Source organism: Paenibacillus sp. CAU 1782 (genome assembly GCF_054551715.1).
The window spans coordinates 230,685-288,355 of sequence record NZ_JBTOLL010000003.1 but is presented as its reverse complement, the minus strand read 5'-3'; the positions used below and the strand labels follow the sequence as shown (position 1 = coordinate 288,355).

Sequence of the window (57,671 nt, the reverse complement as noted above, 5' to 3'; positions counted from 1 at the left end):
TCCCATGAATGGGCCGCATATTTCGTCATATCATTGGTGACAAGCGGCGCGCCGATCGCGTCAACAAAAGGTCCTGTAGGACTGTCCGCTACGGCTACCCCCAAAGCAATACCGCCTTTTCCGGGAATAGCAGAAGCAACGGATACAAAATAATAAAACTTGCCGTTCCGATGAATGACATGCGATGCGTTGGCATCCTGGGTCTGGTTGGCCCAGCTAAACGCCGTCACATCCAGAACCGCCCCATGATCGGTCCAGTTCACCATATCGGTTGTAGAAAAAACGCGCCAGTCGAACATTTTATAGGAGTTGGTGGCGATGTCCAGATCATGCCCGGTGTAAAGATAGACTGTGTCGTTGTAGACAATTGGCGCCGGGTCTGCGGTATAAATAGTCTGGACAACCGGATTATCGGCAGAGGCGATGGAAGCAAATATCGTCGATATCAAAGCAATGATAACCATGAGGCTTAACGCCTTTTTCATGGAGCAATTCCTCCCTGCAAAATAAATGGCGAAAATAGGCTGCAGCTGCATCATCAGAGAAACGTATCAACAGCTACCCTCCCTTCAAGGGCAGCTTCCTCAAGAGGGGTTTTCCCCTCCATTGGTGACGAGTCGCCCTTCAGCAGGCAAGTCGCCCTCCAGCAGGATGTTTACTCCGTTTCGATGCAGCCTTATCTGTCAGCCCAACAGCTTGAGCGCTACATAGGACAAATCGGCAATATCGATCTGGCTGTCGTTGTTCATGTCCGCAGCGCTGGCAGCCTGCCAATCCGCGCTTGCCGAATTTTTGCCATAGTGGTAAGCCACGATTGCAAGATCGCCTACATCGATACTGCCGTCCCGGTTAATATCAGCGGAGGTTTCCACTATAACCGAGGCCCTAAACGTTGCTATAGCGCCGCTTAATGCGTCGACTGCGGCATTCACCTGCAGCTGCGTTGCGCCGGCATCGTTATTGACTGCTTTTGCCGAAGCAATAGCTTCACCTAGCAGGTCCTTCGCTGCCCTCGGGTATTGTCCGGGCTGCTCGCCACTAACGGCCGCATTGTACAGCTCCTGAGCATAAGCAATGACTTTATTCAGCGCATGCTTGTCGACCGGCTGCTCGCCATCCGATACCGCGATCGTTTTGCTGGCGGGCGTTGCCAGAATAACCTTGCCCTCCAGCGCCGTTCCAAGCTGAATTCGTGTTGCCGCAATGGTTCCGCTCTTGCTCTGAACGCCGGCCTTCACCTTAAAACTCAGCTTCAATACCGGCGTATTCTCCCCGGATACCCCGCCGATATAGGCGGTTATGAGCCTGACTTCTCCGTCTCTGGATTTATCCTCCGTCACAATTTGCGTGCTGTCGGTTACGCCTTCAGCGCTTGCATATTCAAAAATGCTGCTATCGTACGTCAAGGTCAAATCCTGGGCATAGATGCTTTCCGTCACGCTGTTTAAGCTCATTTCTACCGTAAAGCTGCTGCCTGGTTTCACGACGCTGTCCGCAGCAAGCACTGCCGCAGGCGTCTCAGGCTCATCCGGCGGCCAGACCGGGTCGCCGGTCAAGGCGCTGGTGGTCAAATAAAGCCGGTCGACTACAGTGCCGTCTTCTCTTCCCCACAGGCTTAACTCGTGGAGTCCGGCTGTAATATCAAGCGTGCCAAGAGAATTCCACCTCCAGGTATTGTTGTTGACTATACTGGTTTGCGTGAATTTGTACGTATTGTCCAAACCGACGTGAATGGAATCCGCATTGGCGCCATTGGCCTCGATCAATCCCCAAACCTGATACCGGCCTGCATTGGCAAAGTTAATGACATACCCGAGCTTTGGCGTTGCCGCAAGGCTGGCGGGGTCGGTGGCTGTCATCTGAAAGCCGTTATCGGGCAGAAATTGCATCGCTTTTGTGGCTTGCCCCTCAACAAGCGACCAGGTATGGCCGCTGGCGTTATCGTCGTTCACATAGGCATGAGCCGTATTGTCCGCCGCTTCTTCCGCCTCAATCGCTACAACGCCGTTTCTCTCCATAAAAGGGTTCGAAACGGGAGGTTCATTGACCGTAATGACCAATTGCGCCGTTGCGGCCTCTCCTCTTTCGCCGCCAAAGCTGAAGCCAACTGTCGTTGTTCCTCCGGATTTGGCCGTAACTGTGCCGCCCGTTACAGTCGCCACTTCGGGATAGAGATTGGTATAGGTTGCTTTGTGCGTTACATCTTCTCTGCGTCCATCCAAATATTCCGCCGTCAGCTTGAAGGATGCCGTTCTTCCTGTATTCAAGGTAATTGGTCCCCTGTCGACGCTGAGGCTTTTTACAGCTTGCTCGGCATGCAGATCCTTGACCTCGATAAAGAGCACATCCACCCAGTTGTAATAATTGACAAAAATGCTTGTTGAGCCATACCGCTTGCCCGTCACGACTCCGTGGGCCACGCTGACAATGCCATTTTGCGCCATCGTAGCTTTGGACTGACTGCTCAAATCCTGGCTTGATCCATCGCTGTAGACGCCTGTTACCTTAATCACTGCGGTGTTGTGTCCGGCAACCCTGTCGATCTTATGCTTATCGAGCGTTGCATGAATGGCAACAAGCTCGCGCTGACTACTCCTCTCCCCAAATTGCCAATAATCCAGCTTGAAGAGATTGCCTGCTGAGTTCCCCTTAAACACCATGTAGACATCATGAACACCGGTTGCGCCGGCAACATTGGTTGTTTTCTCCCGCCAATAATGATCTCCGCCCGTGTTCGAAACAGGCAACGTTCCGATCAGGGGACCGTTTACGCCATCAAGACGCAGCTCTATCTCGCCGCCGCTGGAACCGCTTGCAACACCGGCCGTAAAGATTCCCGCTCCGTTGCTGCCAAAGTCGACGCCTTCTACTTTGATATAGTCTCCGTTATCAATGGCGTGTACATTTAGTCCGCCTTCGTCGCATCTGTCGCAAACTTCCGTTTTTACGCCGGATGCCCAGGCGATCGTTTCCGCTTCCTGCCGGACATAGGGGTTTAATGTGGCGATTTGGGGCGCGCCTGTTGTTGTCATATCGATACTCGGAATGGTGCCGTCGGCGTTGTAATTAAACTTCTCGATCGCTACCGAACGGGCATACCCTCCGCCTCCAGGCAAAGCGCCGTTATGATAGACAAAATAGGAATTGCCCTTGTATTCGGCGACACCGGGATGATTGGTGAAGCTTGAGCCCTGCGTGGGCATGATCACTCCCCGGTACGTCCAAGGGCCAGTCGGGCTGGCGCTGGTTGAATAAGCGATATGCTCCGGTATGCCTCCGGCGGCATACAGCATGTAATACAGGCTGCCGCGTTTGTATAGCCATGCAGCCTCTGTATAGGCTGATCGCCCTTCGGGGCCAAAGCCGCTGGACAAATCCACCTGCTCAATGTTTCCGGAATATGAAATCATGTCTTCATTCAGCTTTACGTACCAAAGGCTGCCGTTCCCCCAATACAGATAGGCTTGACCGTCATCGTCAATGAACACGGTCGGGTCGATGGCGCGCGCTCCGTTATTGGCGACCAGGGGTTTTCCAAGGACATCCTTAAAGGGCCCGGTCGGGCTATCGGACACGGCAACGCCAACCGCGTATCCTCCGCTTTGTTGACTGACCGTCACATAGTAATAAAACTTGCCGTTCCGCTGGATCACCTGAGCGGCCCAAGCGTCGGACTTCGCCCAGCTGAACGCCGTCAAATCTAGCGGAGAGCCGTGATCGGTCCAGTTGGCCATATCCGTCGTGGAATAAACCCTCCATTCTTTCATGGTAAAAAAGGACGCATTGTCTTCATCATGCCCGGTATACAGATAGAAGGTATCGTTGTAAACCAGCGGGGCAGGGTCGGCTGTATACATCGTTTGAACAACCGGATTATCGGCATAAGCAACGGATGAGAGCATGGACATGAGCAATGCGGCAACGGCGATAAGACTCATTAACTTTTTCAACGGGAAGCTCCTCCCCAGTCAAGATTAAGTACGGGTTCAAAAAGCAGCCGGCCATGCTGCCTGCATGCTGCGTCATGGAAAGCGGGCTTTTTGAACAACCTTACAAGCTGGCGGCAAGGACGATGGGCGGGACAACCTCTTACTGCGCCCATCGTCTTGCCCGCAAGCATCAATCCGTTATTTTGGACGCTACATACACCAAATCCGCGATATCGATTTTGCCATCATTATTCATGTCTGCAATGCTGGCAGCTTCCCAATCCGGGCTTGCGGAATGCTTGCCGTAATGGTAGGCCGCCATCGCGAGATCGCCTACGTCAATGCTGCCGTCCTTATTAAGGTCCGCGGAGGCTTCCTTAATTTCCGCGGCCTTAAAGGTGGCAATAGCTTCGTTCAGAGCGGCCGCGGCGCTGTCAACCTGCGACTGGGTTGCGCTTGCGCTGTCCGCAACGGCTTTGGCCGCGTCGATGGCTTCGGCAAAAGCATCTTTGGCCGCTTGCGGATATTGGCCCGGCTGCGTGCCCGCTACTGCGTCGTCGTGCAGGCTGCGCGCATTTGCGATGGCCTCGTTCAGAGCCGTTTTGTCCACAACCGGAGTAATGCCGCCGATGGCAATCGTTTTGCTGCTCAGCGCAGCCTGGACAACAGTTCCCGCAGGAGCCACGCCCAATTTGGCTTCGGTCACGGAAATCGTTCCGCTTGTTAGCTGAATTCCGGCCTTTGCCTTGAAAACGATGTCTAATACCGGCGTGCTGGCTCCGGTTACGCCGCCAATATGGGCAGTTACGAGCCGCACCTTGCCTTCCGTTGCTTTGTCCTCCGCAACAATTTGAATCTGGTCTGTGGCGCCTTGCGCGCTAACATATTGGAACAAGTCTGCGTCGTAGGTCAAGGTCATGTCTCCGGCATAAACGGACTCTGCAATGCCGTTCAGGCTGACCCCTACCTTAAAGCTGCTTTCTGCATTTACGCTGCTGTCCGCGTTAAGAATGGCCCCCGGCTTTTGCGGCTCGACGGACGGCCAGATCGGATCTGCAGCTGCATTGCTGGTCGTCAGGTAAATCCGGTCGATGATAAGGCCGTCTTCCCTTCCCCAAAAATTCAGTTCATGCACGCCCGCTGTCAGATTAAGCGCCGTGCCACCCGGCACCGTTGTACCGCCATTGCTCAGATTGACCCATCTGAACTGGCTGTTGCTTACGCCTTGAATGCCGTTGGAGGTAAATTTGTATTCATTATCAACTCCGACATGGACTGAATCCGAGTTGAAGTCAACGCTTTTGGCAAGAAGCCACAGGTTGTAGTTTCCGGAAACCGGGATGTTGATCCTGTAGCCCAGCTTGGCGCCGGACGCAAGCGTAGCCGCATCTGTGCCGGGCATATTAAAGCCTGTATCGGGTCCAAAAAGCATCGCCTTAGTGGTCTGGCCGTCCACAAGCGTCCAGGTGTGGCCTTGAATGACGCCGGATACATAGGCATCCTCCGTATTTTCGGCTGCTGTCTCCGCCTCAATAGCGACAAAAGATGGCGAATCGAAGTTGATGGTATAAACCGACGTTTGCAGTCCTTCCCTGCTTACCATGACCTTCGCGCTTCCAGGCACGGCCGCCGCTTGCTGAACGGTGACCAATGCACCGGAATCATTGGCTTCTGCAGTCACCTGCGGCGGAGCCGATCCGGCAGGCAGATCCAAAGCGTAAACATATTTGCCCGGGCTGAACTCGCTTAGCTGCGTGCCGTTCACCCGTAACGATTTCAGATTTGTATCAAAGTTTGAGCCTTCCAGCTTGTCGCTTATTTGATAGGAATCAAAGTCTACATAACCGCCCGTTGTTTTTGTTGCGAAATTGAACAAGGCAAAGCGGTAGCCCATAAAATGCGGGAGCGTATAGGACATTTGAAGCGTATTGCCGATGGAAGCCCAACGCTCTCCATCCAGGCTGTAATAGAAGTAACCTTTATCCGTTCTGTTCTTGAAATCCAGCTCGGCCCGCAAATAAATTTTGTCTTGATTCAGCGGAACATTGGCTACCTCGACAGCCGATGACGAGTTTCCGTTTACCATGACAACGGATTTGGTTGTACCGGTCATTTTGACGCCAACAAAACCATAGTTCGCCTGGAAAGCTGCAATGCCGGCGTAATCTCCGTCTTTCATCCCGCTAACGTCAATGGCGATGGTCCCCGAGCTTTCCGGTCCAAATGTTCTTTGCGTCAGCGTATTTCTGGCATTAAGGATGCTTGTGCTCGTTTTCCCCGTCGTCAGCCTCAGATAACCGGGACGTTCGGTAAGCGACCAATACCGATTGTCTGGATTATGGTTCCACTGCCAAACCAATCCCAGATTAGAGCCGTTATAGTCGTTTTCGCCGCTTGCCACCTCGGTATGAAAGGCTTTAACTCTTTCCCCTCTCTGGTCGAAGTTGTCGGAGGAAACCCATGATCTGGACAGCTCACCCGGAATGCCCGTGTCGTTGACATCCCCGAATACAGGCCATCCGTCAGCGCTCCATGTCACTGGAATAATGTAAGGAATACGTCCAACCGAGCCATAATCCTGAAACAACATACCGTACCAATCGCCTTCAGGAGTCTGGACAATGCCGCCTTGCGCCACGCCTGCGCCGCTTGTGCTGCTGCCCGACCTTAAAGCGATTTTCCCCTCGTATTGTCCGTCAATCTGATCGGCGCGATGAACCAGTTGCGTACGGATTCCGCCCGAAGGCCAGGAGATGTGGAAAATATAATATTTGCCATCGATTTTGTAGATGTGCGAACCTTCCGCTCCAAGTCCTCCGCTTCCGCCGGGAGCGCTTGCATTTTGAATAATGACTTTATTCATTCCTCCGGCCTTCACCGCAGTGGCATCCGCCGTCAGCTCAATGATACGGATCGTTCCGTTGCCGTACACCATGTAGACTCGCCCATCATCGTCGAACAGCAGGGACATGTCGTGATAAACACCCCCGGCAAGCTCATACTTTTCCCAAGGCCCATTCTCAATGTCAGCGGTTTGGAAAATGTAGGTTTTGCCCACATCATTAGAGGCAAACGCTACGTAAAACTTTCCATTATGATGCCGAATGCTGCTTGCCCACGAGCCTTGACCGTAAAGATTTTGTCCATTAGTGAGCGTTTGCTTGTCGCCAGCCGCCAGAATATCGTACAAATAGTTCACAATTTCCCAGTTTACAAGGTCCTTGGACTTCATGACCGGAACACCGGGGTTCATGTGCATGGTTGTGCTTGTCATGTAATACGCATCGCCTACCCTAATTACCGAAACATCGGGCACATCCGCCCAAATGACCGGGTTGGGAGCCGTCGTCTCCGCTGCCGAGGCCGATGGCCCCGGGAAAAAGCTCACAACCAGGGCAAAAACTAAAGCTATTCCGACCAGCTTTTTATACATTGTTCCAATGCCTCCTGTTCTTTTTCCATTTTAGACAAATTGAAATTATTTGATTATCTGTAATTGAAAGCGCTTTAGTAAATGAATGCAGCAACTGCTTTAATTCCTCTCTAACGTTACCTGACTACCCTCCCAACTGTGTATTGACCAATCGCAGCTTTACGGCTTTTTGAACGATTTTTCGGGTCATCCCCTCCCCTGGCCCTGCATTGTTCTCTTATTATAACTGGGCTTTTTCATAATCACGATGTAATTTCTTTTTATAAAAGTTGATTTTTTGGCGGTTATTACCGGAGAACAAAAAAAGCCGGACGGAAGACAAACGCTTCCATCCAACTTTTGGGTTTCGGAACTTGCGGGGCATCGTCATTACCCCTCCACGATATCCGCCTGCAAATCAGATGCAACTCCTATCATAACTGGCACGATCTCTTCATGTGCAATGGCAACGTAGACTTCCCCCATATAATGACGGAAGGGGTATCGCGCTTCGCCATGCTGCCACATAAAGAAGTCGCCCTCTATGCTCATCGTACTCTCCGGACCTTTGACGGTGAGCACCTTTTCATACGCAAAGTCCATTCTCGTTGCAAAATAGGTGATGCACTCCTGAAGAGAAATTTCCTGGCTTTCGCCATTTTGTTGCATCGTTCTTGTTATTTTAAACCGTTGTTTCTGACTCATGAGCAGCCTCCAGTAGTCGTTTGCGTCTTATTTTTTCATTCATTATGTAGGACCGTCTGTCTCTACTGCCTGTTTATTGCCATTTGTTTTTGTTCATATCACGAAGCTTTTGGTTTAGATCGTCCAATGAGCGTTGAATGTATTCCATTCTTCGCAAACCTGAATACTGATTGCCAATTATTCCGGCAAAACCAATAATCAATACGATTAAAATCATGAGTAACATCATGGTGCCGCCTTCACCTCCTGGCTTGCCGACTGACTAATTAATCTTATTCTTTTGAGGCTTATTTAGCAAACAATCAACCAATCAACTTATTTAGCTATGATTTAGTTACATTGTTTTTTCTTAATGCTTAGGCTTCTTCCTTTTTTTCTTTTGCTAGGGCAAAAGGTAAAAAGAAGAGTTGGGCAATCACAAAAATACCGGGTAGGAAAATTGACCACATGATCCAGTCCCAAGGAAACGTAACTAATCCTCCTGGACTATTACTAAATTTAGCAAACAACATGTAGGAGGCTCCCGGGATAGTTGAAATTAATAACCATCCAATATATTTTTTGATCTGTCCAGTTTTGACAGACATCTTGCAATTTGGCAAAGCAATTAAAGCCAGAACTATATACTCAAGAAAATAAAAGAGGAATGACTCTTCTCCAAAAAGAGAACTGCCGAGAACGCTACCAACGGATAAATAAAAAACAATTATAAAAACATACCCCAAAAAACCCTTGATTATATCCAAATGAGTGCCGCCTTTCATGATTTGTAATTCAACTAAGTATTCCATCATTCAGATTCTGTTATATCCTCTTTTATTCTCGTTTGCGCAACTGAAAACCTTCCTCTATTTACATTTTACCTCTCGCATGGAAGGAGAAACCATATATTTTAACATATTGTTTGGCTGCCTGACCCTTTGAGGCTTTGAAAGGCTCCCGCTTTTTGGACAATTCCTTCTCTGTCGGCACAATGATATAATGGAACAAATCTACCATTCTCATAAGAGGAGGAAGCAAAATGACGGTTGGATTATTGGCTCATTTGCTTGGAAAGCAGCCTTATGATCAGCTGGCGGGTAAGGTGGCTGATCGCGGCTTCAACTATGTACAGCTTGCGCTGAGCAAAGCCATTGCGGATATTGATTTTTCATTGGGAAAGCTTAGCCCTGGGTTGGCTAACGAGATCGGCGGTGCTTTTGCAAATAAGGGGGTTGGCATTGCCGTTTTGGGCTGTTATGCAAGCCTGATTGAGCTCGACGATGAAAGCTATCGCTACAACGTGGACCGATTCAAGGAACATTTGCGGCACGCGCGGCATTTTGGCGCGCCAATCGTGGCGACTGAGGTTGGTGTGCCAGCAGATCCATCTCGCAGCCGCGAGCACTGGGAGCAGCTGAATCGAGCATTAGAGGAAATTGTGGAAGAAGCCGAGCGTTGGGGCGTCACCATCGGCCTGGAAGCTGCCGACCGGCATCTCATCGGCTGCGTTGATACGATGGCCGAAACGTTGGAGCGTTTTCCCTCCTCCTGCGTCGGCGTTGTTATCGATCCATGCAACCTGTTGAATGCTGAAAATTTTGAAAGACGGGACGAAATTATTGAATACGCTTTCTCGAAGTTAGGGAAACGTATCGTCAGCGCACATGCCAAGGACTTACAGCATGGCGAAAATGGCGGCTTGAGCAATACGGCAGCCGGATTAGGGGATTTGCATTACGATCAATTCTGGTCTCTGCTTGAGGCGCATAAACCGCATGGTTTTGTAACCTTGGAGGATGTCCGCGAGGAGCAAATGGCAGCCGCCTCCCGCTTCGTGCGCGAAGGACGCAAAGCTGCGCGCTAAGCGGACGCTTAATACCGAATGGCATATCCGCTCATTCCGTTTCGTCGCATGTTGACGCCGGCGGCACTGACCCTTTGAGCGGATTGTCATTTGTTCCGGCCGTTCGTTCCAGTTAGTCAATCCATATTGTTGACTTCCCATTCTCTTTTTAGAATCGAATAAAAATACTGGTCGTGATACTCGCCGTTCCACTTTAATTCCTCTTTGAAAATTCCTTCTCTGCTCATGTTCAATTTCTCCATCAGCTTTATTGATTTCAAATTGTTTCTATTGCACATGCCAACGATTTTGCGGGCATTTAATTCTTGGAAGGTATATTGGACTACCAATTTAACCGCGTCGTACCCATACCCGTTGCTTTGATAGTCCGGAAGCATGCCAAAACCAAGCTCCCAACTGTGCCTATGCTCCACGTAGCTCCAGACTTGAGCGATTCCGATGGATATCTCCCCGTCATTCTTCTTTATTTTGATAACAAAATCATGATTATGCTTGGAATCTATTTGGTTCAGATATTTGTTTCTGGCAGCCTCTTTATCAGTCTCCACAAACACCTCGAAGTCCAAACCCCATGATTACATTCCAATTCACTGATAAAGTCCAAATCCTTGTCCGTTACTTCAGCGAGACAAACTCCGTTACCTATTACCTTCATTTTGCGACCCCTTTTGTGACTTTTGTGTAATCTGCCAATACTAATTATCCAATAGAGCAGCAACTTAAAATATGTAAAAGATATTTATATTCGTTTATTACCAGAAGTATGAAGAACCTATCAAAAAGAGGATAATTTAACCTTAACTGTTCTTTACCTTTCCTTTCAGAAATTTGATCCTTATGATTATAAATATCAGATGTTTCACATAGATATTATTCAATACAGGTGAAGTCGAAAGGAGTCCTTATGGCTAAATCAACCCGTGGTAAAGGCTTGTGGAACACCCCTTCCAGAAGTCGAGGAATTTGTCCGATCTGTCTATCAACCAGAGTCAAACTACTTTATTCTGCAACCAAATCAGACGGAAAAACATTGAAAGTGTGCAAGAAGTGCAGCTCAGTCAACGCGGCAACTGCTGATAAAGCTGTAGCGACAGTAAATTTAAAGTTCCGTAGAAAACATCGCAGAGAGTTACATCAACAAAAAGCGCTTGTGAATTAAAAGTAACATGGTCGACCGCATTACTAAAAACGTCTGCAATACTTCACAAAGATGTACAAAAAGGGGCTGTCCAAAAAGCCGATCCGCGTATCTGATTCAATTAAAAACGCTAATGGACATCCGTGTCCGTTAGCGCTTATTTTTTAACTTTTTGCGTTTGTAACGGACATTGATGTCCGTTACAGTGAAAATTATCCAATAATTACCCATTGTGGGGCTCTAACGGACAAGGATGTCCGTTAGAATTTCAAAATCTGCGTTTTACGCGTCTAACGGACTTTCGTGTCCGTTAGAGCGTTTGACTTTTTGGACAGCCCCTTGATTGTTATATGTTGAGGGTCAAAAAATCAGGTTGAAGACTCTGTAGAAATCAACTGGCAGTCGTTGAATAATGCAAACTTTTGAATACAGTTGTTTAGGGCTTTTTGCAGCTGCTTTGTCTGCTTAACGTCGTTTTCGTACCAGATGTTTTTCACAACGAGTTTCCCGGCTTTTCGTTCCGCAACTATCTCCGCCCGGCCGATAAAGCGATCTCCATATAGCAGAGGCAGCACGTAATAACCGAACTTCCGTTTAATTGCAGGCGTATATATCTCCCACGTATAATCGAAGTCAAACAATTCGTTGATCAATTTCCGATCCCATATCAAGTTGTCAAGCGGAGCAATCAGCTCGCAGCGCAATTTGGGCGCCGGATTTTGCAAAACGGCTTCAAGAAGCGGCACATCTTCCGCACGGCAATAAAGCGTATCTTTCATTTGTTCTACAGTAACAGCAACAATGCGATCCTCATGCAGCAATTGGCGGAAAACCTCATTTCGCTGCTCCGTTTTTAATCCCCATATATTCAGCCAGGCATCCGATGCGCGATTCCATAAAAGGCCAACAGCTCCGATTCGACGCAATACCCTCCACTTGTGATGCCGAGGCTCGTCCTCAAGCGGCTCCGGCGCATTCAGCAGATTGGACGTTATGTATTTTTCGGCAAAATCGTAGTATTTACGCGTTCCTTTTTTATGATGGATAATCAGCTCGCCCGTCGAATACATCTGCTCCAGCACTGACCGTGACACATTGTTTCCGCTGCTCCAATAAATCGCTGATTGCCAAGTAAAATCCCCATCCAGCTTTAGTTCATTACTGCTTACCGCACCGTTATGTTGAATAAAGCTCCGTACCTGCTCTGTCAATGTCCCCATTTCGGGGTACCGTTCGGCATGTCGGCGGGCGGCTTGTCTGTATCGCTCAAAATAAGGCCAGTCCTCAACAGGAGCAATCGCCAAATTTTTGTCCGGGTAATCGATCAGGAGTCGATCTTGATACAACAACTCGTCGAGCAATTGCTTGGTAAATCCTTTGACCCGCGACTGCAGCACCAACTCGGCGTTTTTCCCGCATACATCAATGGGGTCAAATTGAATACAACCGGCTTGCCGAACAAATTCCATAATGCCTTGTTTTCCAACAAAACGATAATCGTCCAATAGTCCATGCTTCAATAACAGAAATTGCCGCGCCTGATGTTTATTCAAATGAACCATGCCGGTATCAACCACGCTTATCCCTCCCCAACCAGTAGGAATCACACAAAAACAAACAAATGTTCTTATTAAATCTTACCATTGTGTGAACTATAAAAACAATAGTGATTGAAGGTTGAAAATTGATTTTGGTTTGATATAATGAAGAACGTTGCAATTGATAATCACTATCATAAAGAAGACGTGTTAGGATATTGATTTCAACAAACCATATTCTGCTTGTGAGTCAAGCTTATTTAACTAGGAGGATCTTCATGAAAAAATTCAATTTATCTAAACTAATGGTTATTTTGGCAGCAACTTTTGCCCTGGCGCTGACAGCGTGCTCCAATACAAGTAATGAACCTGCTAGCTCTGGTACTGCAAGTCCTACTGCTTCCAGTTCTGCCGCTAATTCCGATGCTAATAACTCCGATGCCGCCACAACCGTTGAAATTACGGATTCCCATGGAACAGTTACGGTTCCTGTAAATCCGACTAAGGTCGTCTCTCTGGATAACAGAACGTTTGAGACTTTAGCCGATTGGGACATTAAATTAGTGGCAGTGCCGAAGGATGTCATGCCAGCGGACTCAACCTATGTAAATGATGATTCGGTACAAAACATTGGTAATCATCGTGAACCTAACCTTGAACTTCTGGCATCTCTAGAGCCTGAACTAGTGATTGTTGGACAACGGTTTGCCAGCTACTATGAAGATATCAAAAAATTAGTGCCTAACGCGACCGTTATCGATCTTAATTTTGATGTTTCAGGAGAAACAGGAGTAGGAACCCCCGGAGAAAACCTGATTAACGGGTTTAAGGATGCGACAACGAATTTAGGCGCTATTTTTAACAAACAAGAAGAAGCTAGCAAATTGAATGCCGACTTTGATCAAGCCATTGAAAAAGCTAAAACGGCGTACAATGGAACCGATAAAATCATGAGCGTTGTCGTATCTGGCGGCAATATCGGTTTCTCGGCTCCACATACTGGTCGTGTCTGGGGACCGCTGTATGAAGTTTTTGGATGGGCTCCCGCGTTAGAAGTGGACAAATCTTCTTCCGATCACCAAGGCGACGAAATTTCGGTTGAAGCTATCGCACAAAGCAATCCGGATTGGATTTTCGTCCTGGATCGTGACGCAGCCGTATCTTCTCAGGAAGGTTCCGTTCCGGCTCAAGACGTAATTGATAACGCTCCTGCTCTTAAAAACACAACTGCTATTACTAAAGAACAAATTGTTTATGCACCAAACGATACTTACACAAACGAATCCATCGAAACGTTCCTGGAATTGTTTAACGACCTTGCGGATGCTTTAGCCAAGCAGTAAAAAGGAGCAAAACGTAGTGCGCAAAAACGTTATACCACAACTTGCTGGGGTTGAGCATTCTCAACCCCAGCGTCATAACCACAAAAAGCTATGGACCATCCCTTTTATTATCGCGATAGTTGCAACGATTACTTTGGGCGTTGTATCACTTCTTACCGGAGTTTATGACATACGGGGACAAGCGGATGGCATGGAGATGTTTTTCATCACCCGTGTTCCAAGAACGATTGCCTTAATGCTTACGGGTGCCGCAATGGCAATGGCTGGACTGGTGATGCAGCTTATAACGCAGAACCGTTTAGTGGAGCCTACCACAACGGGAACAATGGAATGGTCAGGTTTGGGACTTATGTTTATTTATCTGGTCTTTCCTGCTCCATCCTTAGTGTTAAGAATGACTGGCGCAATCATTTTTTCTTTTATAGGAACAATGATTTTTTTTCTGTTTCTAAAAAAAGTTAAACTTCGTTCGTCCTTAGTTGTCCCCATTATCGGAATGATGCTTGGAGCCGTTATTTCTGCTTTTTCAACCTTTGTTGGACTTGTTTTTCAAATTACTCAAAATATCGAAAATTGGTATGCAGGCTCCTTCTCGTCCGTTCAAGTCGGCAGATATGAATATTTATGGATCATTATCGTGGTTACGATTCTTATTTTTGTTTGCGCTGATCGGTTGACGTTAGCAGGATTAGGCGAAGATATCGCGACCAGTTTAGGCGTCAACTATAATCGAATCATACTGATCGGCACTGCTCTTCTTTCATTGGCAGTTGGCGTTGTTGCAGCTGTTATTGGAAACCTGCCCTTTTTGGGGTTAATCGTGCCCAATATCGTTTCCATGTTTAGAGGCGACGATCTCAGGAGCAATTTGCCGTGGGTATGCGTGCTAGGAATGGCGACTATCATTGCCTGCGATATTTTGTCCCGAGTCATTATTATGCCGTTTGAAATACCTGTTTCTATGATACTTGGAACTGTCGGGGCAGTCGTATTTATCATTATCCTGTTACGGCAAAGGCGGTCAAGAAGGAGGCCACGATGAGAAAACTTGCAAGTAGTCCTTCCTTACCTGTCGATATCGATTCTGGCCGTCCTAAAAAAAGATCAGCCAGAGCCTTCCGTACCAGGAAAGAGGAAAAGCGTTATTGGATTTTGTTGATCACCTTGTTTGCTGTGGGCATTATTTTTTCGTTTGGACTACTGGTATATAATAATCCGGTACCGGTAACCTCGCCTTCTTTTATACCTGTTGTTTCAAGAAGGGTAGTCGCTCTCGTTTCGATGCTGATCGCAGCAATTTGTCAAAGCCTATCTACGGTTGCTTTTCAGTCGATTACGAATAACCGAATTATTACTCCGTCGCTTTTAGGCTTTGAGGCTATTTATTCAACCATTCATACGAGCACTATCTTTTTCCTTGGCGCTGCGGCATTTGCGAATTTTAGCGGGGCCGATTCCTTTTTATATCAAGTTGCCGCAATGGTTTTGATGTGTTTAATTCTTTATGGATGGCTGCTTTCCGGCAAGTACGGAAATTTACAGCTTCTGCTTTTAGTCGGTATTATTATTGGGACGGGGCTAAGGTCAGTGTCTTCTTTTATGAGAAGGCTTCTTTCACCCTCCGAGTTTGATATCCTGCAGGCCAAAATGTTTGCTTCGGTCAATAATTCGGATTCTGCTTATTTCCCGATTGCCATTCCAATCGTCATTATTGCAGCAATTCTTCTGCTAGCCAATGCCAAGCGGTTAAATGTATTGGCGTTGGGTAAGGAAGTCTCTACTACCTTGGGGACAAAACATCAAATGAGCGTTATTTATACGCTTGTCCTGGTTTCTATTTTGATGGCCGTTTCTACGGCTTTGGTTGGGCCCCTTACCTTCTATGGTTTTTTAGTTGCCACTTTGAGTTATCAGGCAGCGCAAACCTATGATCACAGATATGTGTTCCCCATGGCTCTTGCTATCGGTTTTGTGATCCTGACGGGTGCATACTTTATTATGAATCACGTATTTCATGCCCAAGGCGTGGTTTCCATTATTATCGAATTAGTGGGCGGGCTAACCTTTTTAATCGTGATTTTAAGGAAGGGTTCTTTATGATACAGATCGATAATGTCAAAAAGTCGTATGCAGCCGAAGTCGAAATTGGCCCTCTGAATATTAAAATACCAAAAGCCGGCCTTACTTCGCTAATCGGGCCTAACGGTGCGGGCAAGTCCACTACACTTCTCATGATCGGAAGACTGTTGGATTTGGACGAGGGTCAGATCAAGGTTGCCAATATGGATGTTTCCACCTCCAAATCAAGCGATCTGGCCAAAATTGTAACGGTTCTACGGCAAGAAAATCATTTTGTAACCCGGCTTACCGTTAGACAGCTTGCCGGATTTGGACGTTTTCCTTATTCTAAGGGAAGATTAAACAATGAGGATGAAGCTATCATTTCTAAATATATTGATTTTCTCGACTTAACAGCTCTTGAAAATCGATATTTGGATGAGCTTTCCGGCGGCCAACGGCAAAGAGCCTATGTCGCGATGGTTTTGTGTCAAGAGACGGAATACGTTTTATTGGACGAACCTCTCAACAATCTCGATGTCGCTCGTTCGGTTCAGATGATGGAGCATCTGAGATATGCCGCTAACGAATTTGGTCGAACCATTGTTACCGTCATGCATGACATCAATTTTGCGGCCAAATATTCGGATCGCATTTGCGCGATGAAGGATGGCCAAATCGCCGCTTTTGGAACCGTTGCGGAAGTGATGGACCCGGACGTTTTAACCGATATTTTTGAGACAAAAATTGAAATTATCACTGGTCCTTATGGACCGATTGCGATTTATTAGTGGCCTAACGAAATAAAAGCGGTTTGATATGACGGTTCCCATCAACTTAAAAACAGAGGGGCTGTCCGAAAAGTAAAAGCCTAAAAATGTGGATTTCTCAGCATTTTTGGGCTTTTATCGTGCACGCAGCATTCGTCCAACCACAAAAAGCATTTGTTTTGTTGTGAAGAAACGAGACATTTGAGCAGAAATAACGTTTTTTAACCCTGGGATGGCATATACCTTTTTAGCTTGAAGCGCTCGGAGTGCAACCTGAACCACATTTTCCGGAGTATCCCGCTTCCCGACGGAAGCTTCATCCGCTCCTGCAACGTTAAAAAATTCTGTTTCCGTTGACCCGGGACATAACGTTAGAAACTGTACGCCGCGTTTTCTATTTTCCTCCCATAGGGCCTGTGTAAAGGATAATACGAATGCTTTTGCAGCCCCATAAACCGCCATATTAGGCGTAGGCTGAAATGCTGCTGTTGAGAAACACGCCTTAGAGAAATCGGTGAATACTGAAAACTAACGTTTTAAGGGCGTGAAAGCACATGCACAATCCATCCAATAACCCTTCCATAGACAAACATCAAGTAACAACCTACCCAAATGTCAAACTTCAACATAATGAACTTTTGAGGCGTAACATTATTGAAGCAGCTGCACTGATTATGGAGGAATCCGGTCCCGCAGCCGTAACCATTCGAAAAGTTGCTGAAAAAATGGAATGTCCTACAAAGGTCATTTATAACTTGTTCGGCAGTAAGGAAGGCCTTGCCAAAGAACTGTTTATGGAAGGCTGCAAATTGTTAGCTGACGCCTTTCGGACTGTTCCCGTACAAGCAGATCTCAAATCATATCTTCTTGATCTTGGGCAAGCCTACTGGAGTTTTTCGAAGGAGTATGCAAGCTACTATATGGTCATGTTCGGTGGGGCTTTTAGCGAATTTAAACCGGAAGAGGAAAGTTTGCAGGCTATCGGAACCGCATTGCAGCAAATAACCACCATCATTACAGAAGCGATTGAGCAGGGATTTATTTCGGAGAAAGACCCTATTCTAGTTGTTAATCTTGTTTGGGCATCGCTGCATGGTGTTATTCACCTGTATTTAGGGGGACACATTCCAAACGAAGCAGCAGCAAAAATGCTGTACGACAGATCCGTGGCGAATTTAATCAACGCATTTTTCAGAGAAGATCGTTAATGGAGTAACCAAATATAAGCCGCTATTATGGAATCATTCATTGGTAAAAATATACCCATTGTCAATTTATCAGGAGCAAACATCCGCCGGAAACCTGGGTGATCACGGAAAGCAGCAGTATCCGATGTTCCATACTGTTGCTTCTCTTTTTGTTCAATGCCGTCTATTTTTTTGTCCATTTGTAATTCCTCCTCAATTATATGAATCCAATCTACAGGGCCAGATTAAAAACCGGGGAGATTCCGAATGATTGATTTAACATTAATTTTAAACAGAAGTTCCGAACATTCATTATACAGACAGCTTTATCAATACATTAAGAATGAAATTTTGAAAGGGAAATTGCCAGCACAAACGCGACTCCCCTCCATCCGTGCACTCTCTACCCATCTCCATATTAGCCGCAATACAGTAGATTTAGCCTATCAGCAGTTACTAACAGAAGGTTATGTTCAAAGCAGACCAAGAAGTGGCTTATATGTAATGGATATCGAATTAGATGAGTTACCCAATTTCGAACCTGAACGCAACCATAGTTACCAAATCCACAAAAAGCCTAGCCATGCCATAAACTATGATTTTCGTTATGGAGATGTAGATGCAGATCATTTTTCAATTGCGACATGGCGTATGCTATCCAATAAAACCTTGCAGCAAAACAAGGAATTGCTGTTTTGTTACGGTGATCCTCTGGGAGAGGCTGGACTCAGAATAGAAATTGCCAACTATTTGCACAGCTCGAGGGGAGTAAATTGTTCTGCTGATCAAATTATAATAGGAGCTGGCATCCAGAACCTGCTCGGCATATTTTCTCAATTAGTAGCCTCCACTCATAACAGCATCGCCATGGAAGATCCCGGTTACGACGGTGCGCGGACTGTTTTCATCCATAACGGCTTAAGCATCTATCCTATACCGTTAGATAGGGATGGATTTACTATTCAAAAGCTACATGAGAGTACCTCCCGAATCGTATACATTACGCCTTCTCACCAATTCCCATATGGAATGGTTATGCCGCTCGCAAAAAGAATGCAGCTATTAAAATGGGCAGCTGAGCACAATGGCATCATTGTCGAGGACGATTACGACAGCGAGTTCAGGTATGTCGGCAAACCGATTCCGTCCCTGCAGAGCTTGGATACTCATCAATGTACGGTTTACCTAGGAACCTTTTCCAAATGCCTTTTGCCATCATTGCGCATTGCATACATGGTTCTGCCTCCGGCCTTGTTAGAGCTTCACGCTAAGCAAAATTACAGATTATACGATCAGGCCGTGTCCCAGATACACCAGAAGACATTGGAGATCTTTATGAAAAATGGACATTGGGAAGCTCACATTCGCAAGATGCGTAATGTCTATCGCCAGAAACAATCTACTCTTATTTCAAAGATTCAAGATTTAATGGGTTCTCAAGCGTCGATAATCGGTCAAGATGCAGGACTCCATATTCTATTGCGGGTACATAATGGCATGGAGGAACAACAGCTGATACAAACTGCTGCCCAAGAAGGCGTCAAAGTTTATCCGGTATCTCCCTTTTGGTCACAGCAATCTCAAGCTGAAAGAAATATGGTTCAGCTTGGTTTCGGCGGCTTGAATAAAAACGCGATAACTGAGGGCATTCATTCCCTGCAACGGGCATGGTTTGGGGATCGTTGAATTCGAGATCGGGGATATATGAATTTCATCTACTCCTTCTCCTTGAAGAAGCCTTTTGTCTGAGCTTTGTTGATTCAACGTTCAAAAGCAGAGTCTATGAGGTCATTTTCCTGAAAATTAGGAGTTTAGAATCAGTTAACGTCAATAAATTACATTAAAAGGTAATTATTCGACATTATCTCCTACCGAACATATGAGAAAGAGAGTAAATAGAAGTTTTAACCTGATATCTATATCTTACTATCGTTGTTTACGCTTACCTCAGATTTGATCCAGTATTTACCTTAATCTATACTGTAAATTGTTGGATCATTTATCCAAATAGAATAAAATATTAAATATATTGGATGCGAGGGAGTGATAGACTTGTATTCGCAATTAATCAGAACGTAACCTATCGCAATCGACTACTCTTTATCACTTTCATTCAGCTTTTTGATTACTTTTGACTTCTAAACGGTAGTACTCGGAACTAGAAAAAGAAACGATTACAAAGGAGAGAGATTATTATTACACATACTTACTCCAAATTAAAAAAAATGTTGTCCGTCATTCTAGCCTCGACCTTGCTTTTATCATTAGGTACTTTGTCAAATGGAGCATACGCTTCAGAGAATGGGCAGTCCTTTCCAACGAATACATCATACTCAAATACTACAACTTCAATATTCGAAGAGAAAATTGTTGTCAAACTTAGAGACCAAGCCTTCCTTCCGAGCAAGGAAGGAAAACTTCAATTGCAAAAAGAAGTATCGCCGCTATCCGTTGTCCCAGAATTATCGTTTGACCCGCTAATCTCGCAGCAATTCTTGCCGTCAGCTAACAAAAATATTAATGCTAGTCAGTTTGCATCCGTGTTTGATCGCTATTATTATTCCAAAATTCCTGCTGGTGCTGACGTGGAACAGTTGTTACAAAAGTTGCGAAGCTTATCGCTCGTTGAAGAAGCATATATAAGTAAAAAACCAGAATTAGCCAATTCACCTTTACCAAATACAACAATTGTCCTTCCAGATAACGATCCACGCTTCTCATTACAAAGTTATGCGCAAGCTATTAACGCTCCGTATGCTTGGCAATTTGAAGGTGGCGATGGAAAAGGAACCCAGTGGGTCGATGTCGAGTGGAGCTGGGCTTTAAACCATGAAGATCTAGCCGCTCATAACATACAGCTTTTGCCAGGTGGCCTTAATGATGGAGATGGAAGTCACGGTACATCTGTACTCGGGGTTGTATCCGCAGTTGACAATGCTATCGGCAATATAGGGTTAGCTAATAAAGCAACGCCCATTGTATCCTCGTTAGTTCGTCCAGGTGGCGTAGCAGAAGCCATTTTAGCGGCTACACAAGTATTATCTCCGGGTGACGTTATTCTGCTCGAAATACAGGTCGGTTTTGGTGGTCCTTGGTTACCTATCGAAACACAGCCAGCAGAGTTTGATGCAATTCAATATGCAACAAACTTAGGTATTATCGTTGTAGAAGCGGGAGCCAACGGTGGTGCTGATCTCGATCAGTACAAGCATTGGGATGGTACATACATTTACAATCGGGATCTCCCGGATTTCAAAGATTCAGGAGCAATACTTGTAGGAGCGGGATCATCAACTGCACCTCACTACAGACTCGACTTTAGTAGCCATGGCAATCGAATCGACGTTTTCGGTATTGGAGAGAACGTTGCTACCTTAAGTTCAAGAAGTACTGATTCCACAACTGGTTATACCGACTACTTCAATGGAACATCCTCCGCTTCGCCTGTCGTTGTAGGTGCGATTCTACAACTGCAAGGGATTGCTAAAGCTAATTTCGGCGAGCCGTATTCACCAGCTGAAATTCGTAGAATACTGAGATGGTTACCATTCAATACTCCGACTTCCGATATAGCAAATGATAGAATTGGTACCCTACCAAATTTAAAAGAGATTATTTCAAATTTACCAAAACCAGGTGATGTACCTAACGATACAGAAGCACCATTAGCACCAACAAATGTGTTTGCTAGCGATGTCAGCAGTACAGTTACCTTGAATTGGACAGCTTCAACGGACAATGTTGGATTGGTCGGTTATGATATTTATGTGAATAACGATCCATTTGCTGTTGCAAGATCAACTAGCAACTCCGTAACGATCAGTGGATTAACAAGTGGTTCATATACGTTTACTGTCAAGGCTCGGGATGGCTTTAGTAATTTGTCTGAGGAAAGTAACTCAGTAACCGTTCAAGTTGACGATTCTCTTACTCCATGGAGCGCTTCCTCCATTTATGTTCAAGATGACATTGTCTATTATAACGGAGTGAAGTATCAAGCCAATTGGTGGACGCAAAATCAACGTCCAGATCTGCATAGTAATCTCTACGAAGTTTGGACTGTGCTCGGTCCTTACTAAAAGAAACATAGTAATTGCCTTGCCCTTATTCAAAAGGACAAGGTAATAGGCTGACGGGGCGAACTCGACGAGGACTTTTAGCGGTAGAATTAGATGCCTTGCTCGTACGTTCGATGCTGTTTCTTCGTAGCGTCTCAACCACTTCCTGCGCGCGGACTGAACCCCGGGGTTCGCCACCTGGCAATCAATACAAAAAGGAATGCCATCACGTAATGTGATGGCATTCCTTTTTGTATGTAGCCTAGGGGGATCGAACCCCTGACCTCATCGCTGCAAGCGATGCGCTTTCCCACAGATGTTCATTTACACCCTTAAGATAACTTACTTACTATTATATAAGAATTTGTTCACTTTCACAAAAATCAGGGGGTTGTTTTTCTGATTTTGAAAAATCTATAATACCTCCTATTCCCACTTGATAGCGCTAATAGCGACTTAAGATTAATTCATATTCTGAAACATAGCTGTATCTAACTGTTAACTAATTCTCATCTGTAATTTTACACATATGAAGATAAGAATTAATTACTGATTGCCTGAGGGCAAATGCCATTCTCCACATTACATTGTTTGGAGGTGCCTTAAATCCATGCAATTTATGAATGATAGCGACAACTGCAAGAATAAAATAATATAGATGCTCGTTTAATTTACTGATCGTTCTTATAGATGTTCGAGAATACTTACCAAACAATGTTAATTCACAGTTTGATACTTCATCAAATGGAAATGCAAATGAACCTAATACACAGCTGTAATAAGCATTATGGGACATATCTGAATAGAACTTATAAGACTCGATTCGCATCATTTTAAAGTCATCTATTAAGCCATTTGGTAATCCAAGAGTTGATTCAATCTGTGCTAATTTTTTATTTGTATGTTCAAAACGGAAATTCTTATACCAAACATTGTTAGCAACATCTTCATTGATACCATTTGCATATACTTGCATTTGCTCCTTGTTAGATGTAACCACAAGAGTAAGTGTTATTAGTTCAATTAGTGGTTTCATTAATAGCCTAGCTGAGCTATCAAACCCGCTTTCAGACAATCTTACAATTGACAATGAATGATTTGTTAACTGTATGATTAAGTTTTGTGATATTTGGTTTGCATCATTACTGTTTATTAACCAATCTTTTGGTAATGGATTCTTCAAATTTTCTTGACTTACCGCAAGACTCAATGCCCCCAATGCAACTATAGCAATATAGGAAAAAGAAAAATCCAAATTAAGTTCTTCGCGAATCACCTTAGTATTTCTGTTATTTATCCAATTAATATATTTTAATGTTTGATCTAACTCTTTAAGAGTCACCACATTTATAAAATGGGATTCGGGCAGTATTGGATTTCGCTTTGTGTAGCATGCTCGTCTGTCCCACCGTGCCTTTTATGTGATTTCTGTTCGTCAGACCGAGGGTTTGCCTCCCGCTTCCTTCAGATTCGGCCTCGCGGCAGACACCCTTGCCTTTAGCTAACAGTTCCTACTGCCAATCCTGTAGTGAACTTTCGCCATCGAGTTATCGCCCATGCAGGGCGCACTGCAAAAAACCGCAGCAGCACCTCCAGTTCCCGGAGCCGCTGCAGCGGTTTTGACCATTCCAATATGAGCTTCGCTCTTACTTATTGCTTAATAATTCGATTTGTCCCTTTGCTTCGTTCCATGTTGATTTTATGCCCAGTTGTTCAATCATAAAGCTGAGCGGCACATAGAAGGAGCCTTTTAAGATCTGCGGCGACTCATCCAGTTGGACTTCATTGGCTCCGTTTACGGCTGTTGGTTGGTTTTCAGACAAGGTATAATTCTTGCCGCCGTATTGAAGCGAAACGCTGCGCGTAGAACCATCCCATACGATCTTTGCTCCGATCAAGTCGGCTACTCGTCTGAGCGGAACCATGCTGCGATTGTTAAACTGGATACGCTCTACGCCTCCGATTACTTCCTCGCTTGTCACAGGCAAGTTCTTATAACGCTGAAGAGCGTTGTGCACTTCAGCCTGAGCTGCGCTCTGGTTATCGTAACCGTTGATTTCAACATATTTACGCTTGGAAGGCAGCATCTTATAGACCTTGAAAAACATTTCGATCTGCTCAGCCTGGATTGCAGGAAGATCCGAGATATCTTGAATATCGTCATAGGTTGGATCGATATCGCTCGTCGGAACAGCAATAACCTTGTCATCCAGTTCTCCGTCATCAATCATTTTGAGCAGGCCGATTGCGCGAACTTCCACCACGGTGCCGGGAACCAACGCCTGCCTTGTCAGCACGATCACATCAAGAGGGTCATTGTCGCCGCCTTTAGTTTGCGGAATCGAGCCATAGTTGCCAGGATAAGTAACCGCCATCGACTGGAATCGGTCTGCGACCAGTTGTCCGGTTTCACCGTCAATCTCATATTTGGTAAAACTTCCAGCCGGAATCTCGATCACGGCTTTGAATGTATCGCCTTTGTCGGTTTCTTGCGGGAAGTCAAAGAGATGAGTCCATGGGAATGTTGTTGGCTGTTCGCTTTTACGGTAGGTATCCACCGCTTTTTTCAGTTCTGTTTTAGTCGACTTTGCATCTGTATAACCGTTTAATTCTACAGTTTTGCGGCCTTCTGGCAGCTGTTTGTAAACCGCAAAAAACTTCTCAATCCGATCCGTTTCGATTTCCGGCAAATCCGTAATATCCGTGATTCCGTCGTACGTCGGATCAACTTTGGAAACCGGAACGGCAATGATCTTCTCATCGGCTTCACCGCCGTCGATCATTTGCAGTGTTCCGATGGGTCTGACATTGATAAGCGTCATTGGAGCCAGCGGTTCTCTAGTCAGAACAAGCACATCCAGCGGGTCGCCGTCGCCGCCAACTGTCTGGGGCAGGGAGCCATAATTCGCAGGGTATTTAACCGGCATGGACTGAAAACGATCCGCGATCAAATGCCCGGTGTCCGCATCGATTTCGTATTTTGTGAAGCTTCCAGCCGGAATTTCAATAAGTGCCGTCATCTCTTCAGGATAGTTATCCCCTTGTGGAAAATGGAATGGGTTGATATAAGGCACGAAACGCTGAACAGCATGTTCAGCTTTGTAAGCATCAATGGCTTTTTTCACAGCTTGCTTCGTTACGTCCGCCGTTTCAAATCCGTTCAGCTCTACGCTTTTGCGGCCTTCAGGCAGTTGTTTGTAAACGGCAAAAAACTTCTCGATGCGCTGCAGTTCAATCTTGGGCAGATCGTTCAAATCATTGACATTGTTATAAAAGGGATCAATGGAGGACGCTGGAACGGCAATAATCTTTTCGTCGGCTTCGCCGCCGTCAATCATGTTTAGAGTCCCGATCGGCCTGACGGTAATGACCGTTCCCGGTACAAGCGGTTCTCTGGTCATGACGATGACGTCGAGCGGGTCGCCGTCGCCGCCAATCGTTTGCGGAATCGAACCGTAATTACCTGGATATTGAACAGACATGGACTGAAAGCGGTCGGCGATAACATAACCGGTGTCGGCATCAATCTCATATTTGATCAAGCTGCCCTGCGGAATTTCGATGACAGCCTGAATTTCCTCGGGATAATTATCCGTTTGCGGCACATCGAACGGATGAATACGTTGTGCGCTGTCGCCGCTAAGCCCCTGACCGTTTGCGGCAGGTGACAGTAAGCCGACCACCACGGAGATGAGCAGAATAACGATTAGATTCCTTTTCATTTTGTTCCTCCTGATAAAATAGTATGTTTCCCAATGACATTATCAACGATAAATGTAAACGCTCTATAAAATCTGCATTAAATTCGCGTCAACTAACCTTACAATATATGCCATGCCACTTTGCAAACCATATCCCAAAACGGCAAAACGCCCATTTGGCTTCTGTAGAGAAGCGAAAGGGCGTTTTGATGGTTTGTTTTGTTGGTTTGTAGTACTTATCCTTCCATTAATATATGGCGGGATGCTTCATGCCTATCTATCTCCACCATCGAAAGCTTGGCTCCAATGGATTTGAAGCTGCCGATGATATCTTCGTAACCACGCTCGATATGCTGTATTCCCGTTATGCTTGTTCGGCCTTCAGCTGTCAGGCCCGCCATAATAAGACAGGTGCCTGCACGGACATCCGTCGCATGAACCCAGCCGCCTTGGAGCGGCCTGCCTCCGCTGATGAAGACACTTTCCTTCCTTAGTTCAATCTCCGCGCCGAGCCTCCTGAGCTGCGGCACATGGGCAAACCGCTTGGGATAAACACGGTCGGTCACAATACTTTTACCCCCGGCATGGAGAAGGAGGGCTGTCATCGGCTGCTGCAAGTCGGTAGCAAAGTCGGGGTACATGCCCGTACGAACCCGAGTGGCTCTCAGCCTCCCAGTGCCGTAGGCGGTGATATGATTATCCCCGCATTCCACCTGCAGCCCCACTTCTTCAAGTTTGGCAAGACAGGTCCCCAGATGCTCAGGGATGACATTCATGACCGTAACCTCCCCTCCGCGCAGCCCAGCAGCCATCAAGAACGCCCCGGCGATAAGCCGATCCGGAATGACGGAATGTGTGCCGCCATTCAAATAAGGAACACCTTCGATGCGAATGGAATCCGTTCCCGCTCCGAAGATTCGCGCTCCGAGACGATTCAGGAAGCTGGCCGTATCCACCACTTCCGGATCCATGGCGACATTGTACAGCCATGTGACCCCTCGAGCGCGCGCAGCAGCCAGCATGGCGTTGATCGTTGCGCCGGAAGTTACGGTGTCGAAATAGATGGTTGCTCCTCTCAGCTCTGCAGCCTCTACGATATAATAATCTTTAAAAAGCTGAATCTGAGCGCCGAGCGCCCGAAACACCTTCATATGCTGATCGATTGGTCTGTCATGAAAGTCGTCCCCTCCAGGAAAACCGATCGTGACTTTGCCGAACTTGGCCAGCAACGCACCAACAAAATAATACGACGCCCGGTAGTTGGAAGCCTTGCCAGGGTCTATCGTGGCGCTGTGAATCCAGCGCGGATCAATGATAATCTGCCCGTTCTCCTGTCTTAGCTCCATGCCGATATCCCGACTTATGCCCCCAATGACACGGAAATCCTCGATTGACGGAATGCCGTCCAGCTTGACGATATCGTCCGCCAGACAAGCCGCTGCCAGAATGGCCAGGGAGCTATTCTTGGCTCCCGGTATATGAACGGTCCCGTTCAACGGACCGGATAATTCGGTTTGAATGATTTTCATAATGATATTCCCGCCTTTGTCAGGACGATTTCAATTCGGATTCCAGCACGTAGCCGCTTCCTCGCACAGCACTAATCATAAACGTATCTTTTCCATATTTTTTCCTTAATCGGTACACTAAAGCATTTAATTCATCGAGCGACACATTCGGGATTCCTGCTTCTTCCGCCGCTCTTTCCGGCCATACGCTGGATTTGATGACATCGAGCGGCACGAGCCGATTTGCATTTTCGTGAAGGAGGCGAATCAGCAAATATTCTTTCTCTGACATCGGAATCCGTCTGCCATCCACTATGCATTCCCGTTTCTCCCAATGAACAGAAAACGTCGGCTCTATGGCCTGCAGTCGTTTTGTGATGCTAAGCGGCTCGATATCCAGCGTCTGATCTGCGTGTAAATAAGAAAAGTGGAGAACGGTCATCCCTTTTGCAAGTTTAATAATATCAAAACTGTTGAGCACATAAGGCTGATTCGGCTTTACCCGCTCGCCGTTAATTTCCGTCCCGTGCAAGCTTCCGAGATCGTACAGCACCGCTTTTTCCTGCTCCTTGCGAATGACGAAATGCTGCCGGGATATAAAAGCGTTCGTAAACGCCACATCCGGCGTCAACTGATGGGAAACTCGTCCGAAGAATGTCTCTTCCTCATTCAGATTGACACAGGTGCCTGATGGAAAAGGCTCGCCGCGAATGACGTATAGGCATGCAAAATTGTCCATGTTTGTCCACTCCGTTCGAAGTGCCTAACGGCCACAGATAATAGAGTCATCACTCTGCTATAGATCGTAACTCATTGCAAGGAAGAAGAAAAGCGCCTCTCGCTGACGGAGCACTGATAATTCAATGACAGGCGTGGTCAATAAATCGCTGTTGTGTGGATTAAAACATGATTATTTCCAAAAATTTCTCAGTGTAATCGTTTCCATTCTAATCTATTCCATTTCATAATATATATAGTTGGACAGATTGTCATTTTGACAATCTGTCCAACTACGATACGGGTACAAGCCTTAGGTGCACCGGATCGAAAAATAAGGAGGATTTTCATTTATGCCAAAACGATTTAGCAGAATGCTCGTGTTCCTCTGTTGTCTGGTAATGGCGGCGCCGCTAATGCCTGCCAGCTATGCCGCCGGCACTGATAACACCGAGATTGCAGAAACGAATGAAACACCAACCGCCATTTTTGGAACTCCCGAGCTCGGCTCAAACGACCCCCTCTGGGGCCAGACAATGGAGCATCTCATCGACAAAAGCACTGTGCCCGCCGACCCTAGACCCCATGCCACGGGAACAGCCAGAATCCTTTGGGACCATAACTACCTGTATGCCCGCGTAGTTGTGAATGACAGTAATCTATATCAGGGAACTGGCGGAAATCACCAGTACGACAGCCTGGAGTTTTATGTCGGCACCGGAACCGGGGGTTCAAACCAATGGCGCGTTAGCGCGACGGGCGTGTTTTCAGGGCAGACCGCTCCGGGCAGAGCCGCATGGACCCAGATCACGGAAACAGGATATATCGTGGAGATGAGAATACCCAAAAGAACCTTGACCTTGGAGGAGGGGAAGTTTACCTTTGAGGTTTATATCAATAACTCGACGGAAAATGGCGGTGACCGCTATGAAGTCGTTTCCTCCTTCGGAGATCCGGACGCAGGTTATAGCAGCGCTGCTTCATTTACAGACAGCCTGCAGCTCTCTTTAGCCAATGAAGCAGACGCCAGATTCTCAATTACCGCCACTGCAGGACCTGGCGGCCAAATATCGCCGAACCCGCCCGGCGATGTTCTTAGAGTAGACAGGGGGTCTAACAAACAATTTTCGTTCACTCCCGATCACGGCAAAATTGTGGATACTGTAACGGTGGACGGCGACACCGTAACTCTGTCTGCCGGCACTTATACCTTTTGGAATATTGAGGCCGACCATAACATTCACGCGACATTCAAAAACGATCCGGACGCGGGGCTGCTCCCCTTTATCGTATGGAACGATAACTTTGCCAGCGGCGAGTACACGACGGCTGTCATCCTCGACTTGGGCGAGGGGAAGGCGGCGTTAGGCTCGGAGCTTAATCCGGGCTTGTTTACCTTATCGGCCAGGAACACAACCCTCAATGGCGAAGCGGTGACCTTTGAAGGGACGCGCAAGATTACAAGGGTATACGCCAATGACGAACCAAAGGTACGCGGCTATCTGGGGACGGTAAGCAATTCACCGGATTATCAAGACGGCCTTGAAAGCGGCCGTTACATCGTCGTTGAGTCTGAGTTTTATTCAGCAAGCGGCGGCAATACAACGTTGGATGGCAGCAGCAACTCGACAAAGCAGGTTTACTCCATCGTCCAAAACGGCGAGATCATACTGACAGAAGGGAGTCCGCTTCGCAACCTTGTTTTTGAACAGGAAAAAGTTGTAAATCCGATCCTTGACAAGTTTACAACACCTACGGGTAATTCAGTCAATCGTGCGCTCTACCTTCACAAGGATGAAAACGGAGAAGTGGTGAAAGGTTTGCCGCTCTATGTCTATACCCACGGCATGTCAAGGGGCGGCACAAGCGCTGCGACAGACCAAAAAGCGGCCATGAAATCCGCCAACGGTTCGGTCGCTCTGATGAAGAAAATGGAAGAAAACCCTGGTAGATACGCCAGCCATATACTGAATATTTCCTATAATGGCACGTCTACTCCCTCCACAGACAATGTTAAAAAGGTTATAAACGACCTGATAGCCAGCGGCGAAGTTAACCCCAATCGTATATACGCGGCGGGCTTCTCATGGGGCGGCCAATATACGAACACCTTAGTTAACGCCTACCCCGGCTTCTTCGCAGCCGCCGCACCCATGGCCCCGGTAAGCGGCTCGCCCAACGCGAATACCAACGACCTTCATGCAAATCTGGCCTATTGGATGTTTATAAATGCTCATAACGTTGGCATATACCAGACTAACCTTGCTACCTTCATAAACACCAATATGCCCAAAATGATCAACGCGAGGGCTTCGCGCTTTGAGAGCAATGAGGCTCTTACGTGGCCATACAATCAATTTGATCAGCCGAATCAAAGGCCGAATCTGGCCAACACACCTGTCCTGGCCGATTATATAGCGCACGAAGTTGAAGCGGCGGTGCTTTACAACCAGATAACTATGGGGACCTGGAGCATAGCTCCCACGGCGCAGTCCTCTAGCTTGCCGGCTTGGGACAATGACTACACTGATGTTTTTGATTGGATGTTCGCGCAGCGAAAACCCGATGTGCCAGGTGCTCCGGGCGGCTTCAAGGCAACGGCGGGCAACGGACAGGTCAAACTAAGCTGGACGGCTCCGGCTGACGATGGCGGCAGCGCGATAGCGGGCTACAAGGTCTGGCATAGCAACGGGACGCCCGTCGCATTGGATTCGGCAGCAACCGAATATACCTTCACGGGCCTGACAAACGGCCAAGGCTACACCTTCAACATCGTTGCGGTGAACGCGAAGGGCGACAGCGCGGAGATGAGTGCGACGGCGACACCAACGACGCCTCCTCCTTCTGGCGGCTACACCGGCAATACGGGCAATACAAGCACCGGGACAGACGCTGGATCGTCGAAGTCGACCTACACCGTGACTACGCCGAAGGATAAGCCTGCGCTCACAGACAAAAACGGCCACACCACCCTGCCCGGCGGCGGCGAGATTGCGACCAAGAGCGGGACAAAGATTAAGGTGCCCGAAGGCACAACGATAGACTCAAAGGGTAAGGTGACCATTCCGGCGGACAGGAGCGCCAAAGCGATACTGCCTGACGGCAACAGCACAGTATTCATTCCGGGCGGCTCGACGATAGCGGGTGACGGTACGATCACAGTAGGCGGCGGAGGCGCACATGTAAACCTGACGAACGATAACCAGGTGGAAATCCATGGCGGATCGAAGATACGGAGCGATGGCGCGGTTGTGGTAGGACCAGGCGGCGCGAGAGTCGGCTTAGACAACGGCTTGTCGCTGAACATCCGCGAGGGTACGGAGCTTGCGCTCGATAACGACACCCCGCTGGGCTTCCTCGTGATGTCGGGCAATCCTTTCAAGGATGTCGGCATGGACGGCTGGTTCTACACCTACGTAAACCTCGCCTACACATACGGTCTTTTCAACGGCACGACATCCACGACGTTCTCGCCGGACGGCTCAATGACGCGCGCGATGTTCGTCCAGGTACTGGCCAATCTTGAGGACGTAAACCTCTCCGGCTACAGTGGTTCCCGCTTTAGCGACGTGACGGACGGACAATGGTACACGGCGGCAATACAGTGGGCGGCTGAAAAAGGGATAGTCAACGGTATAAAAGCAGACCTGTTTGACCCCAATTCACCGATGACTCGCGAGCAGATGCTGGTGATACTGTTCAACTACATGAAGTACAAGGGCTATGAGATACCTGATAGCCGCTCTGAATCCTTCGCGGACGAGAGCGAGATCAGCCCGTGGGCGCTTGAGGCCGTTCAGGCACTGTCGGACATCGGCATTGTATTAGGCAAGACGGACAATCTCTTTGCTCCCAAAACCACTGCCACCCGCGCCGAAGCAGCCGCCATTTTTGTAAGGTTCGTCAAATATCTGGCTGAGTAAAAGCGCATACAGAAAAATGCATCACGTAATTGATAGCGCTCCTCTTTTTATGTCTAGGGATTTTCTAGCATAAGCTTGCCTATTCAACATGGGATGTCCGAAAACTGATGCCCTGTGCTAATAGGAGAACAAGCAGGGATCTCAAAAACTTGCTTGCTATCTCGAAGATGAGAGCCTAGGGGCATGTCCGAATCCTGATCATAGGCTGACGAAGCCGACTCGACGAGGACTTTTAGCGGTAGATTCAGACGCCGTGCTCGTACGTTTGATGCTGTTTCTTCGTAGCATCCCAACCACTTCCTCCGCGCGGACTGAACCCCGGGGTTCGCCCACTGAGCAATCCATACAAAAAAACGCCATCACGTAATGTGATGGCGTTCCTTTTTGTATGGAGCCTAGGGGGATCGAACCCCTGACCTCATCGCTGCCAGCGATGCGCTCTCCCAGCTGAGCTAAGGCCCCGTAGTAATTTTTCCAACAGAAATAATATATCACGCATGAGCTAGCTATGTCAACGGATTTGCCAATGTTTTTTGCCGAATTTTCCATAGGGTAACACCCTGTATATCCTCCGCAAATACGAATAATTCCACCGCGCTTTCTACACTTCCTCCCCATAGCCAAACAGCCCTCACGCCTTTCTTGGGCGCAGGGCTAAGGCTATTGCCATTGTGTAAGCGCGAGTCTTGCACAAGACGCAAGTCGCGCATGCTTTTGATAAATCCTTACGGACATTTATGTCCATTAGCGGCTGTTTTTGCTCATTTTTGATTTGTAATGGACATGGGTGACCATTACAGTCATTTTTGAGGTGGAAAATGAGCCATTTGGCGTTCTAGCGGCCATCCATGACCGTTAGAATTAGTTTACACACCATTTTGTGCGTCTAAAAGACATTGATGTCCATTAGACCTCATTCCCCGCTTACTTAGCCAAGTTTACTAGCAAGCTTACCTTGCCGGCCGCACACTCTCCGAATCCGGATCAACCAAACTTGCCCGTAATGTAATCCTCGGTTTGTTTGTGGGTCGGGTTGGTGAAGATTTTGCTGGTGACGTCGGTTTCGACGATTTTGCCGTTCAGGAAAAACGATGTGATGTCGGAAATACGAGCAGCCTGCTGCATGTTGTGCGTTACGATAACGATTGTGTAGGACTGCTTCAGCTCGTTGACCAGTTCCTCCACTTTCAATGTGGCAAGCGGGTCAAGCGCCGATGTTGGTTCGTCCATCAGCACGATTTCCGGTTCAACGGCAAGAACGCGCGCGATGCACAAACGCTGCTGCTGGCCGCCGGACAATCCCATCGCGGAGGAATGCAAACGATCTTTAACTTCTTCCCACAGTGCCGCTTGCTTCAAGCTGCGCTCTACGATTTCGGTCAGCTGGCTTTTTTTCTTGATGCCGTGAGCTCTTGGGCCGTAAGCGATGTTGTCAAAAATGCTCATCGGGAACGGGTTCGGCTTCTGGAATACCATGCCGACTTTTTTGCGCAGCTCAACAACGTTGACGGCTTTGTCGTAAATATTTTCGCCGCCAATACGCACCTCGCCTTTGATGTTAACGCCTTTAACAAGGTCGTTCATGCGGTTGAGCGTACGCAGGAATGTCGATTTGCCGCAGCCGGATGGGCCGATCAGCGCTGTAATTTGCTTTTGCGAAATATCCAGATTGATGCCGTGCAGGGCTTGAAAGTCGCCGTAAAACAAGTCCAATGTTTTGGCTTGGATTTGAAATTGCTGATCTGCTGACGACGGAGCCGCCTGCGATGGGGATGTTTGTTTAACTTCGGTTGTAGCCATGGGATCAATCCCTTTCTATCGTATATAGGAATCTTGCATCATTTGTTGTGCTCGGAAGGTTGGCCGCAAGCCAGGTTTTACGAAAAACGCTTGATCAGTCTGCGGAAGAACCAGCTTGCCGTCAGGTTGATGATGAGGATTAGCACGATCAATACCGCCGCTGTGCCGAAGGCAACGTCCATTGCTCCCGTTTCCATAGCCACCATGTACAAATGGAGCGAAAGCGTCCGGCTGCCGTCCATTAGCGATTGCGGGATAAGCAGCGTGCCGCCCAAGGTAAGCAGGAATGCCGCCGTTTCTCCGACAACCCGGCCGATGGAAAGGATGATGCCGGTAATGATGCCGGGCATAGCAGTCGGCAGAATCAAACCTTTGATCGTCTGCCATTTGGTCGTGCCAAGCGCCAAGCTTCCTTCGCGAAGGGAATCCGGCACTGCCTTAAGCGCTTCTTCCGCCGTCCGGACAATGGTTGGAAGAACCATCGTTACGCCCGTCAGCGCGGCCGAAAGAATCGACCATCCGCCCGTGACCGGCTTAAGCAATATAACGAAAAACGCAAAGCCGAACAAACCGAATACGATAGAAGGAATGCCCGCCAACGCTTCCGTTGCAAAACGGATCATCGATGTGATTTTGCCGCGCGACGTATATTCATTCAGATAGATAGCCGCGCCGACACCAATCGGCGTAGCAATAATCATAGTAGTCACAACCAGGTATACCGTACCGACAATAGCCGGATAGATACCGCCCTCGGAGCCCATTTTTCTAGGCTTCGTGGTTAAAAATTCCCAACTGATCATATGAAGGCCTTGGCTGACAATATAACCGATGATGTAAATGAGGATACAAACCGTCAGCAGACCAAGGACGCTGAGACACGCAAAGGCGATTTTTTGATTACGGGCAACGTTGTTCATTTATTTCCTCCCCTTGCGACGAACCAGCAAAGTAGTTAATGAGTTCAGCACAATGATAAAGACGAACAATACAATACCCGTTGCAAACAATGCCTGCTGATGCTCCGGTCCTGCATAACCCATCTCAAGCGCGATATTGGCGGTCAAGGATCGTGCCGGTGCGAACAGACCCGTCCAATCAAAAGCCGGAACAAGCGGCGTATTGCCAATTACCATAATAACGGCCATCGTTTCGCCAAGCGCTCTGCCTATACCCAGAATGATCGCAGTAATGATGCCCGATTTGGCAGCGGGAACTAACACTTTATAAATCGTTTGCCAATGGGATACCCCCAGGGCAAGAGAACCTTCCTTGTATTCGCGCGGCACTGCCTTCAGCGCGTCAAGGGATATATTGATAATGGTGGGTAGAATCATGATCGCCAGAATAATGCCTGCCGTCAGAACGGAATATCCCGTCTGGTAGTTAGCGGGCAAATAAGACGCGAGCGGACCTCGCTCAAGCTCTGCAATAATACTTCGCACGGCAAACATGCCGAACAAGCCATATACAACGGACGGGATGCCGGCAAGCAATTCAACAGCCGGAACAATCACCCGCGCAATTCGTTTATTCGCGATTTCAACCAGATAAACCGCAACGCCCAGCCCCATCGGAGCGCCGATAACAATTGCGATAAAGGTAACGTAAATCGTTCCGACAATCATCGGCCAGATGCCGTATACTTGACCGGAAGGGTTCCATACGGGACCAAACAACACATCGGTTATACCATATTTGAAAAAGATGGGCATTCCTTCGATAAAGACAAAAACACCGATCAACAACACGCTAAAAACGGCTGTAAACGCGGTAATGAACAAGAAGATCTTCACGATTTTTTCTTCCAGAATCCGGTTCAACTTTATCCCCCCATAACATAACGGCCTGTGGCGACTGCTTTTTTATACATGGCTGGAGGATAGCCCGTGAATCGGCTATCCTCGCCATTCTTCAATTGCAGTGCTCTATTCAACCGTAACGTAACCGTGATCTGCTACAACTGCTTGACCTTCTGGGCTCAGCACGTAGTCGATAAATGCTTGAGTGATCGCAGTTGGGTCAGAGGACTCATTCACCAGGAAGTTGAACGGTCTGGAAATTGGGTACGCATGTGCTTTGATGTTTTCTTCAGTTGGTTCTACGCTGTTAATGTTAAGAGCTTTAACGGAATCGTTCAGACCGCCGAAGGAGATGTAACCAATTGCGTTAACGTCTTGGCTAACAGCTTCGCGCACAGCGCCTGTGGAGTTTTGAATGATTGCTTCTGCTACGAACTCGTCTTCGCCAAGCACCAGCTCTTTGAAAGCGTCGCGAGTACCGGAACCATCTTCACGGTTTACAACAACGATGTTGGAGTCGCTGCCGCCAACGTCTTTCCAGTTCTTGATTTTGCCGCTGAAGATTTCTTTAACTTGCTCAGTTGTCAGGTCAGCCGCAGCGTTGTCTTTGTTAACAACAACAGCGATACCGTCGATTGCGATAACAACAGGCTTGATGCCAGTTTCATCGGATTTCAGTGCACGGGAAGCCATACCTACGTCTGCTGTGCCGGATTGAGCAGCTTTAACGCCTGCGCCGGAACCGCCGCCTGCTACTTCAATACGAGCGTCTTTGTTTACTTCCATGTAGGAAGTGCCGAGCTCTTCTGCCAAAGGCTGAACGGAAGTGGAACCTGCAAGAGTAACTGTGCCGCTTACGGATGGTTCTGTAGATTCTGTTGGAGCTTCTGATGGTGTGCTTGTTGCTGCATTTGTTGGAGAGCTGGAAGCACCTTGTCCATTATTGCCGCCGTTGTTGCCGCCACAGCCTGCCAGCACAAGTGCAAAAGCCATGACTGTAAGAATTACCCCCGAATAAAGCTTCTTGCCAACTAATCTTTTCATGATTTCATTCCTCCACCTTGTTTTTGAACCCATAACGAATTATAGACCCGTTTTTTTAAGCGGATATATGCAAAGTGTTAATTCCATGTAAAATAAAATGAAATGTGTAAACAAAAAAGCCGCCGCGGTTACATACCGCAGCAGCCTTTGTCAGTCCGCCTATGTTGTCTGTCATCGTAAACGTTTCATGGAGCAGGCGCAAGCCGGCCCCTCTCTTCTCCCGTCGCGCCGCAAGCGCAACGTTTGGACCAGCGCCTGTCGGCTTACTTCCAGACAACGTCTTCGCCGTACCGTTTTCCCCAATCATACATGAGACGCAGAACCGGCATCAGCGTGCTTCCATAGTCGCTTAAGGAATATTCCACCCGCGGCGGCACCTCGGCATACACCTTGCGCTCCACCAGCAAATCCTCCTCCAGCTCCCGAAGCTGATTGGTCAGCATCTTCTGGGTGATGTGGGGAATCATCTTTTTCAGCTCGCTGAAGCGTTTGGTTCCTTCAAGCCCCAGATGCCATAAAATAATCAGCTTCCACTTGCCTCCGATAACGGCAAGCGTCAGTTCCTTCTCGCAATTGATTTCCTTCAGGTTAATCCGGGCTTTCAGCTGTTGAGCCATGTTGTTCATCCCCTCCCCCATCAGTATACATGGTTTATTCCAGGTTGGCGTGTTTTCCGAACATGTTTTCCGAATCCTGGCCCGTTAGTTCCATCAGCTTTAACACAATCGCATCATAAAATAGCAACAGGCCTTGCTCGAACAGCGACGCCATCGGCTGAATGCTGCCCCGTTGTCCATTATGCTGCTCCTTGGTTGCGCCGGGCAATACAACGGTAATATCCGCAAATTTCCCCAGCGTCGATTCCGGTTTAATTGTTACAACAGCTACTTGCGCGCCTGCCTGCCGGGCTTTCTGAGCCATGGACACCAGACTTCCGGTTTCCCCGGAGCCGGAACCCAGCACCAGCCAGTCACCTTCGCCGATGCCCGGAGTTACCGTCTCGCCAACGACATATGAGCGAACTCCCAAATGCATCAGCCGCATGGCAAATGCTTTGCCCATTAAGCCCGAGCGTCCCGCTCCTCCGACAAAAACGGATGATGCGCCTGACAAGCCCGAAGCCAAGCGGTCGCCTGCTTCCGTTCCCGCTTCAGAGATAGCTGCGCCCGACTGCTGCAATTCCTCTATAATATGGTCAAAATAATTCTCCGTTTTCATCGTCTTGTCTTAACGCTGAGCGATCAGCTCTTGCATTTTGGATGCCGTCTGCGCCATATCCGCTGCGCCGGTAATGCCGCCGCCTACAATAACAAGATCAGGAGCTGCTTTGATCGCTTCAGGCAGCGTGTCCAGCTTGATGCCGCCGGCAACAGCCGTTTTTGCATTTTTCACGACCGATTTGATGACCGCAAGATCCTGGAAAGAGTTAATGCCTTCCGCTTGATGATCATATCCGGAGTGCACGCAAATATAGTCTACCCCAAGCGCATCGATTTCGGCTGCGCGAGCGGCGATATCTTTTACATTAATCATATCCACCATCACTTGCTTGCCTTGACGGCGCGCTTCCTCGACTGCTCCGCTAATCGTGGAGTCTGCCGAAACGCCCAATACGGTAATAATATCGGCGCCCGCTTCCGATGCTTTCAATACCTCATAACCGCCGGCATCCATAACCTTCAAATCCGCCAAAACCGTCATGCTCGGGAAAGCTTCTTTAAGCGCCTTAACCGCATGCAGTCCTTCATTAATAACAATCGGCGTGCCGATTTCTACAATATCTACAAACGGCTCAACCGTCTTAACAACCTCAAGCGCTCCCGGAATATCCACCAAGTCCAATGCCAATTGCAATTTCATATTGATCTCTCCCTTTGTCTTCAATGATCGTGCCTAAGCACAAAAAACGTTGCTCCCTCATTGTAGGGGCAGAGGATCAATACCGGAAGTACGCACTTTAAAGTGGTGTAGTTACCTCCAGGATACTATTGCGCAGCTGCCTGCCTGGAGGATCGGTTTAGGGTGTATTGATGTTCCGCCACATATACAGCAAGCCCGCTGCCAATAAATCGGCAAACGGGCTTGTTTATGCTAATCTCGGTTATTCCCGGTCCATTCCGTTCGCGGGATGTTTCAACAAACTGTTCAATTCCTTCATAAACATATCGATATCCTTGAATTGACGGTAGACGGAGGCAAATCGGACATAAGCGACCTCATCAACGGGATAAAGCTGCTTCATCACGATATTGCCGATTTCGCTGCTGTCCACCTCGGCCAAGGCGGTCGTGCGCAGCTCCTTCTCCACCTCGGAAACAATCACTTCCAGTCGCTCCACAGGCACGGGACGTTTCTCGCAAGCCCGGATTAAGCCGCGCAAAATTTTGTCGCGGCTAAACTCCTCGCGACTTCCGTCCTTTTTGATCACGATCAATGGCGTTTCCTCAATCATCTCAAAAGTCGTAAACCGCCTACTGCATTTTTCGCATTCTCTGCGGCGTCGTATGGACTTGTTTTCGTTGGCGGGCCTGGAGTCAAGCACCTTTGTTCCGGAGTAGTCGCAATATGGACATTTCATAAGTAAAAAACGTCCTCCCTTTCTCATAATAATTGCCAGCTGTTTCCTGACATGAACTTTGAAAATACGCACATAATATAGTTACCAACCGCAAGGAGGTGAACATCAATGAGCTCATCCCGCAGCAGCAACCAACTGGTAGTGCCGCAAGCGACTGCCGCTTTGGATCAACTGAAATATGAGGTTGCCCAAGAACTTGGCATCGCAATTCCGCAAGACGGGTACTATGGCAACTTTACGACCAGAGACGCAGGCTCCATCGGGGGTTTTATTACTCGCCGCCTGGTACAAATCGCTGAACAATCTCTGGCCGGCCAAAAATAATGATTCATTAAGCTTGTATGGATAACAGATGCTTTGGAGAGCTTGTCCTTAAAAAAGACAAGCTCTTCGAAGCATCCTTCATGTCCGATCGTTATTCCGGCTGCCTGATGCCCATGCATTTTGCTGCAAGCATGAGGGTTTGCAACCTAGAAGCCGGGGTACAATTCTTTATATTTATTATAATAATAAACGACCTTTTGTACATAACGGCGTGTTTCGCCAAAAGGTATATCGTCGACGGAGTCCAATTCTCCGTCCCATCTGTCCTCATCCAGCCATTTGCGAACATTGCCAGGCCCCGCATTATAAGCGGCAACCGCAGCGATTACGTTGTGGCCGAACTGCTCCTTGAGCGAATTCAGATACCAGGATCCCATTTCAATGCTGACATCGGCGCGATGCTTCAGGATCTCTTCATCTACAGCTTCAAAACCAGCCTTTTCCACTACCCAATCCGCAGTCGTAGGCATCAGCTGCATCAGACCCAACGCGCCTTTATGCGACTCCCGGCCTGTCTCGAAATTGGACTCGGCACGGATAATCGCAGCCACCAGATGTGGCTCCAGCCCGTAATTGGAGGCGCTTGCCCTAATATCGTCCTGATAATGAATAGGATAAATCCATTTGCCAACCATATCGCTTTTAAAAAATAGGAAACCCACTAAGACTATAACCGCCAACAGAAAAAAACGCCTTCTCGGTTTCGCTCTTTTTCGCTTCATAAATGTACCTGGTTCTCCATAAATAATTGCACTTGCCGTGCCGTTTCCTCAAGCGTTCCGCTGTTGTCAATGATCCAGCTGCCGCGCTGCCGCTTCTCTTCCATATCCATTTGAAGCCCGATTCGCCTTCTGGCTTCTTCTTCTTCCATGCCGTTTCGCTTCATTAACCGGGACAGCTGCACCTCAAAAGGAACGTAAACAACAAGCACGCCTTCATACAAATGCTCTTGCTTTGTTTCAAACAGGAGCGGAATGTCCGCTACGATAAGAGCTTTAGGTTCCTCTCCTTCATAGAAACGAATCTTCTCCCACATACGCTTCCTTATGGCGGGATGAGTAATGGACTCAAGCTGCTCCAGCTTTCCGGCATCCCTAAAAACGATCTCGCCTAATGCCTTGCGGTCCAGTGTGCCGTCTTCCAACAGTATAGCTTGTCCAAAGCAGGAGGCGATTGCCTCTAGCGCAGGTTCCCCCGGCCGGACAATCTCTCTTGCGACCGCATCGGCATCAACCAGTTTGGCGCCCCGCTCCGTAAGCATTTCTGCTACCGTGCTTTTACCGCTGGCGATGCCCCCGGTCAATCCTATGATCATGTCCTCACCTCAGCTTTTTATACATGTTTACGTTTCTACAGCATTTTCATGATTCCCATCATGATGAGAAGTATCCCCGGAAGCACGGACAAGGCGTGCCTGCTGCGTCTGGCGGCAAAACGAAGGCCGACATACGTGCCGCTAACGAGAAAAAAAGCGCTTGAGACGGCAATAACAACCGCCGTCAACAAAGCCGGCAATCCCAATAGCGCTGCGCCAAGCCCTGCTCCAAATGCGTCGATGGACAATGCAACGCCCAGCATAACGGCCTCCGAAGCCGAGATGCTACCGGAACGGTCCACATCCGCCACCTGCGGCTTGCGCAAAATTTGAATGACCAGCCCCAGACGTTTCAGTTCAACCTTCATCACCTGCATAGGCGCGGAAAACGCTCCTTCGGCTGTATTGGCTGAACCAGCTCCGGCCTCAGTTACTGCTCCAGCCGCTGTTTTTGTCCCAGGCTCGGTTCCTGCTCCAGCCGAAGCTGTAGCCCCAGACTCGGTTGCAGCTTTAGCCTCAACATTTGTTCCATCCGCCGTTGCAGCTGCCGCGCCTTCATCATTCCCCTTATTAAGGCCAAGTTGAATGAGCGCCCAGCAGCCGATGCCGATCAGAATTGCGGCGCCGATAAATTTTGCAGCTGTTTCGGACAGAAAGCCGCCCAGCCAGCCTCCCGCTTGCATCGAAAGCCAAATAACAAGTCCCGAGCAGCAGGCAATAATAAAAATCGATAAAAAAGGAATCCGGATTTTGCGCAGGCCATACGTTACGCCAACTCCAAAACCGTCCAGGCTGACCGCAAATGCCAACAGGATCAAGGACAGCAGATGTGCAATCAATTCCAAGCCTCCCCGCAGAGTCGAATCCGTACCAGCGCACGTTGCAACACAACGCAAACGCTATGGACGTTCGCCCATACTTCATGACATCATCATATGCGGGAAAATCTCGGCGGTGCACATCCAGACTGCGCTTGCCGGCTACTTTGCGGCTTTAACGATTTTGCGGCCCGCCTTCAGCGATTGGCAGGCCGGGCAGAAATGAGTGCCTCTGCCTCCCACTACCGTTTTGTGAATGGCCCCTCCGCAGGAAGGGCAAGGCTCGTTCTTCCGACCGTACACCAGCAGCTGATGCTGGAACATGCCCATCTCGCCTTGTCCGTTAACGTAGGACTTGATGGAGGAGCCGCCTGCGTCAACCGCCTTCTGCAGCGTGGAGACAATGGCTTCATGCAATCGGCTCCACTCCGGCCCCGTCAAGCTTTCCGGCGCCCGCTCCGGATGGATTCTCGCCTGGAACAAGGCTTCATCCACGTATATGTTGCCAAGGCCCACGATATGCTCCTGGTTCAGGAGAAGCGGCTTGATGCGGGTCGTCCGGCGCTCCAGGCGGCTTCGCAGCTCCTTCAGCGTAAAGCTTTCTTCCAGAGGCTCCAGTCCCAGCTTGGCCAGCGGCGGCTGAATAAACTCGTCGCCCGGCGCAAACAAATGCATCGTGCCAAACTGTCTGACATCCTTGTATCTCAAATCGGTGCCGTCTTCAAAATGGAACAATACATGCGTATGGAGCTCCACCGGTTCATCGGAACGGAATACGCCGTAACGTCCCTCCATGCGCAGATGCGAAACCAGCACCAGACCATCCAGCACGATCCGCAAAAACTTGCCCCGGCGCTCCACCGTCTGAATGGTGTGTCCGGCCAATGCATCGGCAAACTGAGCCGGATCAGCCGGTTTTTGAATAATGCGCGGCAGCCGGACCGTCACGGAAGCGATTTTTTTCCCGGCTACCAGTTCAATCAACGTTCGTCTAACCGTCTCTACCTCCGGCAGTTCAGGCATATCTCTTCACCTCTTGCACATTCTTTGATGTCGTTACTATTATCTACTTCGCCTCGTACCAGTTGTCGCCGAAGCTGACGTCCGCCTTCAGCGGCACATCCAGCTTAAGCGCGCCTTCCATCACTTCAGGCAGCAGCCCTTTCATCAGCTCCAGCTCGTCCGGCGGCACTTCGAAAACAAGTTCGTCATGCACTTGAAGCAGCATGCGGCTTTTCAACCCGCGGCTTTTCAGGGCTTCATCCATCTGCACCATCGCCAGCTTGATGATATCCGCGGCGGTTCCCTGAATCGGCGTATTCATTGCCGTCCGCTCCGCGAAGGAGCGCAGATTGAAGTTGGAGGATTTGATTTCCGGCAAATAACGCCTGCGATCCAGCAGCGTCGTCACATAACCATCCTGTTTGGCATTGGCGACGATATCGTCCATATATTGGCGAACGCCCTTGAACACGTTAAAATATTGCTCGATAAACGACGCCGCATCCTTCCGGGTGATGCCCAGATTTTGTGAAAGGCCAAAATCGCTGATGCCGTAAACGATGCCAAAATTAACCGCTTTTGCGGAACGGCGCATGTTGGCATCAACCTTGTCGGCCGTAACGCCAAAAACGTCCATCGCCGTTTTGGTATGGATGTCCATATCATGGATAAAAGCTTCCTTCAGGTTTTCATCGCCCGAAATATGGGCAAGCACCCTCAGCTCGATCTGCGAATAGTCCGCAGCCAGTATGCTCCAGCCAGTCTCCGACGGCAGGAAAGCCTTGCGGATTTGGCGCCCTTCCTCCAGCCGAATCGGGATGTTCTGCAGATTGGGGAACTGGCTGGACAGCCGCCCCGTCGCCGCAATCGTCTGGCGGTAATACGTATGGACCTTGCCCGTTTCCTCCCGGATTTCCTTCAGCAATCCTTCCACATAGGTGGACTGGAGCTTGGACAGCTGGCGGAAATGAAGAATCAGCGGGATGATCTCGTGGTACGGAGCCAATTCCTCCAATACTTCCGCATCGGTGGAATAACCCGTTTTTGTTTTTTTGCGCGCAGGCAAACCAAGCTTGTCAAACAAGACTTCGCCAAGCTGCTTGGGCGAATTGATATTGAATTCGGTGCCCGCCAAGGAATAGATTCCGCTCATGATGGTGGACAGCTGGGATTCCAGGCTTTTGCCCAATTCCTCCAGCACCCCGCGTTCCACTTTGATGCCTTGATGCTCCATATCGGCAAGCACTCGGGACAATGGCTGCTCCAGTTCGAAATAGAGCTTCTCCATCCCCGTCGCCTTCAGCTCCTCCGTCATCTTCGGCGCAAGCCTAAATACGGCGTTAGCTTTCAGCGCCAGGTGGCGGTGCAGCGTTTCGTCATCAGGGACCTTGAATTTGGCTCCTTTGCCATAGACCGCTTCGTCCGAAGGCACGCCCGTAAAGCCTTGGCGCTCATTGATTGCGCTTAGCGCAAGCTGGTTGTCGGTAGGGTCCAGCAAATAGGCCGCTAGCTGAACGTCAAAGGCCGCGCCGCCAAGCCGATATCCCGCCCAGCGCAGCGCAAGCTCCGATTTGTGCAGGTCAAAACCGTATTTCGGCTTTTCTTCATCTCCCAGCCAAGCCTTCAAACGGTCGCTAAAGGCTCCTTGCAGGGCTGATGCCGGAACAACAAACACCTCGTCAGCCGTTGCGATGGATAGTCCCAGCAGCTCCGCATGATGCGGATTTTCGCCGACGGCTTCAATAAACAAGCCATGCTTCCCGTCGCCTTCAAGCGCCGAAATCAGCCGATCCATGCCTTCGTTGTCCTCATCGCCGCGCAGCGAAGTCACTGTCAGCTCCGCCGCCGCAGCTTGCGCTTGAGAAGCGTCGGCGCCGGATTCCGCTCCAAGCTGCAGCCGCTCCAGCAGCGACTTGAATTCCAGTCTGCGGAACATTTCGCCCAACTTGTCGCCGTCATAACCGTTATACGAAATCTCATCTATGCTTTTTTCCAGAGGCACCTCGCGGAAAATCGTCGCCAGCTTTTTGCTCATGACGGCGTCTTCCTGGTGATTCTGTATGTTTTCCTTCAGCTTGCCCTTCAGCTTGTCCAGATTGGACAACACGTTTTCGACGGAGCTGTATTCATGAAGCAGCTTCAACGCCGTTTTTTCGCCAACGCCCGGCACGCCGGGAATATTGTCGGAGGTATCGCCCATAAGGCCCTTCAGATCGATGATCTGCAGCGGTTCAAGACCATATTTCTCGCTGATCGCCTCCGGCGTATACAGCTCCACCTCGCTGACGCCTTTCCTTGTAACCGCAACGGTCACGCCTCCAGAAGCAAGCTGCAGCATATCCTTGTCGCCCGTTACCACAAGCGCGGAGACGCCTTGCTTGTCCGCTTCCAGCGTCAACGTGCCGATTATATCATCCGCCTCATAGCCGTTCAGCTCGAACTGGGCGATGCCAAAGGCGGTAATCAGTTCCTTCAATACAGGAAATTGCTCCGACAGCTCCGGCGGCGTCTTTTGGCGGCCGCCTTTGTATTCCGCGTATCCTTCATGCCGGAATGTGGCTTTGCCCGCATCGAAAGCAACCAGCACATGGCTCGGCTTTTGTTCCTCCAGCAGCTTTAGCAGCATGGTTGTAAAGCCGAATATCGCATTAGTATGCAACCCAGCCGAATTGGTTAGCGGCGGCATTGCAAAGAAAGCGCGGTAAGCAATGCTGTTTCCGTCAATCAACATCCATTTTTCCATGAAATCGGCCAGTCCTCCCATTAAAAATTGCTTGTTCAAAACAGCAATATGTTATACCTCCAGTATAACACAAAAAAGGCCCCGCCAAGCATCGTAAGCCGATGTCCAGACTTAAGCCTTTTTACCTTATCCGAAAGCGGTCATGACAGAGGAAACGGCGCCGGTTTTCCCATCAGGTAACCTTGAGCATAGGGAATGCCCATCCCCTTCAGCTCTGCCAGCTCTTCCTCCAGCTCGATTCCCTCGGCGATTAGGCTAGCTCCGATTTTGCCGCCCGTTTCTTGCAGCGTATGCAAAATATGCGCTTTTACTTCGTCATTATGGATGTTTTGAATAATGGAGCGGTCAATCTTCAGGTAATCCGGCCGCAGCTCCACTACCGACTGAAGCGACGAATATCCCGCTCCCATATCATCAATTGCGATTTGATAGCCTTGGCTGCGGTAATGCTCCAGCACTTTTTTGATCGCGGGATAATCCTGAATGGAGGTGCGTTCATTGATTTCAAAAACGACCTGGTTGGGCGAGATATGATGCCTCTCAAGCAATCCGATTGTCCGGCCGGGGGAGAAGTCGGGGTCCTCCATAATTTGCGCCATGACATTAATAAACAGCTTCTGGCCAGGCCCAAGTGAAGCGCAGCCGCTAATCGCCAAATCCCGGGCTACGCGGTCGAGACGGTAGGCATCGCCGATCTCTCCGGCAAAGCGGAACAGCTCATAAGGTCCTTGAAAGCTGTCGTTAACCGGAAAACGGGTCAAGGCTTCAAAGCCGAACACACCGCCTCCTTCCGCCAGATTCACAATGGGCTGGTAATGAGGAAACAGCGTTTTTTCGGACAACATCCGCTGGAACACAAATCTTTTTCGCTCCTGCTCCGCGCCGCCTTCCATATTGACCTGAAGCAGCGCTCTTTTGGCAGCTTCATAAGCGATATCGCTTTTGTACCGGCCCGTTGGGCTTGGCACGCAGCCAACTCCCGCCTTCCAGCCTTTCCAGCTGTTGCCGATTCCTTTTTCTTTCAATTCCGCGTTTGCATATTCGCCCCATCGCCCCGCTGCGCCGGGCGCATTGGCCGCCAGCGACCACTCCGGATTTTCATCTCCGTCCACGGCTATCAAGGCGGAAAGAAACAAGTCACCGCCCATCCAGCGGCTTTTTACAGACCGTACATTTTCATATGCAAAAAATTCCGATACCGCCGCTTCCGCCAGCCGCCGCTTCGTCTCCGCTCTTGTCCCGAAATTCCCTATGCCTTCATGCAAAGACAGTTCGGGAGCCGTATCCCGCGTCAGAGTAACGACCGCCAAATAATGCTGCTGCTTCATGATTGTCCTCATTTCCCGCTTGGTTGTCTGCTCGTCAAATGCCCTGTTACGCAGGAGCTTCCCGTTATCGCTTTGGCTTTTTTCTTCAATCGGGCTGCGGACAATGAAATATCCTCAGGAGCCAGGCCTTCTCCGCCTGAGCAGATTAGCAGAGAGAGGGAGAGGGTAACGCCCTCCAGTCCAACCGGGCGGCCTTGCCGGTCTTCCACCGCCAGATTTTCGGCTCCGCTATAAAGCCGTCTTGCCCCTTCATCGAATTGGGCAAGCAGTTCCCTGCAGGCAAGCTCCGCCGTTTCCGGGTGAGCCACTCCGATAAAATCATCGCCGCCAACATGCCCCACGAAAAAATGCTCGTCGCGGCTGAAGCATTTGACCATCAGCTCACCCAAATACCGGATAAGCTCGTCCCCCCGCGCAAAGCCGAAGCAATCATTAAACCATTTAAAATAATCCAAATCCGCATAAACAACCGCAAACGTTTCGCCTTTCTCCAACCGGTGAGACAGCTCCGCCTGAATGCCGGCGTTTCCGGGCAAACCTGTGAGCGGACTTGCCGTTCGCGCCTCCTCGGTGCGAAGGGCCGTCATGCATTCCAGCAGGGCTTGAACGGTAACCGCTCCGCTCACCTTGCCTTCCTTGACGGTTACAACCATGTCGTAAAGCTGGTCATATTCCCGGGACATGGCAAGCTGCGCCGCCAGCTCGACGGGATCGCTGTCCTCCAGAATAAGAGGCTGCCCGTCCATAATCACTTCCAAGGGACGATTGGCGTATAAAGAAAAGCCGAATTGGCCGGCAAGCAGCTTATGCAGCCTCTGCTTGGTCACTATGCCAACCGGCCGCTCATTCTTCACGATAACGGCTCCATAGGTTTTAGGCTCCGCTTCGAACAGCTCGGCCAATTGGGATACCTTTGCCTGGGCTTCAAAAACCGGAACGGACACGGCAAGCTGGCCTACGGCAAACCGCAAGCCATAGCTGCCCGCTTTAACAAAACCGCTTCCTTGCCTAACAGGATGTTTCGATGCTTGCCTCTCCCTGTACGATTGTTCCATCAGTTGGACAAGCTGGGCGAACAAAGCTTCCTCCGTTCCCGTCCCGTCGTTGGGCCGAAGCAGGGGAGCCGAGCCTATGTTGTATAGGGATTGCCCCGCAGCATCCTGCGCGGACAGACCGCAGATGGCTTCATCCAGCCTTTGCTGCAGTTCCTTGGCGTATTGCATAGCGACCAGGCGCGCAGCGGAATCTTCACGCCCGCACCCGATCAGATAAAAGCTGATCATGCCCAGGCTATGTCTCCAAATCAGCCCGCTTACTCTGTTCTGCCACTCGGCAAGCACAGCCGCAAGCCGGGATGCGGAGTTGTCCAAACGCACATAAACGACAGCCACCTCGCCATCCTGCCAGCTCTGCTCAACCTGCCGCAGTAATCCCTCATGCAAAAGCCCTTCTCCTGCCTGCTTCACCGAAATCCCCTCGATTATTGGTTCAAGTCAGGACGGTTGCCCGTCACCAGATATACGACGCTTTCCCCGATATTTGTTGCGTGATCGCCGAAGCGCTCCATGTAACGGCCTACAAAGCTGAGCAGCGAAGCCTGCGCGATATTGCGCGGGTTCTCGATCATGAGCAGCATCAGCTCTCTTGTAATCTGTCCGTACAGCGCATCAACCTGATCGTCGTCCTTCGCCATTTTGTAGGCGAGATCTACATTTTCCTGAACAAAAGACTGTATGGACTCATAGGTCATCTGACCAATAATTTCCGCCATGCGCGGCAAATCGATCAACGGCTTGATCAGCGGCTGGCCTTCCAGTCTCAAAACCGTTTTGGCAATATCCACCGACAAATCGCCCATCCGCTCCAAATCGCTGGCAATGCGGAAGGAGGACAAAATACGCCGCAAATCCTTCGCCACGGGCTGTTGAGTTGCGATCAGGCGCGCACCCAGTTCCAGAATCCGCTCCTCCATGGCATTTAACTGAGGGTCCTTTTCAATAACGGCGCGCGCGCGCTCCAAATCGACGTCTCCCAACGCCGCCATCGATTCGGCCAAAGCCTTCTCCACAAAGCTGCCCATCTCCACGATCCATTGATGAAGCTGCTCCAGTCCGAGATCAAACTCTTTTCTCACACTCATCATTTCCCGTTCCTCCCTTTTCCTCTTCCATATCGCCGAGCTTGAAAAAGCTTCGTCCGCCGTATGGAGGCTTGACGGACGGCGCTCCCCAGACCGTATACTACTGCGGAATTGTTAATGGCGTATACCGGAATTGTTAAGGGGGTGTAAAATAAGAAAAAATGGCTTCATTATTACGTTCCTTGATGCAGCAGCGCCATCTCCCGGGCTACCTGCAAGGCCTGGCTATGAGCCTGACTGGCCTGTTCGCCGATCGCGCCGGCGCTTGTCCGGTTGCCCGCGGCCGCTTTGAAAATCTGATGGTAAACCTCGTTCGCCGCTTCAACGTGAAAGCTGCTGGACGCCGTTTGTCTCCGCCCTTCGTCCGCCTGCAAGCCTGCCGCTTCGATGGATTGGACAATTGCGCTTGTAATTGCCGTAATTTGCACGGCCGATTTTTTCGTTTGATCCGCAAGCTTCATGAACTCCCCCGCAACTACGCTGAAGCCCCGTCCGAATTCTCCCGCGCGGGCCGCCTCGATGGAAGCATTGATGGATAACAGATTGCACTGCTCCGCAAGCTCCTTGATTAACTGGGACACCGATTGGATGGCTCCCGTTTCCCGCTGCAGCTCTTTCATCCGTTCCTCTTGCAGCAAAGCGTTTTGCTCCAGCCCCCGGAATGCATTTTGCACCTGGGTCAGCTCTTCCTTCCCCTGCAAAGTCAAATCCACCATTTGGCGCGACAACGTATCGCCTGCTGCGGAGGACTCCTGCACTTTGCTGACCGCATCCGCTATGCCCTGTATAAGTCCGCTTGCGGATTGTATTGTTTCATTGCGGGATTTTTCCGCTTCCTGCTGAAGCGCCGTCAGCATGCCAAGCAAATCACCGACTGTCAACACGCCGGCATAACGTCCGCCGTCCGTCAGCACGATGCAGTCGTACAGGCTATCTCCCTCCCGCGCCATCGCCAGCTCGATCAACTCCCGCGGGTTGGTGTCCAGAGTGACCGCAATTGGATTCTGATCCACCAATCCCAAGGCAGGCTTATTGTAAAATAAAGCAACGCTGTACCGGTGAGCCAGCTTGTACGAGAAACGGTGGCGCATCGCAAGTCCCGCAACGCCGCCGGATTCATTCTCGATTACGATGCATTCGCATTCGGGATGGCGCTGAAACAGCTCCAGCAAATCCTTGCACAGTGACCCGGCCGGCGCAACAGGGACATGCCTTGCGTAATCCGCCAGCCTCAAGGCGTCGCAAACCTTATCGACAGCTTTGGGTTTTTCGCCTGGCAATGAGCCATTCGTCACTGCCGCGTCGAAGTTTGACGAAGCTTCCGCTACTGTTTCCGTCTCCCTTTTGGCACGCTTCTCCGTGCGGACTTCGCCCTCGCCATGCCTTCTCTTCCCGACTTCCGATTCGGTCACGCTCTTGTTGCTTTGCGCTGCTTTCGCGCTACGGGGCTCCCGCTCGCCATTCGGCTGCTTCTCGCTATGCGGCGCGCCTTCGCCTTTCGGCTGCTTCTCGTTATGCGGCGCGCCTTCGCCTTTCGGCTGCTTCTCGTTATGCGGCGCACCTTCGCCTTTCGGCTGCTTCTCGCTCCGCGTCTCCGTCCCGGCGCTCGCTTTCGGCCGCTCTTCTATCATTGTCGCCATTTCGCTTCATCCTTTCGGAAGGTTATAAAATCCCGGACTTCCTGATGCGCCAAAGCGTTTTCTGGGTAAATGTTCCTACATGGGACTATACGCCTTCCGCATTATCCCAAATTCACCGTTCTGTTAACGCAATGTTAAATGTTCTGGGACACCAATGTGGTATAATACGGATGATACACTATTTAACGGAGGCGGTAAGATGACAGGCAAACAATTGGCGATGGATACAATCGACCGGCATGCGGAAACGTTCAAGCGCATTTCAAGGGAGATTGGCAAACGTCCGGAACTGGGACATGAGGAGCATTTCGCCTCCGGCTTGCTGTGCGAGGAGCTTTCAAAGCTGGGTTTTCAGGTAGAACGAGGCGTATTAGGCCTTCCTACTGCATTTATAGCGACCTATGATTCCGGCAAGCCGGGAGCTACAGCCGCATTTCTATGCGAATACGACGCGCTGCCGGAGCTTGGACATGCCTGCGGCCATCACCTCATCTGTTCAATGAGCGCCGCGGCTGCGGTTGGATTAAAAGCTGTATTGGATGACATCGGCGGAGTCATTCGCATTTACGGTACGCCTGCGGAGGAAACAAAAGGAGCAAAAGTGCCAATGTCGGAAGCAGGCCTGTTCGACGATTGCGATTTTGCCCTGATGGCTCACCCTTATCATTGCTTCGAGCGCTCCGGACAATCGCTTGCGCTGGATGCGCTGCAATTCCAATACAAAGGCGTGGCGGCGCATGCCGCGGCGAGCCCTCATGAAGGCGTCAACGCGCTGGACGCCGTAATCAACCTGTTTAATGCGGTATCGTATCTGCGCCAGCAAACCAAAAGCGATGCGCGGATTCACGGCATTATCGATCACGGCGGGCAAGCGCCTAACATTATTCCCGACAACGCGTCGGCCAAGTTCTACGTTCGTTCCGCGACGCGCGCGTATACGGATGAGCTGGTGAGCAAGGTGAAAAATTGTGCGGAAGGCGCCGCATTGGCCACCGGCTGCAGCCTGGAAATCAGCAACTACGAATATTCCTATGACGAGCTCGTGACAAATGAAACGTTGTCGGAGCTGTTTCAGGCCAACCTTGTGGAATCCGGCATTTCTCCGGCGGAAATTGAACACGGCAAAGACAACGGCTCGCTGGATTTGGGCAATGTTTCGGCCCGCTGCCCGGCTATCCACCCTTATGTCAAAGTCGTAGAGGATCGCTACATGCTTCATACGGAAGCGTTCCGCGATGCTGCCATGACCGAAAAGGCGCTGGATCGCATGTTGTTTGGCGCCAAAATGCTGGCTGCTACCGCTTATGACGCGGCATCCGATCCCGTCATTTTGGCGGCTATCCGCGCTGAATTTGCCAAGCGGGACGCAACAGGGAACTAAAACGGAGGCTGATGGATGTGAACGGCTTAAATGGAAATCCTTTGCCGCCAACGGGCGAAGTGGCTTTGCCCTCCGCCCCTCCTTCGGAGTCGCCGGGGCCGGAATACGGCGACCGGCTTCATCGTATAACGGAGGTATGCCTGCTGGCGGGCAAAATCATTTTACAGAACGGCGGCGAAACGCAGCGCGTGGAGGATACCATGATGCGGATCGCGGCCGCCTACGGCATTGAACGATCCCATAGCTTCGTTATGCCAACCGGCATTATTTTTGCTATTGACAGCGGTTCCTACACAACTCGTCTTGTGCGTATGGCAGACCGCAGCACTAATTTGAAAAAGGTATCCATGGTTAACCATATTTCGCGCAGAATCGGGCGTGGCGAGCTGGATGCGGAAGAAGCCTGCAAGCTGCTGCAGGAGATTCAGGATTCGCCGCATGAATATTCCAGCATCCTGAAGGTGCTTGCGGCTACCGTGGCGAGCGGCTGCTTGCTGATCATGTTTGGCGGCGTTTGGCAGGATTGTTTTCCCGTCGCCGTTATTGCCGGCATTGGTTTCACCCTTTATCTTTTGCTGAGCAAATATGTCCAGATTCGATTTTTCTCTGAATTTTTGACCTCTCTTGCCATCGGCCTGTTGGCGATACTGGCGGTGCGTTACGGGCTTGGACGCGATCTGGACAAAATTATTATCGGTTCCGTCATGCCGCTAGTTCCGGGTCTTCATATTACAAACGCGGTGCGCGATTTGATGGCGGGCCATCTGGTTTCCGGTTTGTCCAAAGGCGCGGAAGCATTTTTAACCGCCTTTGCCATCGGCTGCGGCATCGCCGCCGTCCTTGCGCTCAAGTGAGCCCAACTCATTGGCGCTATTTTAAGAGGAACCCTGCCATCGTCTATCGCATTGTATTATGTCTTTGAAGGAGCCTTTTGTTCATGGATTTGATTTACCAATTGGTCACAAGCCTGATCGCTTCAGCGGCCTTTGGCTTTATTTTCAACTCGCCTGCCAAGCTTCTGCCCCAATGCGGGTTTGTTGGCATGATAGGCTGGCTGGTCTATTATATCGGAATGCAGCTCGGCGTCGACGTTGTTGTGTCTTCGCTTGCTGCTGCATTTCTTGTTTCGGTAATAAGCCAGCTATTCTCTCGTCTTTATAAATCGCCCATCATTGTATTCAGCGTAGCGGGCATCATTCCGCTTGTCCCGGGGGGACTGGCTTATGACGCCATGCGCAATGTAGTTGAAGACCAATACGATACGGCGGTTCAGCTTGCCGTCAAAGCCTTTATGATTTCTGGAGCAATCGCCATCGGCCTGATTTTCTCCGAGGTCGTCAATCGAATGATCGCGCGGAAGCCGCCCCGGAAGGAGCCGGAAAAAAGCCATGAAAGCATTTAACGAAAAAGTCCCTTACGAAAATCCTCTGCTTTCCATTCGCATCTTTCAATCGCTGCGCGAAAATACGGACTACATCAACTGGCATTATCACAAACAACTGGAGCTTCTTCTGGTGCTGGATGGCGAGCTGGAGGTCAATCTGGAGGACAAAAGCCACTTTCTTTATCCCGGCGACGTCATGATTATCGGAGAATACGAGCTTCATCGCGACCGCTGCGGCAAAGGGCTTAATTACATCGTGCTGCAATTTGACCTGGACCACTTTTTCGATCATGGCTCCATTCCTTATATGCGCCACTTTTCGGAGACGCACACGCCGCTTAGCCAGGCCAACTATATTTTTCAGGAAAATCCTGAAGTCCAATCAGAAGTCGGGGCATGTATTCAGAAGATTCTGGAGGAAAAGAGCCAGAAAGAAACGGGGTATGAGCTCGCGATCAGCATTTTGATCAAGCAAATCCTGCTTCTTCTGCTGCGCAGCGATACGCGACGGACGTTGTCTCAAGGCGATAGCTTCGACAAGCTGCGGCTAAAGCCCGTTCTGGATTTTGTGGAGGCTCATCTGAACGACCGGATTCAGGTTGAAGAGGTATGCCGGATCGCCAACATGAGTTATTATTATTTTGTAAAGTTTTTCAAAAAAAGCATCGGCATGTCCTTTACCGAATACGTCAACTACCGCAAGGTCAAGTGGGCGGAGCGGATTCTGCTCACCAAGGATCTCAGCATCTCCGAGGTAGGCGAATTGATCGGCATGCCCAACATGGCCCATTTCTACAAGATGTTCAAAAAATACAACGACTGCTCCCCCAAGCAATTCCAACGCAAAATGCTTCAATGGAAATCTCCTTGAAGGAGATTTCGGCTGAATGCAATATTCGCCGCCGGCCATGACGCCAGGCATGACCCGTAATGGGAAGCGGACTTTTTGAACAACCTCTAAAAAAGCTCTCGTCCCTGTGCTTAAAGCTTAGGGGACGAGAGCTTTTTAGGCATTACCAGCTTGTAGCCGACGCCGCGGATCGACTCGATTTGGACGGATTGTTGGCCCAGCTCCAGCTTTTTGCGGAGCGAGCTGACATGCACGTCAACAGTGCGTTGGCCGCCGATGTAATCAAAACCCCACACGACGTTCATCAAGTCGTCGCGCGTAATGACCATGCCGGGACGTTGCACCAGGTACAGCAATACTTCAAATTCCTTCGGCCGAAGCGGAATGGGATCTCCGTGTACGACCACTTCATATTTTTCGGGAAAAATGGAAAGCTCCCCGATTGTAATTACCTTCTCGGAATCCGCAGCTGGTTTGAGCTCCTCATGCCCCGTGCGGCGCAAAACCGCCGATACGCGAGCAAGCAGCTCCGCCACGCCAAACGGCTTCGTAATGTAATCGTCCGCTCCGTGCTTGAGCCCTTGCACAACCTCTTCCTCCGCATTGCGCGCAGTCAAGATAATAACGGGCGTCCGCACGCCGTTCTGGCGGAGACGATTCAACACCTCAAAGCCGTTCATGCCGGGAAGCATAATATCCAGTATGATAAGATCAAAAGACTGCTGAAGCCCCATTTGCAAGCCTTCGCCGCCATGATCGGCAACGGTTGTTTCGTAGCCCTCCTGGGTCAAGTTGTACGACAACAGCCTTGCCAATGTCGGTTCGTCCTCGATAACGAGCACTTTGTGTGACATAATTTCCCCCACCCCCGCAGGCAGCCAATCTCTTTATGCCTGCGAAATTTGATTCACTCCAACAATAGTTTACCACGCTTTTTGAACAATAGGTAAACCTTTTTGCAAGTGCCTGCTACTGCAGCACGGGAAGCTCGATGGTAAAGGTTGAGCCGGCGCCAAGCGTGCTATCCACGGAAATCGAGCCCTTATGCAGATCGACCAGATGCTTGACGATAGACAAGCCCAGCCCCGTACCGCCGGAGCTGCGGGAACGCGCTTTGTCGACGCGGTAGAACCGCTCGAAGATGCGCGGCAAATCTTTTTTTGGAATGCCGATGCCCGTGTCGATGATCGACACAACGATATGGTCTTCGTCGCGGGACCTCACGGAGACGGATACCTGGCCGCCCTCCGGCGTATAATTGATGCCATTGGACAACAAATTCATCATAATTTGGCGCAGCCTGTCTTCGTCCGCTTCCACGTACAAACCGCTTTCCACATTCACCTTCAGCAGGATTCTCTTGCGCGCGGCTTCCGCTTCCATCAACGTAACGGTTTTGGCAATAAAACCTTCCAGCTCCACCGGCGAGAACATAAGCGGAGCACGTCTGGACTCGATTTTGGATAGTTCCAGTATGTCTCCGATCAGCCGGTTTAACCGGTCGCTTTCATCAAAAATGATTTGCAGAAAGGAACGCGCCGTCTCCTCGTCCTTCACCGCGCCGCCAAGCAGCGTTTCGGCAAATCCTTTAACGGCTGCAATTGGCGTTTTCAGCTCATGCGACACATTGGCGACAAACTCGCTGCGCATTCTCTCCAGCCGCCGGATTGCGGATACGTCTTGCAGTACAAGCAGCACGCCGCCAAATTCGCCATTGTCATGGATGGGCACCAGATTCAGCTCCAACAGCCGCTCTTCAGGATAATAGAAAGTAATCTCTTCCCTCACATGCTCCTTTGTGGTGAGCGCCTCCTGAATCATTTGCCCCAGCTCGTATTGCTGTTTGACCTCGTCGTAGTGATGGCCTACCCACTCGCTGGACGGGAATCCGAGCACTTCTTCGGCTCTGCGGTTCATAAGCACGATCTGTCCGCCCGCATCGATCATAACAATGCCGTTGATCATATTGGCCAATACACTTTCCAGTTGGCTTTCATTTTGCCGGATACGGGACATTTGCACCTGGAGGCTGTCCGCCATTGCGTTAATGGCTGTGCCAAGCTCTCCGATTTCGTCGCCCTTTTGCACCTTCACTCTGGCGCGGTAATCCATATTTTTAATCCGTTTGGCAACCGTTGTAATCTGCTCCAGAGGACGCGTCAGACTCTGTGCGATCTGATAGCTGATAAGCGCTGCAATGACAAAAAGAACGATCAGCCCGCCAATCAGCACAAACGTCAGTCTGCCGATGCTGTCATCCACCTCTTGCAGACTCATCGCCTGGCGGATTATAAAAGGTTCGCCTGGCAAAGTATCCACGCGCAAGGCGACGTAAACCATGCTTCTGTCCATCGTGTCGCTGGGCCGAACTGCCCGTCCAACGCCATCCGCCAAAGCGGCTGCCACCTCGGTCCTCGCAAGATGGTTGTCCATTTCAAGCGGATTGTAATCGGAATCTCCAACGACGGAGCCATCCCCCATAATAAAGGTGATGCGGTCCTCCGTAAAACGTTTAAGCTCCTTGGCTTCATCCGTATAATAGTTTACGAGTTCTTCGCGGCTGCCGTCATGCCACTCCATTTTTGCCGCAATAAATTGCATCTGCCTGACCATATTGTCTTCAAGCGCGTTGATATGATTATTTTTAAAAGTCCGGATCATCAAAATCCCTGCGGCGGATACCGACAGGGCAATCATAACGATCATAATGATAGTTAGTCTTGTTCGAAAACTATTCATTACGGCTTCCTCCTTGTAATTGCATGTTCAAAAAGTTCTGTTTTCTCTTGTTTTGGATGAATGCCATATTCCAATGACGATTATGCCGCAGAGCATGCATCGTAATGGTAAACGACGACCTCTTTAGCGGACCATTCTCTATCCTACACGCAATCAGCGTCCTTCACCAGCAGCTTTGCCGTTAAGTTTTTGTAAAAAATAATGGTGGAGCGTCGCAACAGGCTGCTGGATCAGAATGGACAACACGACGGGAACCGCCGCCAGCGGCGAAAAATAACCCAGCGCAAGCACAATGCCGAGCGAAATGTTCCGCATGCCCGTCGCATAAGAAACGGTTGTCTGCAGTCTGCGGTCCCGCATTTTGGCGGTAAACAGAAATCCCAGCGCATAACATAACGCTACCAGGGCGATAACGATCGGAACCAGCACCAGCATGTCCTTCTTGAGCGTGTCCATATAAGGAGCGATGGCCGATGCATTCAGTGCAACAACGGCGACAAAACAAAATTTGGATACCGGCGCCGTATACGGCTTGACCTTTTCCTGTATCGTGCCCTTGCTCCACTGATTTAACAATACCCCGATCAAGGTAGGCAAAAGGATCAGAATAACCAAATCTCCCATCAACGGAAGGGCGTCGACCTCAACGGAGGCTCCGAAAAATAAATGGACCGAGGCCGGCACAACCAGCGGACTCAGCATGGAGTCCAGCACTACCAGCGCCAGCATCAGAGGCACCATACCGCCGGACATGCCTACCCATAGCACCGATGACACGCCAAGGGGAATGACTGCAAACAGGACCAAGCCTACCACATAGGGCGAATCCGGTCCAAAAACGGCAATGCCGGCCAGATAGCCCGCCAAAGGCGAAACCACATGCGCCAGCACAAATGTCAGCACCATAATGCCGGGACGCTTCATCACGTCCCTAAGCTCGCCTAAACCGC

General features: G+C 49.5%; 46 protein-coding genes, 1 tRNA gene and 1 pseudogene (2 of these 48 cut by a window edge). 14 read left to right on the top strand and 34 right to left on the bottom strand.

What is annotated here, in order from left to right; translation table 11 throughout:
• The 5 genes from ACX93W_RS11945 to ACX93W_RS11925 all read right to left on the bottom strand — a co-directional run.
• Positions 1-485, bottom strand: the 5' portion of a protein-coding gene (locus ACX93W_RS11945) for a family 43 glycosylhydrolase (protein WP_459392595.1). 2,809 nt of this gene lie to the left of the window's left edge; only the first 485 of its 3,294 coding nucleotides appear in the window; the start codon lies at positions 483-485; its stop codon lies beyond the left edge, outside the window.
• A gap of 198 nt (positions 486-683) precedes the next feature.
• Positions 684-3,950 carry a family 43 glycosylhydrolase gene (locus ACX93W_RS11940; RefSeq protein WP_459392594.1) on the bottom strand — a complete coding sequence of 1,089 codons (3,267 nt, stop codon included), beginning with the start codon at positions 3,948-3,950 and terminating at the stop codon, positions 684-686.
• A gap of 169 nt (positions 3,951-4,119) precedes the next feature.
• Positions 4,120-7,362 (bottom strand): family 43 glycosylhydrolase, encoded by a 3,243-nt coding sequence (locus ACX93W_RS11935; RefSeq protein ID WP_459392593.1) that lies wholly within the window; start codon positions 7,360-7,362, stop codon positions 4,120-4,122.
• Positions 7,363-7,731: 369 nt separating this feature from the next.
• Complete coding sequence (locus ACX93W_RS11930) at positions 7,732-8,046, bottom strand: hypothetical protein (RefSeq protein ID WP_459392592.1); 315 nt, start codon at positions 8,044-8,046, stop codon at positions 7,732-7,734.
• A gap of 356 nt (positions 8,047-8,402) precedes the next feature.
• Positions 8,403-8,840: a hypothetical protein gene (locus tag ACX93W_RS11925; protein WP_459392591.1), complete on the bottom strand. Its 438-nt coding sequence runs from the start codon at positions 8,838-8,840 to the stop codon at positions 8,403-8,405.
• A gap of 227 nt (positions 8,841-9,067) precedes the next feature.
• On the opposite strand from ACX93W_RS11925, the gene ACX93W_RS11920 reads away from it, so the two are divergent.
• Positions 9,068-9,892 (top strand): sugar phosphate isomerase/epimerase family protein, encoded by an 825-nt coding sequence (locus ACX93W_RS11920; protein WP_459392590.1) that lies wholly within the window; start codon positions 9,068-9,070, stop codon positions 9,890-9,892.
• Between the two features lie 116 nt (positions 9,893-10,008).
• Here ACX93W_RS11920 and ACX93W_RS11915 read toward each other — a convergent pair whose 3' ends face one another.
• Positions 10,009-10,440: a GNAT family N-acetyltransferase gene (locus tag ACX93W_RS11915; RefSeq protein ID WP_459392589.1), complete on the bottom strand. Its 432-nt coding sequence runs from the start codon at positions 10,438-10,440 to the stop codon at positions 10,009-10,011.
• Between the two features lie 958 nt (positions 10,441-11,398).
• Positions 11,399-12,592, bottom strand: coding sequence for a winged helix-turn-helix domain-containing protein (locus tag ACX93W_RS11910; RefSeq protein ID WP_459392666.1), 1,194 nt, complete (start codon positions 12,590-12,592; stop codon positions 11,399-11,401).
• Between the two features lie 254 nt (positions 12,593-12,846).
• On the opposite strand from ACX93W_RS11910, the gene ACX93W_RS11905 reads away from it, so the two are divergent.
• The 4 genes from ACX93W_RS11905 to ACX93W_RS11890 are packed head-to-tail and all read left to right on the top strand — an operon-like array spanning position 12,847 to position 16,760.
• Positions 12,847-13,911: a siderophore ABC transporter substrate-binding protein gene (locus tag ACX93W_RS11905; protein WP_459392588.1), complete on the top strand. Its 1,065-nt coding sequence runs from the start codon at positions 12,847-12,849 to the stop codon at positions 13,909-13,911.
• Between the two features lie 31 nt (positions 13,912-13,942).
• Complete coding sequence (locus ACX93W_RS11900) at positions 13,943-14,953, top strand: ABC transporter permease (RefSeq protein ID WP_459392665.1); 1,011 nt, start codon at positions 13,943-13,945, stop codon at positions 14,951-14,953.
• Positions 14,950-16,011, top strand: coding sequence for an iron chelate uptake ABC transporter family permease subunit (locus tag ACX93W_RS11895; protein WP_459392587.1), 1,062 nt, complete (start codon positions 14,950-14,952; stop codon positions 16,009-16,011). Before ACX93W_RS11900 ends, ACX93W_RS11895 begins: the two co-directional genes overlap by 4 nt.
• A complete protein-coding gene (locus ACX93W_RS11890) occupies positions 16,008-16,760 on the top strand; it encodes an iron ABC transporter ATP-binding protein (protein WP_459392586.1) in 753 nt (250 codons plus the stop codon). The genes ACX93W_RS11895 and ACX93W_RS11890 overlap by 4 nt, the downstream gene beginning before the upstream one ends.
• Positions 16,761-16,874: 114 nt before the next feature.
• On the opposite strand, the pseudogene ACX93W_RS11885 reads toward ACX93W_RS11890, so the two are convergent.
• A pseudogene (locus tag ACX93W_RS11885) lies at positions 16,875-17,219 on the bottom strand (SDR family NAD(P)-dependent oxidoreductase); the annotation flags it as partial.
• A 74-nt stretch (positions 17,220-17,293) separates the two neighbouring features.
• On the opposite strand from ACX93W_RS11885, the gene ACX93W_RS11880 reads away from it, so the two are divergent.
• Complete coding sequence (locus tag ACX93W_RS11880) at positions 17,294-17,947, top strand: TetR/AcrR family transcriptional regulator (RefSeq protein WP_459392585.1); 654 nt, start codon at positions 17,294-17,296, stop codon at positions 17,945-17,947.
• On the opposite strand, the gene ACX93W_RS11875 is transcribed toward ACX93W_RS11880, so the two are convergent.
• On the bottom strand, positions 17,944-18,126 hold the full coding sequence (locus ACX93W_RS11875; protein ID WP_459392584.1) for a hypothetical protein: 183 nt from the start codon (positions 18,124-18,126) through the stop codon (positions 17,944-17,946). The genes ACX93W_RS11880 and ACX93W_RS11875 overlap by 4 nt on opposite strands.
• Positions 18,127-18,193: 67 nt before the next feature.
• On the opposite strand from ACX93W_RS11875, the gene pdxR reads away from it, so the two are divergent.
• Entirely contained in the window at positions 18,194-19,612 is a 1,419-nt protein-coding gene (gene pdxR / locus ACX93W_RS11870) for a MocR-like pyridoxine biosynthesis transcription factor PdxR (protein WP_459392583.1), read from the top strand.
• Between the two features lie 737 nt (positions 19,613-20,349).
• Positions 20,350-22,005 (top strand): S8 family serine peptidase, encoded by a 1,656-nt coding sequence (locus ACX93W_RS11865; RefSeq protein ID WP_459392582.1) that lies wholly within the window; start codon positions 20,350-20,352, stop codon positions 22,003-22,005.
• A 481-nt stretch (positions 22,006-22,486) separates the two neighbouring features.
• Here ACX93W_RS11865 and ACX93W_RS11860 read toward each other — a convergent pair whose 3' ends face one another.
• The 4 genes from ACX93W_RS11860 to ACX93W_RS11845 all read right to left on the bottom strand — a co-directional run bounded on the left by ACX93W_RS11860 (position 22,487) and on the right by ACX93W_RS11845 (position 27,932).
• On the bottom strand, positions 22,487-23,260 hold the full coding sequence (locus ACX93W_RS11860) for a hypothetical protein (protein WP_459392581.1): 774 nt from the start codon (positions 23,258-23,260) through the stop codon (positions 22,487-22,489).
• A 370-nt stretch (positions 23,261-23,630) separates the two neighbouring features.
• Complete coding sequence (locus ACX93W_RS11855) at positions 23,631-25,706, bottom strand: inorganic diphosphatase (protein WP_459392580.1); 2,076 nt, start codon at positions 25,704-25,706, stop codon at positions 23,631-23,633.
• Positions 25,707-25,921: 215 nt separating this feature from the next.
• Positions 25,922-27,214 (bottom strand): UDP-N-acetylglucosamine 1-carboxyvinyltransferase, encoded by a 1,293-nt coding sequence (gene murA / locus ACX93W_RS11850; RefSeq protein ID WP_459392579.1) that lies wholly within the window; start codon positions 27,212-27,214, stop codon positions 25,922-25,924.
• 19 nt (positions 27,215-27,233) lie between these two features.
• A complete protein-coding gene (locus tag ACX93W_RS11845; protein ID WP_459392578.1) occupies positions 27,234-27,932 on the bottom strand; it encodes an FHA domain-containing protein in 699 nt (232 codons plus the stop codon).
• Positions 27,933-28,263: 331 nt separating this feature from the next.
• Between ACX93W_RS11845 and ACX93W_RS11840 the strand changes: the two genes are divergently transcribed.
• A complete protein-coding gene (locus tag ACX93W_RS11840) occupies positions 28,264-31,833 on the top strand; it encodes an S-layer homology domain-containing protein (protein ID WP_459392577.1) in 3,570 nt (1,189 codons plus the stop codon).
• Positions 31,834-32,222: 389 nt separating this feature from the next.
• Here the strand turns inward: ACX93W_RS11840 and ACX93W_RS11835 are convergent.
• The 9 genes from ACX93W_RS11835 to nrdR form a co-directional block, all read right to left on the bottom strand.
• Positions 32,223-32,295: transfer RNA gene (locus tag ACX93W_RS11835), tRNA-Ala, on the bottom strand.
• Positions 32,296-32,817: 522 nt separating this feature from the next.
• Complete coding sequence (gene pstB / locus ACX93W_RS11830) at positions 32,818-33,633, bottom strand: phosphate ABC transporter ATP-binding protein PstB (RefSeq protein WP_459392576.1); 816 nt, start codon at positions 33,631-33,633, stop codon at positions 32,818-32,820.
• Positions 33,634-33,710: 77 nt separating this feature from the next.
• Entirely contained in the window at positions 33,711-34,553 is an 843-nt protein-coding gene (gene pstA / locus ACX93W_RS11825) for a phosphate ABC transporter permease PstA (protein ID WP_459392575.1), read from the bottom strand.
• On the bottom strand, positions 34,554-35,456 hold the full coding sequence (gene pstC, locus ACX93W_RS11820) for a phosphate ABC transporter permease subunit PstC (RefSeq protein WP_459392574.1): 903 nt from the start codon (positions 35,454-35,456) through the stop codon (positions 34,554-34,556).
• 105 nt (positions 35,457-35,561) lie between these two features.
• On the bottom strand, positions 35,562-36,479 hold the full coding sequence (locus ACX93W_RS11815) for a phosphate ABC transporter substrate-binding protein (RefSeq protein ID WP_459392573.1): 918 nt from the start codon (positions 36,477-36,479) through the stop codon (positions 35,562-35,564).
• 263 nt (positions 36,480-36,742) lie between these two features.
• Positions 36,743-37,096 carry a winged helix-turn-helix transcriptional regulator gene (locus tag ACX93W_RS11810; RefSeq protein WP_459392572.1) on the bottom strand — a complete coding sequence of 118 codons (354 nt, stop codon included), beginning with the start codon at positions 37,094-37,096 and terminating at the stop codon, positions 36,743-36,745.
• A gap of 34 nt (positions 37,097-37,130) precedes the next feature.
• Positions 37,131-37,697, bottom strand: coding sequence for a 6-phospho-3-hexuloisomerase (gene hxlB, locus ACX93W_RS11805; protein WP_459392571.1), 567 nt, complete (start codon positions 37,695-37,697; stop codon positions 37,131-37,133).
• Between the two features lie 9 nt (positions 37,698-37,706).
• A complete protein-coding gene (gene hxlA / locus ACX93W_RS11800; protein WP_459392570.1) occupies positions 37,707-38,339 on the bottom strand; it encodes a 3-hexulose-6-phosphate synthase in 633 nt (210 codons plus the stop codon).
• 241 nt (positions 38,340-38,580) lie between these two features.
• Entirely contained in the window at positions 38,581-39,057 is a 477-nt protein-coding gene (nrdR, locus tag ACX93W_RS11795) for a transcriptional regulator NrdR (protein WP_459392569.1), read from the bottom strand.
• Between the two features lie 108 nt (positions 39,058-39,165).
• Between nrdR and ACX93W_RS11790 the strand changes: the two genes are divergently transcribed.
• Entirely contained in the window at positions 39,166-39,381 is a 216-nt protein-coding gene (locus ACX93W_RS11790; protein ID WP_068681696.1) for an alpha/beta-type small acid-soluble spore protein, read from the top strand.
• A gap of 146 nt (positions 39,382-39,527) precedes the next feature.
• On the opposite strand, the gene ACX93W_RS11785 is transcribed toward ACX93W_RS11790, so the two are convergent.
• From ACX93W_RS11785 to ACX93W_RS11745, 9 genes are all read right to left on the bottom strand, one after another.
• Positions 39,528-40,043, bottom strand: a complete 516-nt coding sequence (locus ACX93W_RS11785) for a lytic transglycosylase domain-containing protein (RefSeq protein ID WP_459392568.1) — start codon at positions 40,041-40,043, stop codon at positions 39,528-39,530.
• Positions 40,044-40,099: 56 nt separating this feature from the next.
• Entirely contained in the window at positions 40,100-40,696 is a 597-nt protein-coding gene (gene coaE, locus ACX93W_RS11780; RefSeq protein ID WP_459392567.1) for a dephospho-CoA kinase, read from the bottom strand.
• Positions 40,697-40,731: 35 nt separating this feature from the next.
• A complete protein-coding gene (locus tag ACX93W_RS11775) occupies positions 40,732-41,535 on the bottom strand; it encodes a manganese efflux pump (RefSeq protein ID WP_459392566.1) in 804 nt (267 codons plus the stop codon).
• A 141-nt stretch (positions 41,536-41,676) separates the two neighbouring features.
• Complete coding sequence (gene mutM, locus ACX93W_RS11770) at positions 41,677-42,537, bottom strand: DNA-formamidopyrimidine glycosylase (RefSeq protein ID WP_459392565.1); 861 nt, start codon at positions 42,535-42,537, stop codon at positions 41,677-41,679.
• A gap of 43 nt (positions 42,538-42,580) precedes the next feature.
• Positions 42,581-45,259 (bottom strand): DNA polymerase I, encoded by a 2,679-nt coding sequence (gene polA / locus ACX93W_RS11765; RefSeq protein ID WP_459392564.1) that lies wholly within the window; start codon positions 45,257-45,259, stop codon positions 42,581-42,583.
• A gap of 140 nt (positions 45,260-45,399) precedes the next feature.
• Positions 45,400-46,587, bottom strand: coding sequence for an EAL domain-containing protein (locus ACX93W_RS11760; RefSeq protein WP_459392563.1), 1,188 nt, complete (start codon positions 46,585-46,587; stop codon positions 45,400-45,402).
• A gap of 8 nt (positions 46,588-46,595) precedes the next feature.
• A complete protein-coding gene (locus tag ACX93W_RS11755) occupies positions 46,596-48,029 on the bottom strand; it encodes a GGDEF domain-containing protein (RefSeq protein ID WP_459392562.1) in 1,434 nt (477 codons plus the stop codon).
• 38 nt (positions 48,030-48,067) lie between these two features.
• Positions 48,068-48,727 carry a phosphate signaling complex protein PhoU gene (gene phoU, locus ACX93W_RS11750; protein ID WP_459392664.1) on the bottom strand — a complete coding sequence of 220 codons (660 nt, stop codon included), beginning with the start codon at positions 48,725-48,727 and terminating at the stop codon, positions 48,068-48,070.
• Positions 48,728-48,900: 173 nt separating this feature from the next.
• On the bottom strand, positions 48,901-50,367 hold the full coding sequence (locus ACX93W_RS11745) for a methyl-accepting chemotaxis protein (protein WP_459392561.1): 1,467 nt from the start codon (positions 50,365-50,367) through the stop codon (positions 48,901-48,903).
• Between the two features lie 199 nt (positions 50,368-50,566).
• Here ACX93W_RS11745 and ACX93W_RS11740 point away from each other — a divergent pair, with 199 nt between their 5' ends.
• The 4 genes from ACX93W_RS11740 (at position 50,567) to ACX93W_RS11725 (ending at position 54,003) form a co-directional block, all read left to right on the top strand.
• Positions 50,567-51,748: a M20 family metallopeptidase gene (locus ACX93W_RS11740; RefSeq protein WP_459392560.1), complete on the top strand. Its 1,182-nt coding sequence runs from the start codon at positions 50,567-50,569 to the stop codon at positions 51,746-51,748.
• 65 nt (positions 51,749-51,813) lie between these two features.
• Positions 51,814-52,602 carry a threonine/serine exporter family protein gene (locus ACX93W_RS11735; protein ID WP_459392663.1) on the top strand — a complete coding sequence of 263 codons (789 nt, stop codon included), beginning with the start codon at positions 51,814-51,816 and terminating at the stop codon, positions 52,600-52,602.
• Between the two features lie 83 nt (positions 52,603-52,685).
• A complete protein-coding gene (locus ACX93W_RS11730) occupies positions 52,686-53,150 on the top strand; it encodes a threonine/serine exporter family protein (RefSeq protein WP_459392559.1) in 465 nt (154 codons plus the stop codon).
• The gene (locus ACX93W_RS11725) at positions 53,137-54,003 is read left to right on the top strand and encodes a helix-turn-helix domain-containing protein (RefSeq protein ID WP_459392558.1); all 867 of its coding nucleotides are present in this window, start codon (positions 53,137-53,139) and stop codon (positions 54,001-54,003) included. Before ACX93W_RS11730 ends, ACX93W_RS11725 begins: the two co-directional genes overlap by 14 nt.
• A gap of 110 nt (positions 54,004-54,113) precedes the next feature.
• On the opposite strand, the gene ACX93W_RS11720 is transcribed toward ACX93W_RS11725, so the two are convergent.
• The 3 genes from ACX93W_RS11720 to ACX93W_RS11710 form a co-directional block, all read right to left on the bottom strand.
• A complete protein-coding gene (locus ACX93W_RS11720; RefSeq protein ID WP_459392557.1) occupies positions 54,114-54,836 on the bottom strand; it encodes a response regulator transcription factor in 723 nt (240 codons plus the stop codon).
• Between the two features lie 115 nt (positions 54,837-54,951).
• On the bottom strand, positions 54,952-56,721 hold the full coding sequence (gene pnpS, locus ACX93W_RS11715) for a two-component system histidine kinase PnpS (protein WP_459392556.1): 1,770 nt from the start codon (positions 56,719-56,721) through the stop codon (positions 54,952-54,954).
• Positions 56,722-56,874: 153 nt separating this feature from the next.
• Positions 56,875-57,671, bottom strand: partial view of a bile acid:sodium symporter family protein gene (locus ACX93W_RS11710; protein WP_459392555.1) — the 3' portion only. Its footprint extends 166 nt past the window's final position; only the last 797 of its 963 coding nucleotides appear in the window; the start codon falls outside the window, past its right edge; the stop codon is at positions 56,875-56,877.

What these genes read in the sequence shown, in the direction of transcription:
- ACX93W_RS11935 (WP_459392593.1), bottom strand. Translation starts at nt 7,362, where the DNA reads ATGTATAAAAAGCTGGTCGGAATAGCTTTAGTTTTTGCCCTGGTTGTG.
- ACX93W_RS11930 (WP_459392592.1), bottom strand. Translation starts at nt 8,046, where the DNA reads ATGAGTCAGAAACAACGGTTTAAAATAACAAGAACGATGCAACAAAAT.
- ACX93W_RS11925 (WP_459392591.1), bottom strand. Translation starts at nt 8,840, where the DNA reads ATGATGGAATACTTAGTTGAATTACAAATCATGAAAGGCGGCACTCAT.
- ACX93W_RS11920 (WP_459392590.1), top strand. Translation starts at nt 9,068, where the DNA reads ATGACGGTTGGATTATTGGCTCATTTGCTTGGAAAGCAGCCTTATGAT.
- ACX93W_RS11910 (WP_459392666.1), bottom strand. Translation starts at nt 12,592, where the DNA reads ATGGTTCATTTGAATAAACATCAGGCGCGGCAATTTCTGTTATTGAAG.
- ACX93W_RS11905 (WP_459392588.1), top strand. Translation starts at nt 12,847, where the DNA reads ATGAAAAAATTCAATTTATCTAAACTAATGGTTATTTTGGCAGCAACT.
- ACX93W_RS11895 (WP_459392587.1), top strand. Translation starts at nt 14,950, where the DNA reads ATGAGAAAACTTGCAAGTAGTCCTTCCTTACCTGTCGATATCGATTCT.
- ACX93W_RS11890 (WP_459392586.1), top strand. Translation starts at nt 16,008, where the DNA reads ATGATACAGATCGATAATGTCAAAAAGTCGTATGCAGCCGAAGTCGAA.
- ACX93W_RS11880 (WP_459392585.1), top strand. Translation starts at nt 17,294, where the DNA reads ATGCACAATCCATCCAATAACCCTTCCATAGACAAACATCAAGTAACA.
- ACX93W_RS11875 (WP_459392584.1), bottom strand. Translation starts at nt 18,126, where the DNA reads ATGGACAAAAAAATAGACGGCATTGAACAAAAAGAGAAGCAACAGTAT.
- pdxR (WP_459392583.1), top strand. Translation starts at nt 18,194, where the DNA reads ATGATTGATTTAACATTAATTTTAAACAGAAGTTCCGAACATTCATTA.
- ACX93W_RS11855 (WP_459392580.1), bottom strand. Translation starts at nt 25,706, where the DNA reads ATGAAAAGGAATCTAATCGTTATTCTGCTCATCTCCGTGGTGGTCGGC.
- murA (WP_459392579.1), bottom strand. Translation starts at nt 27,214, where the DNA reads ATGAAAATCATTCAAACCGAATTATCCGGTCCGTTGAACGGGACCGTT.
- ACX93W_RS11845 (WP_459392578.1), bottom strand. Translation starts at nt 27,932, where the DNA reads ATGGACAATTTTGCATGCCTATACGTCATTCGCGGCGAGCCTTTTCCA.
- ACX93W_RS11840 (WP_459392577.1), top strand. Translation starts at nt 28,264, where the DNA reads ATGCCAAAACGATTTAGCAGAATGCTCGTGTTCCTCTGTTGTCTGGTA.
- pstB (WP_459392576.1), bottom strand. Translation starts at nt 33,633, where the DNA reads ATGGCTACAACCGAAGTTAAACAAACATCCCCATCGCAGGCGGCTCCG.
- pstA (WP_459392575.1), bottom strand. Translation starts at nt 34,553, where the DNA reads ATGAACAACGTTGCCCGTAATCAAAAAATCGCCTTTGCGTGTCTCAGC.
- ACX93W_RS11815 (WP_459392573.1), bottom strand. Translation starts at nt 36,479, where the DNA reads ATGAAAAGATTAGTTGGCAAGAAGCTTTATTCGGGGGTAATTCTTACA.
- ACX93W_RS11810 (WP_459392572.1), bottom strand. Translation starts at nt 37,096, where the DNA reads ATGGCTCAACAGCTGAAAGCCCGGATTAACCTGAAGGAAATCAATTGC.
- hxlB (WP_459392571.1), bottom strand. Translation starts at nt 37,697, where the DNA reads ATGAAAACGGAGAATTATTTTGACCATATTATAGAGGAATTGCAGCAG.
- hxlA (WP_459392570.1), bottom strand. Translation starts at nt 38,339, where the DNA reads ATGAAATTGCAATTGGCATTGGACTTGGTGGATATTCCGGGAGCGCTT.
- nrdR (WP_459392569.1), bottom strand. Translation starts at nt 39,057, where the DNA reads ATGAAATGTCCATATTGCGACTACTCCGGAACAAAGGTGCTTGACTCC.
- ACX93W_RS11790 (WP_068681696.1), top strand. Translation starts at nt 39,166, where the DNA reads ATGAGCTCATCCCGCAGCAGCAACCAACTGGTAGTGCCGCAAGCGACT.
- coaE (WP_459392567.1), bottom strand. Translation starts at nt 40,696, where the DNA reads ATGATCATAGGATTGACCGGGGGCATCGCCAGCGGTAAAAGCACGGTA.
- mutM (WP_459392565.1), bottom strand. Translation starts at nt 42,537, where the DNA reads ATGCCTGAACTGCCGGAGGTAGAGACGGTTAGACGAACGTTGATTGAA.
- polA (WP_459392564.1), bottom strand. Translation starts at nt 45,259, where the DNA reads ATGGAAAAATGGATGTTGATTGACGGAAACAGCATTGCTTACCGCGCT.
- ACX93W_RS11760 (WP_459392563.1), bottom strand. Translation starts at nt 46,587, where the DNA reads ATGAAGCAGCAGCATTATTTGGCGGTCGTTACTCTGACGCGGGATACG.
- phoU (WP_459392664.1), bottom strand. Translation starts at nt 48,727, where the DNA reads ATGAGTGTGAGAAAAGAGTTTGATCTCGGACTGGAGCAGCTTCATCAA.
- ACX93W_RS11745 (WP_459392561.1), bottom strand. Translation starts at nt 50,367, where the DNA reads ATGGCGACAATGATAGAAGAGCGGCCGAAAGCGAGCGCCGGGACGGAG.
- ACX93W_RS11740 (WP_459392560.1), top strand. Translation starts at nt 50,567, where the DNA reads ATGACAGGCAAACAATTGGCGATGGATACAATCGACCGGCATGCGGAA.
- ACX93W_RS11730 (WP_459392559.1), top strand. Translation starts at nt 52,686, where the DNA reads ATGGATTTGATTTACCAATTGGTCACAAGCCTGATCGCTTCAGCGGCC.
- ACX93W_RS11725 (WP_459392558.1), top strand. Translation starts at nt 53,137, where the DNA reads ATGAAAGCATTTAACGAAAAAGTCCCTTACGAAAATCCTCTGCTTTCC.
- ACX93W_RS11720 (WP_459392557.1), bottom strand. Translation starts at nt 54,836, where the DNA reads ATGTCACACAAAGTGCTCGTTATCGAGGACGAACCGACATTGGCAAGG.
- pnpS (WP_459392556.1), bottom strand. Translation starts at nt 56,721, where the DNA reads ATGAATAGTTTTCGAACAAGACTAACTATCATTATGATCGTTATGATT.